This window comes from Paenibacillus ginsengihumi DSM 21568, from assembly GCF_000380965.1.
In the GTDB taxonomy this organism is placed as follows: domain Bacteria; phylum Bacillota; class Bacilli; order Paenibacillales; family NBRC-103111; genus Paenibacillus_G; species Paenibacillus_G ginsengihumi.
Map to the genome: position 1 here is coordinate 1 of NZ_KB905577.1, position 57671 is coordinate 57671.

General features: G+C 57.3%; 53 protein-coding genes, 1 pseudogene and 1 riboswitch (1 of these 55 running past the window's edge). Of the genes and pseudogenes, 11 read left to right on the forward strand and 43 right to left on the reverse strand.

Going from position 1 to position 57671, the window contains the following annotated elements:
• Positions 1–222, forward strand: a pseudogene (locus tag F591_RS30480) (transposase); the annotation flags it as partial.
• Positions 223–324: 102 nt separating this feature from the next.
• Here F591_RS30480 and F591_RS0115330 read toward each other — a convergent pair.
• The 3 genes from F591_RS0115330 to F591_RS0115340 all read right to left on the reverse strand — a co-directional run bounded on the left by F591_RS0115330 (position 325) and on the right by F591_RS0115340 (position 3397).
• Positions 325–1128 (reverse strand): LysM peptidoglycan-binding domain-containing protein, encoded by an 804-nt coding sequence (locus F591_RS0115330; RefSeq protein ID WP_019535501.1) that lies wholly within the window; start codon positions 1126–1128, stop codon positions 325–327.
• 109 nt (positions 1129–1237) lie between these two features.
• Positions 1238–2524, reverse strand: a complete 1287-nt coding sequence (gene hcp, locus F591_RS0115335) for a hydroxylamine reductase (protein ID WP_019535502.1) — start codon at positions 2522–2524, stop codon at positions 1238–1240.
• An 81-nt stretch (positions 2525–2605) separates the two neighbouring features.
• Positions 2606–3397, reverse strand: coding sequence for a helix-turn-helix transcriptional regulator (locus F591_RS0115340; RefSeq protein WP_019535503.1), 792 nt, complete (start codon positions 3395–3397; stop codon positions 2606–2608).
• 413 nt (positions 3398–3810) lie between these two features.
• Here F591_RS0115340 and F591_RS0115345 point away from each other — a divergent pair, with 413 nt between their 5' ends.
• Entirely contained in the window at positions 3811–5358 is a 1548-nt protein-coding gene (locus tag F591_RS0115345) for a pectate lyase family protein (RefSeq protein ID WP_019535504.1), read from the forward strand.
• Between the two features lie 505 nt (positions 5359–5863).
• Here F591_RS0115345 and F591_RS0115350 read toward each other — a convergent pair.
• From F591_RS0115350 to F591_RS0115365, 4 genes are all read right to left on the reverse strand, one after another.
• Positions 5864–6271: an NUDIX hydrolase gene (locus F591_RS0115350; protein ID WP_019535505.1), complete on the reverse strand. Its 408-nt coding sequence runs from the start codon at positions 6269–6271 to the stop codon at positions 5864–5866.
• A gap of 1384 nt (positions 6272–7655) precedes the next feature.
• Positions 7656–9617, reverse strand: coding sequence for a carbohydrate-binding domain-containing protein (locus F591_RS0115355; protein WP_019535506.1), 1962 nt, complete (start codon positions 9615–9617; stop codon positions 7656–7658).
• Positions 9618–9660: 43 nt separating this feature from the next.
• Positions 9661–10359 carry a DUF4956 domain-containing protein gene (locus tag F591_RS0115360; protein WP_019535507.1) on the reverse strand — a complete coding sequence of 233 codons (699 nt, stop codon included), beginning with the start codon at positions 10357–10359 and terminating at the stop codon, positions 9661–9663.
• Entirely contained in the window at positions 10352–11095 is a 744-nt protein-coding gene (locus tag F591_RS0115365) for a polyphosphate polymerase domain-containing protein (RefSeq protein ID WP_019535508.1), read from the reverse strand. Before F591_RS0115365 ends, F591_RS0115360 begins: the two co-directional genes overlap by 8 nt.
• Positions 11096–11319: 224 nt before the next feature.
• On the opposite strand from F591_RS0115365, the gene F591_RS0115370 reads away from it, so the two are divergent.
• Together F591_RS0115370 and F591_RS0115375 are read left to right on the forward strand one after the other, a co-directional pair.
• A complete protein-coding gene (locus tag F591_RS0115370) occupies positions 11320–11997 on the forward strand; it encodes a response regulator transcription factor (RefSeq protein ID WP_019535509.1) in 678 nt (225 codons plus the stop codon).
• Positions 11997–13280 carry a sensor histidine kinase gene (locus tag F591_RS0115375; RefSeq protein ID WP_019535510.1) on the forward strand — a complete coding sequence of 428 codons (1284 nt, stop codon included), beginning with the start codon at positions 11997–11999 and terminating at the stop codon, positions 13278–13280. Before F591_RS0115370 ends, F591_RS0115375 begins: the two co-directional genes overlap by 1 nt.
• A gap of 181 nt (positions 13281–13461) precedes the next feature.
• On the opposite strand, the gene F591_RS0115380 is transcribed toward F591_RS0115375, so the two are convergent.
• Both F591_RS0115380 and F591_RS0115385 read right to left on the reverse strand, forming a co-directional pair.
• Positions 13462–14775, reverse strand: coding sequence for a dicarboxylate/amino acid:cation symporter (locus tag F591_RS0115380; protein WP_019535511.1), 1314 nt, complete (start codon positions 14773–14775; stop codon positions 13462–13464).
• Positions 14776–14883: 108 nt separating this feature from the next.
• Entirely contained in the window at positions 14884–15939 is a 1056-nt protein-coding gene (locus F591_RS0115385; RefSeq protein ID WP_019535512.1) for a DctP family TRAP transporter solute-binding subunit, read from the reverse strand.
• Positions 15940–16022: 83 nt separating this feature from the next.
• On the opposite strand from F591_RS0115385, the gene F591_RS0115390 reads away from it, so the two are divergent.
• The 3 genes from F591_RS0115390 to F591_RS0115400 all read left to right on the forward strand — a co-directional run bounded on the left by F591_RS0115390 (position 16023) and on the right by F591_RS0115400 (position 20028).
• Positions 16023–17663: an ATP-binding protein gene (locus F591_RS0115390; RefSeq protein ID WP_019535513.1), complete on the forward strand. Its 1641-nt coding sequence runs from the start codon at positions 16023–16025 to the stop codon at positions 17661–17663.
• Positions 17660–18421 carry a response regulator gene (locus F591_RS0115395; RefSeq protein ID WP_019535514.1) on the forward strand — a complete coding sequence of 254 codons (762 nt, stop codon included), beginning with the start codon at positions 17660–17662 and terminating at the stop codon, positions 18419–18421. The genes F591_RS0115390 and F591_RS0115395 overlap by 4 nt, the downstream gene beginning before the upstream one ends.
• A 191-nt stretch (positions 18422–18612) precedes the next feature.
• Positions 18613–20028: an NAD-dependent malic enzyme gene (locus F591_RS0115400; protein ID WP_019535515.1), complete on the forward strand. Its 1416-nt coding sequence runs from the start codon at positions 18613–18615 to the stop codon at positions 20026–20028.
• Positions 20029–20481: 453 nt separating this feature from the next.
• On the opposite strand, the gene ppdK is transcribed toward F591_RS0115400, so the two are convergent.
• Genes ppdK through gap form a run of 3 tightly spaced genes read right to left on the reverse strand, consistent with a single transcriptional unit; the run spans position 20482 to position 24384 of the window.
• On the reverse strand, positions 20482–23148 hold the full coding sequence (gene ppdK / locus F591_RS0115405; protein WP_019535516.1) for a pyruvate, phosphate dikinase: 2667 nt from the start codon (positions 23146–23148) through the stop codon (positions 20482–20484).
• The gene (locus F591_RS28235) at positions 23145–23357 is read right to left on the reverse strand and encodes a GapA-binding peptide SR1P (RefSeq protein ID WP_019535517.1); all 213 of its coding nucleotides are present in this window, start codon (positions 23355–23357) and stop codon (positions 23145–23147) included. The genes ppdK and F591_RS28235 overlap by 4 nt, the downstream gene beginning before the upstream one ends.
• Complete coding sequence (gap, locus tag F591_RS0115415; protein ID WP_026326648.1) at positions 23329–24384, reverse strand: type I glyceraldehyde-3-phosphate dehydrogenase; 1056 nt, start codon at positions 24382–24384, stop codon at positions 23329–23331. Before gap ends, F591_RS28235 begins: the two co-directional genes overlap by 29 nt.
• A 759-nt stretch (positions 24385–25143) precedes the next feature.
• Here gap and F591_RS0115420 point away from each other — a divergent pair.
• Positions 25144–25527 (forward strand): GntR family transcriptional regulator, encoded by a 384-nt coding sequence (locus F591_RS0115420; protein WP_019535519.1) that lies wholly within the window; start codon positions 25144–25146, stop codon positions 25525–25527.
• Between the two features lie 25 nt (positions 25528–25552).
• A complete protein-coding gene (locus F591_RS0115425; protein ID WP_019535520.1) occupies positions 25553–26932 on the forward strand; it encodes a DUF5808 domain-containing protein in 1380 nt (459 codons plus the stop codon).
• A gap of 27 nt (positions 26933–26959) precedes the next feature.
• On the opposite strand, the gene F591_RS0115430 is transcribed toward F591_RS0115425, so the two are convergent.
• The 28 genes from F591_RS0115430 to F591_RS0115565 all read right to left on the reverse strand — a co-directional run bounded on the left by F591_RS0115430 (position 26960) and on the right by F591_RS0115565 (position 53226).
• On the reverse strand, positions 26960–27673 hold the full coding sequence (locus F591_RS0115430) for a class I SAM-dependent methyltransferase (RefSeq protein ID WP_019535521.1): 714 nt from the start codon (positions 27671–27673) through the stop codon (positions 26960–26962).
• A gap of 25 nt (positions 27674–27698) precedes the next feature.
• Positions 27699–28484, reverse strand: a complete 786-nt coding sequence (locus F591_RS0115435) for an ABC transporter ATP-binding protein (protein ID WP_019535522.1) — start codon at positions 28482–28484, stop codon at positions 27699–27701.
• Complete coding sequence (locus F591_RS0115440; RefSeq protein WP_019535523.1) at positions 28477–29442, reverse strand: ABC transporter ATP-binding protein; 966 nt, start codon at positions 29440–29442, stop codon at positions 28477–28479. The genes F591_RS0115435 and F591_RS0115440 overlap by 8 nt, the downstream gene beginning before the upstream one ends.
• Positions 29439–30290, reverse strand: coding sequence for an ABC transporter permease (locus F591_RS0115445; protein WP_019535524.1), 852 nt, complete (start codon positions 30288–30290; stop codon positions 29439–29441). Before F591_RS0115445 ends, F591_RS0115440 begins: the two co-directional genes overlap by 4 nt.
• Positions 30287–31240, reverse strand: a complete 954-nt coding sequence (locus F591_RS0115450; RefSeq protein WP_019535525.1) for an ABC transporter permease — start codon at positions 31238–31240, stop codon at positions 30287–30289. Before F591_RS0115450 ends, F591_RS0115445 begins: the two co-directional genes overlap by 4 nt.
• Positions 31228–32814, reverse strand: coding sequence for an ABC transporter substrate-binding protein (locus F591_RS0115455; RefSeq protein WP_019535526.1), 1587 nt, complete (start codon positions 32812–32814; stop codon positions 31228–31230). The genes F591_RS0115450 and F591_RS0115455 overlap by 13 nt, the downstream gene beginning before the upstream one ends.
• A 258-nt stretch (positions 32815–33072) precedes the next feature.
• Positions 33073–33264, reverse strand: a riboswitch (cobalamin riboswitch).
• A 144-nt stretch (positions 33265–33408) separates the two neighbouring features.
• The gene (locus tag F591_RS0115460; protein ID WP_019535528.1) at positions 33409–33831 is read right to left on the reverse strand and encodes a VOC family protein; all 423 of its coding nucleotides are present in this window, start codon (positions 33829–33831) and stop codon (positions 33409–33411) included.
• Between the two features lie 164 nt (positions 33832–33995).
• Positions 33996–34355 (reverse strand): GIY-YIG nuclease family protein, encoded by a 360-nt coding sequence (locus tag F591_RS0115465; RefSeq protein ID WP_019535529.1) that lies wholly within the window; start codon positions 34353–34355, stop codon positions 33996–33998.
• 126 nt (positions 34356–34481) lie between these two features.
• Positions 34482–34961: a DUF6530 family protein gene (locus F591_RS0115470; protein ID WP_019535530.1), complete on the reverse strand. Its 480-nt coding sequence runs from the start codon at positions 34959–34961 to the stop codon at positions 34482–34484.
• A gap of 657 nt (positions 34962–35618) precedes the next feature.
• The gene (locus F591_RS0115475; RefSeq protein WP_019535531.1) at positions 35619–36551 is read right to left on the reverse strand and encodes an Rpn family recombination-promoting nuclease/putative transposase; all 933 of its coding nucleotides are present in this window, start codon (positions 36549–36551) and stop codon (positions 35619–35621) included.
• A 173-nt stretch (positions 36552–36724) separates the two neighbouring features.
• Positions 36725–38083, reverse strand: coding sequence for an LLM class flavin-dependent oxidoreductase (locus F591_RS0115480; RefSeq protein ID WP_019535532.1), 1359 nt, complete (start codon positions 38081–38083; stop codon positions 36725–36727).
• A 19-nt stretch (positions 38084–38102) separates the two neighbouring features.
• Positions 38103–38957, reverse strand: a complete 855-nt coding sequence (locus F591_RS0115485) for an ABC transporter permease (RefSeq protein ID WP_019535533.1) — start codon at positions 38955–38957, stop codon at positions 38103–38105.
• Positions 38958–38986: 29 nt separating this feature from the next.
• Positions 38987–39760, reverse strand: coding sequence for an ABC transporter ATP-binding protein (locus F591_RS0115490; protein ID WP_019535534.1), 774 nt, complete (start codon positions 39758–39760; stop codon positions 38987–38989).
• An 84-nt stretch (positions 39761–39844) separates the two neighbouring features.
• Entirely contained in the window at positions 39845–40543 is a 699-nt protein-coding gene (locus F591_RS32890; RefSeq protein WP_019535535.1) for a radical SAM family protein, read from the reverse strand.
• A gap of 346 nt (positions 40544–40889) precedes the next feature.
• Positions 40890–41027: a hypothetical protein gene (locus F591_RS31510; protein ID WP_019535536.1), complete on the reverse strand. Its 138-nt coding sequence runs from the start codon at positions 41025–41027 to the stop codon at positions 40890–40892.
• Between the two features lie 368 nt (positions 41028–41395).
• Positions 41396–42202, reverse strand: coding sequence for a phosphonate ABC transporter, permease protein PhnE (phnE, locus tag F591_RS0115505; protein WP_019535537.1), 807 nt, complete (start codon positions 42200–42202; stop codon positions 41396–41398).
• 16 nt (positions 42203–42218) lie between these two features.
• Entirely contained in the window at positions 42219–43034 is an 816-nt protein-coding gene (gene phnE, locus F591_RS0115510; RefSeq protein WP_019535538.1) for a phosphonate ABC transporter, permease protein PhnE, read from the reverse strand.
• The gene (gene phnC, locus F591_RS0115515; RefSeq protein WP_019535539.1) at positions 43027–43806 is read right to left on the reverse strand and encodes a phosphonate ABC transporter ATP-binding protein; all 780 of its coding nucleotides are present in this window, start codon (positions 43804–43806) and stop codon (positions 43027–43029) included. Before phnC ends, phnE (F591_RS0115510) begins: the two co-directional genes overlap by 8 nt.
• Before the next feature lie 38 nt (positions 43807–43844).
• On the reverse strand, positions 43845–44969 hold the full coding sequence (locus F591_RS0115520; RefSeq protein WP_019535540.1) for a phosphate/phosphite/phosphonate ABC transporter substrate-binding protein: 1125 nt from the start codon (positions 44967–44969) through the stop codon (positions 43845–43847).
• Between the two features lie 462 nt (positions 44970–45431).
• Entirely contained in the window at positions 45432–46214 is a 783-nt protein-coding gene (locus F591_RS0115525) for an alpha/beta fold hydrolase (RefSeq protein WP_019535541.1), read from the reverse strand.
• Between the two features lie 215 nt (positions 46215–46429).
• The gene (locus F591_RS0115530; protein ID WP_019535542.1) at positions 46430–47248 is read right to left on the reverse strand and encodes a DUF2262 domain-containing protein; all 819 of its coding nucleotides are present in this window, start codon (positions 47246–47248) and stop codon (positions 46430–46432) included.
• Between the two features lie 5 nt (positions 47249–47253).
• Positions 47254–47613, reverse strand: coding sequence for a hypothetical protein (locus tag F591_RS0115535; protein WP_019535543.1), 360 nt, complete (start codon positions 47611–47613; stop codon positions 47254–47256).
• Between the two features lie 158 nt (positions 47614–47771).
• Positions 47772–48782: a glycoside hydrolase family 43 protein gene (locus F591_RS0115540; RefSeq protein ID WP_019535544.1), complete on the reverse strand. Its 1011-nt coding sequence runs from the start codon at positions 48780–48782 to the stop codon at positions 47772–47774.
• Between the two features lie 244 nt (positions 48783–49026).
• Positions 49027–49491 carry an AraC family transcriptional regulator gene (locus F591_RS0115545; protein ID WP_019535545.1) on the reverse strand — a complete coding sequence of 155 codons (465 nt, stop codon included), beginning with the start codon at positions 49489–49491 and terminating at the stop codon, positions 49027–49029.
• Between the two features lie 527 nt (positions 49492–50018).
• The gene (locus tag F591_RS0115550; protein WP_019535546.1) at positions 50019–50366 is read right to left on the reverse strand and encodes a hypothetical protein; all 348 of its coding nucleotides are present in this window, start codon (positions 50364–50366) and stop codon (positions 50019–50021) included.
• Positions 50367–50403: 37 nt separating this feature from the next.
• Positions 50404–50592, reverse strand: coding sequence for a hypothetical protein (locus tag F591_RS32320; protein ID WP_211217591.1), 189 nt, complete (start codon positions 50590–50592; stop codon positions 50404–50406).
• 139 nt (positions 50593–50731) lie between these two features.
• The gene (locus F591_RS0115560; RefSeq protein WP_019535548.1) at positions 50732–51199 is read right to left on the reverse strand and encodes a hypothetical protein; all 468 of its coding nucleotides are present in this window, start codon (positions 51197–51199) and stop codon (positions 50732–50734) included.
• A gap of 38 nt (positions 51200–51237) precedes the next feature.
• Positions 51238–53226 carry a right-handed parallel beta-helix repeat-containing protein gene (locus F591_RS0115565; RefSeq protein ID WP_019535549.1) on the reverse strand — a complete coding sequence of 663 codons (1989 nt, stop codon included), beginning with the start codon at positions 53224–53226 and terminating at the stop codon, positions 51238–51240.
• Between the two features lie 242 nt (positions 53227–53468).
• Between F591_RS0115565 and F591_RS0115570 the strand changes: the two genes are divergently transcribed.
• Positions 53469–53798: an ArsR/SmtB family transcription factor gene (locus tag F591_RS0115570; protein WP_019535550.1), complete on the forward strand. Its 330-nt coding sequence runs from the start codon at positions 53469–53471 to the stop codon at positions 53796–53798.
• Between the two features lie 165 nt (positions 53799–53963).
• Complete coding sequence (locus F591_RS0115575) at positions 53964–55727, forward strand: SulP family inorganic anion transporter (RefSeq protein ID WP_019535551.1); 1764 nt, start codon at positions 53964–53966, stop codon at positions 55725–55727.
• 188 nt (positions 55728–55915) lie between these two features.
• Here F591_RS0115575 and F591_RS0115580 read toward each other — a convergent pair whose 3' ends face one another.
• From F591_RS0115580 to F591_RS0115590, 3 genes are all read right to left on the reverse strand, one after another.
• Positions 55916–56284 carry a YxeA family protein gene (locus F591_RS0115580; protein WP_019535552.1) on the reverse strand — a complete coding sequence of 123 codons (369 nt, stop codon included), beginning with the start codon at positions 56282–56284 and terminating at the stop codon, positions 55916–55918.
• Between the two features lie 46 nt (positions 56285–56330).
• Positions 56331–57062 (reverse strand): ABC transporter permease, encoded by a 732-nt coding sequence (locus F591_RS0115585; protein ID WP_019535553.1) that lies wholly within the window; start codon positions 57060–57062, stop codon positions 56331–56333.
• A gap of 71 nt (positions 57063–57133) precedes the next feature.
• A protein-coding gene (locus F591_RS0115590; protein ID WP_019535554.1) for an ABC transporter permease crosses the window boundary here: on the reverse strand, positions 57134–57671 show its 3' portion. 212 nt of this gene lie beyond the right edge of the window; only the last 538 of its 750 coding nucleotides appear in the window; the start codon falls outside the window, past its right edge; the stop codon is at positions 57134–57136.

The following is a 57671-nucleotide window of genomic DNA, read 5'->3' on the forward strand; positions in this document are numbered from 1 at the left end:
TTCATCGAGAGCATGTTTGGCTCCCAGTACTCTCCGACTACGATCAGCAACATTACCCGTACCGTACTGGAGGACATTGAGGATTGGCAAAACAGACCGCTCGAAACCCGCTATTCCGTGATTTACTTAGATGGTCTCTATTTCAAATTAAAACGCCAAACGGTCGACAGTGAAGTGATTTACCTGGCCATGGGTATCAATGAACAAGGTTACCGACAAATCGAGTTAGGGATCAAGCGGATACGATTTGCACCCTCGCTTTTTCCCCTTTACGCTAGAAAAGCTCCCCCGATATCCCACCCGAGAGAGCCGATGCCTGCGATATTAGAAGGTTACGGGAACCTCCACCAAATCTTGAATGCTGCCGTTGCGGAAGCTGCGCGTATAGACGATCAGGATGCCGTGCGGCGCAGCCGGAGGATTGTCGAATTGAAGCTCGATGTCGAACAGTCCGTACTCCGGTGCGGCTTGAGCGGCGGCGACAGCCCGCTCTCGCGCAATGACCCGTCCCAACGCGTCGAATATTTGGTAATTGATCGTCGCTTCGAACGTACGGGCTCTGCCCTTCACGTGCTCGCCCGGGGCAATTCTCGATCCGGGCAGCGGTTGGGACACGAGGATATTCGTCGAGGACGGAAGCGGAATGACCAGACGGAAACCGGGATACATCACATCGGGCGACAAGCCCGGGCGGTTCCAGTTGGCTCGAATCAGCTCGCTCATCGGCATTCCGAACCGGCGGGAGATCCGCTGCAGCGAGTCGCCCGGTTCGACCTCGTACACGAAGGCGGCAACGTACAAAATTTGAGCGACCCAAATCATGTTCGGATGCTTGATTTCGTTCAATGCGGCCAACAAGTCGACGCTGACGGAGAAGCGTTCGGCGATCCGATACAGCGTATCCCCCGGCTGAACCTGATACAGCACGGTGCTTTCCTCCGCCATGCCGGGCGACCTTGCCAGCAGCATTTGACCGGGGAAGATTAGGCCCGGCTCCGCCACCGGCGGATATAACGCATTGATCTGCACCAGCGACGGCACGTTCGTTTCCAATTGTTCGGCAATCGTATACAGGGTCTCGCCCGGGCGAACGGTATACAGCAGATGGGTGCCAGATGGAATCGGCATAAGTATGCAGCTCCTCTTCATGTAGGTATATACCCATCTTATGCTGCAACCGTACGCTAAGGTGACATCGTTAGCGCAGCAGGATCCCCCGACCCGATTCAACGGAGGGCTACGAAAGCATGACGGCCAAATCCTCCTGAGCGCTGCCGATTAACTTCAAACCAAAGTTATTGACCAGCACATCCATCACTCCGGGAGTGATAAATTCCGGCGGCTTGGGGCCGATGCGAATATCTTGGATGCCTAAGCTGAACAGCCCGAGCAGAATAGCGACGGCCTTCTGCTCAAACCAGGAGAGCACAATGCTGAGCGGCAAATCATGGATGCTGCAGTCCATGGCATCGGCCAGCGCCATGGCGATTTTGACCGTCGAACCGGAATTATTGCATTGCCCCAGATCAATATAGCGCGGAATTTCCGTTCCTGCTACAGTACCGTAGTCTACATCGTTAAACCGGAACTTCCCGCAGGATGTTGTCAAAATCACCGTATCGTTCGGCAGAGAAGTAGCCAGCTCGCGGTAATACTCTCCCCCGCTTCCCGGCGCATCGCAGCCGGCGATGACGAAGAAACGCCTTATTTTGCCCGCTTTGACCGCATCGATGATTTCCGGGGCCAGCCCGATCACGGTTTCATGATGATAGCCTGTCGTGAGCACCTGTTCCGATTCCATGTTGGCGGGAGGAAGCGACAGCGCTTTTTCGATCAGCGGCGTAAAATCGTCGCCAATGATCTTGGTAACTCCTTCGAGACCGGCGATGTCGTATGAGAAAAAGCGATCCGCATAGGTGCCTTTGATCGGCATGACACAGTTGGTCGTCGCCAGAATCGCTCCCGGGAAACGTTCGAACAGGCGGCGCTGGTCGAACCACGATTTGCCTATGTTCCCTTTCAGATGCGCATACTGCTTCAGCTTCGGATAACCGTGCGCCGGCAGCATCTCGGAATGGGTGTATATATTGATTCCCTTTCCTTCGGACTGCTTCAATAGTTCCTCGAGCGCGTACAGATTGTGGCCGGTAACGACAATCGCGTGCCCTTCTATTTTATTTTGCGATACTTGCACAGGCTGAGGAATCCCGAAGTGCGTCGTATGCGCTTTGTCCAGAACATCCATGATGCGCACGGCCGCATTGCCGACCTTCATCGCCATATCGATGTGCTCCTGCATATTAAAGTTGGAGTTCGTGAGCGTCATATATAACGCTTCATGGGTAATCCGATCTACCTCGGGGTCGCTGTAGCCAAGCTGCTTGGCATGCGTGGCATAAGCGGCGATTCCCTTTAACGCGAAAATGATCGTATCCTGCAGGCTGGCGATCTGCTCATCTTTTCCGCACACGCCGATGACTTTACAGCCGCCTTTGGCGGTTTGTTCGCATTGGTAACAGAACATACGGTGAATCCCCTCCGCTCTCATTTTTTATTGCTTCGGATTCAGCTTAACCGTTTCGGTTCCGAACCGTTGTGAGCCAGCTCACAAAATGCGTGAACGATTCCGGAACTCTTTCGGAGACATCCCGTAATGAGCCCGGAACACGCGATTAAAGGTGCGTTGGCTGTCAAACCCGGCATCGCCGCTGATCGCCGTTAACGAGGCATCGGATGCGCGAATCAGCTTGGCCGCATATTCGGCGCGGAGCAACCCCAGGTACTGTCTGAAGTTCATTTTGATGCGGTCTGAAAAAATATGAGAAATGTAGTATTTGCTGACGCAAAATTCGGCGGCAATCGATTCGAGCGTCATCGGCTCCGTAAAATGGTTGTTTACATACTCCATTATTTTATAGGGCATGTCCTGGACCGGCACTCGTTTGCGCCGCTTTAGCGCCATATGGCGCAGAAGATGAGACAGGATGATATAGATCCAGCCGAGCTGCACGGGATAGGCGTCATCCAAGCGAATATGTCGCAGCGCATAGACGGCTTCTTCATGGATGGCTTCTCTTGGGATGATGGGAGTCGCCGGATAGCAGCTGTTGAAGTCCAGCAAGAACGCTCCAAACAACCGCGACGGGTCGCATATCATGAGGACTGCATCGACCGGCTGATCCTCTTGTCGCTCATAGCGATGCACAATATCCGGGAAGATGAAGGCCGCTTCGCCTTCATGAATCGCATAGGGCACCCCATCAATCTCCACATATTGGACCCCGGAAAAAACATACATGATTTCGATGCTGCTGTGCATATGAGCGGGAAACGACAGTTGTCTTGTACGGCGGTATAACCTCAAATCTTTCGTTTGGATCTCGTAAAACGGCAACATCCTTCCCTCCCTAGTCATTTTCGGCAGCCGAGCGTACGGCCGATGATGAAGGGCATGATCGTCCTAAACGATTCAGCAATTTTTGGCGGATATTCAATGCGTTTTGTCCCAAAAAGCGCCGTTGCCTGTGATACAATACACGTAACAACCCCCCTTATATCTCCACTTTCTCTTTTATATAGAATATTTGGAGATTTACACCTGCGCCATTTCAACGCCGCAGTCACGACCGATAACGAAGGATTCGCTCGTCGAAGGCACGGGGGAAACAGGTTCACAGAAAAAAGGAGGTGATCGTCGCGGTCGCGCCTTAATATGGTAGCGCTCACATTTTTACCCGTTCATGCACACGTTGAATCAACCGCGATCATACAGATGGAATGGTGGCCAAAGTCCAATGAGGAGGGATTGTGATGCTTGCCATGAACAAATCGAATCTGAAGAAAGCGTGCGCTGTTACAGCAAGCTTGGCTTTGCTGGCAACCGCTGCATTTTCTTCCATGCCTGGCGATCATGCTTCGGCTGCGACGAATGTGGTGGCATTTCCCGGCGCGGAAGGCGGAGGCAAGTTCGCCACGGGCGGACGAGGCGGCGAAGTGGTTTATGTGACCAATCTGAATGACAGCGGACCCGGCTCCTTTCGAGATGCGGTAAGCCGCCCCAATCGCATCGTGCTGTTCAAAGTCGGAGGAACGATTGAACTGCAGAGCGATGTCGTAGTCAGCTCCAATATTACGGTAGCGGGACAGACGGCGCCCGGCGGCGCGGGAATTACCTTGAAAAACTACAAAATCGGACTGGGCGGAAGCAATGTCATTCTTCGCTTTATCAGTTCGAGGCCCGGCGAACGCGGGACGAACGCCGATTACGACGCCTTCGGCGGCGCCAACGGCAGCAATTCCATCATTGACCATGTGTCCATCGGTTGGGCCAACGACGAGCAATGGGGGCTGTATTCCAAGAACGATAATTACACCGTGCAGTACTCCGTCATCGGTCCGTCCAATTCATTCTCCTACCATTCCAAAGGCATACACGGATTCGGCATCATGCTCGGCCGGGCGAACGCTTCCTGGCACCATAATCTCATCGTTCACAACGTATCCAGGAATTTCAGAGGCAAAGTCGTGGGCACGAATACGATCGATTTTACCAATAATGTGATTTACAATTGGGCTTCCCAAACCGCCTATGGCACGATCGGCCATGTCAATTATGTCAATAATACGTTGAAAATGGGCGTCTCCACCGTAAGCGGCAAAAATTACGTAAGCGTCGGCGACAGCGGCACAGATCCGCACAATTATTCCATATACTTGACTGGTAACCGTTTTCTTAATCAGGATAACACCAATTACAGCACCTTCACAACTGACAACTGGTCAGGCATTACCTATAAAGCGTCGAGCGGAAAGACGGAAGCGAATACCCGTTCCGATACGCCCTTTGCCATGATGGTGAACGGCGTCAACGTCTCCACCGTTGCCAATGCGGAAAGCGCCGAGGATGCCTATAACCATGTGCTTGATTATGCCGGCGCGGGGATCAGCCCGTCCCAAAGGCCCGCCATCGATCAGCAGGTCGCGCATGAAACGAGGACCGGCACAGGAACGCTGGTAGGCGCAAGACCCTATTCGGAAGCGACAGCCGAGCAAAAAGCGACCATCGATGCATACCAGATGGCCACCGGCGTACTATTTCAATACCCGAGCCCTGTGCTCACCGGCGCGCCGACCGATTCGGATGGCGACGGGATGCCTGATGATTGGGAGATTGCGCGGGGGCTGAATCCTTACAGCAGCACCGCAGCCGACGGCACCCCGGAATCGAGCGGAGATTACTGCGGACTCGGTTATACGAACATTGAGTATTACATCAATGATTTGACCGTTAACGCCTTCCCGCCGAACGTCGTGCAGCTTTCCCCGACTCTCGCATCGACTGGGCTGGCGAAGAAGTAAAGCGAAGCTATAGCCGGGGTTTTCGGTTGGAAGAGGAGTGCTGCAAGGGGCAATCGGCTTGCAAGGGCTATCAGCCTGTAAGGGCTATCGGCCTGTAAGGGCTATCGGCCTGTAAGGGCTATCGGCCTGCAAGGGGCGAATACTGTCAGTGCAGGGCGCTCGCCATTCCCGCAATCTGCGCCTCCATGTCGGCATGCGGATCTCCGGCCCCTGGTCAAGCCGGGCCTTCAGGACTTACGGATCGGCTCCAGACGCTAGCCCAGGGGTCGGGGGCCTGGACGCCCCCCAGGACACGGGGGATCAGACGCTAGCCCAGGGGCCGGGGGGCCAACTGCTTGCCCAGGGGTCGGGGGCCTGGACGCCCCCCAGGACACGGGGGATCAGACGCTATCCTAGGGGCCGGGGGGCCAGATGCTTGCCCAAGGGGTCGGGGGCCTGGACGCTCCCCAGGACCCGGGCCTGCCGATCCGGCTTCGGCCGGCCACAGGGCAGCTGCATCATCCGCTTACAATTTATTTATCACCATCTTCGCCTGTTCGATCATATGCCCGATATTCCCTTCACCGGCGTACAGAGACATGTCGAAGAAATTCCGGTTCAAGTCGGACCAGTACAATTCATTCTCCTCCCCGGAGAGGGCGACGTCCCGCTTCAAACGCCCAACATATACTTCAACATAGCAATTTTGGTAATAATAAGTAAAATCCATTAAATGATGCAGCACGACATCCGCCCTGGAAATGCCGGTTTCCTCCCAAAGCTCCCGGTAAGCCGCCTCTGCCCCCGCTTCGCCCTCCTCGATTTTGCCGCCGACAAGATTGCTCAATCCTTTATAAGGATCCTTGGATCGCTTGCACATCAGCAACCGGTCCATCGCTTTATTGTAGATCATAATGACGTTATAACCTTGCACGCCCCGGCCTCCTTGTTTTCCGCGCTTTGTCTTCTAACATTTGCCACTTGTTTTACCAGTTTACAGCACATATGTTCGTATGTAAAGGCAATTTTGCTCCCCATCCGGAACGCCGTTATTCGGTAAAACAACCATTTTCAAAATGTGAACAGTCCCGGTAGGCCGCATCGGCTGTGTCGGCCGGCGAAGCCCCGTACCCCGCTAACGCTTGCTGCATAGCTGAATCTCCGCAAAATCATCGATTTCGATCGATTACGGATTTTAACGCTTGCCAACCGCCTTGTTTCGCCTTACACCATTCTATATCGGGATTGTTGACCAAATAGAGCTTCTCCGTTTCGGCACATTTTAGCAGCGTTTGATTCATACAAATGGCGTTTGTGACCAGCGTTAGAATTACGGCGGCGCCCCAGGCCGGCTATCTCCACCGATAGTCAGCAAATGTTGTATTTTGTACAACAAAAACGAAGGGATCAGCCTCACTTGCCGCTCAATGTTGCACTTTGTGCAACATTTTGGGCGATGTTCCCGGGTTTAGTGCCAATCCACTCCAAATTGTTGCATAAAATGCAACATTACCCTCCTTCTGGTGCGAAGGGGGCCGAAAATGTTGCATTTTTTGCAGGATTCGTCGCCTCATGTGCCCGGGGAGAGCCCGCGCTAACGCAGAGTTTCGAGGCTTACGTGGAGTCCGAACGCTAACACGGAGTTCGCACGCTAACATGGAGTCCGAACACGAACATGGAGTTCGCGCCTTAAAAGTGCACCAGGCAAAACCGCTGCTCAAGCGCGGCCCTGCTCATCCGGAGAATGTGCTTCGATAGAAGCTTCTCTTCTTGCCCGCTGGCCTAGGGCGCTGGTTTGCTCGGGCTAACGCTAGCCACAGAGCTTATTTCACTCGAAACAGCGAATTTGAAATTGTAACGCAAGTGAGCAGCCTTATTGGGCATTTAGGGCTAGCAGATTCAGCGTTTCAGACCAAATAGCGTTACTACGTTTCGTTACATTTTAAAAAGTGCTCGATTCAGCAAAATAGCGTTTGTCACTTGCGTTAGAAAGCGCTCGACACGCTTGATGAGGTACAGTCAACGAAGCTCGCACGGGAGAAGCCGGCCGCAGCCGCGATCGCAGCTGCGGTGGCAACGTTATGCGGTAACGTCTCCTTGCGGGGCGCTCCCCGGCGCCGCCTGGCCCCTTCGCGGGCCGCTCCCCGGCGCCTACTGGCCGCTTTGCGGGGCGCTCCCCGGCGCCGCCTGGCCCCTTCGCGGGCCGCTCCCCGGCGCCGCCTGGCCGCTTTGCGGGGCGCTCCCCGGCGGCCTACTGGCCGCTTTGCGGGGCGCTCCCCGGCGCCGCCTGGCCGCTCTGCGGGCCGCTCCCCGGCGGCCTACTGGCCGCTTTGCGGGGCGCCGCCCGGCATCATCCCATCGCCCTGCGGGCTGCCGGACATCGGCCGGTCGCCCCGGCCCGGGCGCATGCCGCCGCCCATGCCCCGGCCGCCGGAGCCCGCGGCGGTGACGCCCGACTCGTTCAGCCAAGTCACGGCGCTGGCGATTTCGAAATCGACGATCTTCGTATCGCCCGTATAGAGGGTATAGGCTGCGCCCTGCTTCAGATCCGGCGAGCTGATAACGATCGTCTGATACGCTTTGGGCGGCGTTACGGTCGCGACCGCCCTGCCCTCGCTGTCCTTCAGAACGACCGTCGTTCCGGCGGCCTGAACCTCGGGGTAGGTCATCAGGAGCGAGTATTGGCGCGAGGCATCCGAAGGCGCCGCCGCCATTCCCGCGCTGCCCGCGGCTGCCAGGAAGCCGCCCGTGATGTTGAACGTGCCGTCATAATCGAGCGCGCCGTTGCCGTTCATGGTCGGGCCATAGACCAGGACATGGCCGCCGCTCATCTCGATCGCGCCGTTGGAGTCGAGGCCGTCCCCTGCCGCATTTACCGTCATATTCCCGCCTTTGATCGCCAGCAGATAGCTGCCGGATGCGGCGAATCGATCGCCGGGACCTCCTTGTGCGGCCGAACCGTCGTTGCCGCCCGCCACATTGATGCCGTCGTCGTCCGCGACGATATTCAACTCGCCGTCTGCAATCGTCACGACAGAGCCTTCTATCCCTTCATAACTTTTCAAAATGTCGATTTTGCCGCCTTCGACGATCACCGACATGTCGGCATGGATGCCGTCGTCGCCGCTGGACAGCTTCAGCTCGCCCGCTTGAACGAGCACCGATCCGTTGGAATGAAGCGCATCGTCTGCGGCGTCGATCGCCAACGTTCCGCCGTAAACCGCAAGGACAGCCGCCGCTTTCAGCCCCTTTCGGCTCGGCGTGTCGCCAGTCGTCTCGGCGCCCTGCTCCGCTGCAGCAGCCTCCGCAGCGGCCCCCGCCTGCTCCGGAGCGGCGCCGGGACGCATTCCCCACATCGGCCGCTGCTCGGCATGAGCTTCGCCGTTCGCGCTGCCGCCGCCGGATACGATGTCGAACGAACCGCCGTCGATCCGTACGGATACGGCGGACTGCACGCCGTCGCTGCCGGCCTTGATGGCGAAGCTGCCGCCCGCGATGACGACATTTCCTTTGCCGGCTTCTTCCTCGTTCGTCGTCTTGATGCCGTCGCCGCCCGCCTCAATGGTCAGCGTCCCGCCTTTGACCGCGACCAGGTCGCGTCCTAACAGACCGTCGTCCGCGGCATGCACCTCGATCGTTCCTTCGACGATTTTCAGATCGTCCTTGCTCGCCAGCCCGTCGTTGTAGTTGCCGTTCACGATCAAGGTTCCTTGGCCGTTGACGGCCAGATCAGCTTTGCTGTAAAAGGCCGCGTTCGGCGCGTCTTCCGACGTATCCGCATAAGCTTCGCCATCCGTTATGACGTTCCGCGTGCCTTCCGCCAGCGTCACGATGACCTTGTCCGCCTCCTTGACGTCCACCGCCGGCCCGCTGGCGTTCGTGATTTCCGCGCCATTTAGCACGAGGCGCACCTTGTCTTCCTTCGCGACGTCTACGACGACTTGACCGTCCAGCTTCCCGCTGAGCACATAAGTGCCGGCCTTCGTAATCGTCACGGTGCCGCTGGCGGCGGTAACCCCCTCCCCTTCGACAGCTGCGGATGCCCCGTCCAGCGCGATCGTCGCCGCAGTCTCCGCTTGCCAGTCCGCCGCGAGCTCCTCCTCGTCAAAGGCCGCCTGCTCGGGAATCTCGAGGCTTGCGGCATCGGCAGCTATTGTATCGGCGGCCCCGGTCGTGTCGTTCGCTGCGGAATGTGCAGTCGTGCCGGCGTCAGTGCAGCCCATCATCAAGGCGATGCTTAACAGAACGGCGGACAGCTGCGCAGCATATCGCTTTTTCATCGTAATCATCTTCCTTTCGTTACCCGTTTTTAATCATCGGCTTTTAATCGTCGGCAGCCGTTGGCGTCATCGTCAGCGTAATGTCCAGATTGCCGTTCCGGCAGCGGATGGCGTCCAGCAGCGCCTTCTGATTCGTCCCATTGTCCATCGTGACGGCGTAGACCAGCTCGTAGAGACTGCCGAGCTCGGTCGTGCGCACTTTCTTCAGCTCGTAGGCGATGCCGAAGCTGCGAAACACTTCGGCGAACGCTTCCTCATAGCTGAGATCTTCGGGAATCGTCACCTTAAGCAGACGCTGCGCCGTCTTTTGCTGCCCGAACTTCAAGCGGTTCAAGACGAACATCAGCAGGCACAGCAATACGGTGAACAGGATGGCATACCCGAACGAGCCGACGCCGACCGCAAGGCCCGCGGCCATCGTAAACAGCACGTAGGCGATGTCCTTCGGGTCTCCCGGCGCGCTGCGGAAGCGGATGATCGAGAAAGCGCCCGCCAGGCTGAACGCTCTGGCGATATTGCTGCCGATCAGCAAAATGATGACCGCGACGATGGCCGGCAGCAGCATCATCGTCAGCGTAAAATTCGGCGAGTACCCGGCGCGGCTGCTTGTCCGCATGTATGTAAAGCTGATCATGCCTCCAAGCAGCACCGACACCAGGACAGTAATCAGCGCATGCGACAAAGTAAGCGCGGGTTCCGTAGCGGTCGATGAACGGAATATCGTGTCGATGAATTCAAGCATAAAGCATAGCCTCCTTGGCCGGTTTGCCGGCTTTGACGTAATTTTTGTACTCGTTGCCGTATTTGGAGAAGCTCGTCCGGAACAGCCGGTGCTCCGAGAGCAGCCGGGACAGCCACAGCGGTATCGTCTTCTCCGCCTTGACCTCCATCAACCAGCGGCCGCGCTCCAGAAGCGGCTCGCCGTAATCTCCGCACTCAAGCCTCAGATCATACCGCCGGGACCGGATATTCGTGTCGAATGTGATGCGCAGATCGCGGCTTTCCTTGCTGAACAGCGCGCGCCGCTCGTAGGCCAGGTACACCTTCGGCTGAAGCGCGTACCGCTGCCGGAAATAATGAATCTCGCGAAGCACCTGCCGGTTCATATATTCCTGAAGCGGAGGAAGCTCGCCCGTCCGGACGAATTCGTACGCTTCATCGAGGCGCAGCGCCGTTCGGCGCTTGTTCACCAGGCCGTACACCTTTTTCTTCAGCTCCAGATAACCCTTCGCTCCGGGCTTCGGCACGCCGTACGCTCTCAGCCGCAGTTTCTCCTTGTACTTCGGCTTGGCGATGCTTTTGCGGATCAGCGCATCGTCATGCGTATCGAAATAAAGGTTGCAGATCGAATAGAACGGATGCGCCTTGTTGTAATCGTCAAGCTCCATATAATCGAGCAGCCGTTCATAGAAACGAATGCAAGCCGCATCGTCCAGCAAATATTTGTTCTCGTATCGGTTGAATACTTCGATTGCCATACGCTTCACCTTCCCCATCCGTTGTGCTTGACGTTCCCTTGCTGAGCCCTATATTACGGCCGCAACCTTTAATGAATCTTAAATGCTTTACATTCGCTTCACATTTCGGGATGAGCGGCGAATGAGGCCGGTCTTTAAGGTTCGTTAAAGGGTTTGCTGCTATAATGATCCGTACATACGCATGCGAGGTTTCAGCAAAACCGATACGAAAGAAGGCACTGTCAATGCGCATATTGATTGTGGAAGATGAAGCTCGTCTGGCCGATGCGCTGGCTCAAATTTTAAAGAAGCATCATTATTCCGTAGACGTCGCCTATGACGGCATAGCAGGGCTGGATAACGCCTTAAGCGGCATCTACGACCTGCTGCTGCTCGACATCATGCTGCCCGGGATGGACGGCATGAGCCTGCTCCGCTCGATTCGCGCGGAAGGCATGTCGACGCCCGTCATCATGCTGACCGCCAAGGGCGACAATGCCGCTACGGTCGCGGGGCTCGACCAGGGCGCCGACGATTATATCGCCAAGCCGTTCTCGACGGACGTGCTCTTGGCACGCATTCGCGCCGCGCTGCGCCGCAAGGGCGAGACGCTGCAGGACGACGCCTTGACGTTCGGCGATCTCGAACTGAACCCATCGACCTTGAAGCTGTCGTCCGGCGGGAAAGAAATCAAGCTGATTTTGAAGGAATGCGAATTGATGGAACTGCTCATGACGCGCAAGCAGGCGGTGACATCCAAAGACCAGATCATCGAGAAGCTGTGGGGATTTGATTCCGAAGCGGAAAACAACAACGTGGAAGTGTATATATCCTTTCTGCGAAAAAAACTCGCCTTCCTGCAATCCGGCGTTCGCATCAGCACGATTCGCGGCGTCGGGTACGTGCTGGAGGTGACGGGCTGATGTTCAAGCAGCTGCGCAACCGGTTCCTGCTGCTTAACCTTGTGATCATCTCCTTCATGATGCTCGTCGCCTTCGCCGCGATCTATACGATCACCTACCGGGACGTTCGCGCCGACATCGGGGCGGAATTGCACAAGACAGCGGATTTTTACAACAGGGGAGCGACTGGTCCGCGGGAACGGGGACCGGGCAAGCCGCTGCCCCCGGATGACGGCGCCGCACCGCGCGACGATCCGAACGGACAGCCGCCGCGCGCCCGGCTGCTGACGTTCGCGATCGAGACGAATGAAGCATGGGAACGGCAAGCGGTCGCCTCGATCTTCTCGATGGACGAGACCCTTTACGACGAAGCGCTGCAGGCGGCGCGCGCGGAAGGGGCGGCGAACGGCCAAATCCGGCTGGACGGCTATGATTGGGCTTACGAGATTCACGCCATTCCGGCCGGATACCGGATCGTCTTTCTCGACGTGACCGCCCGGCAAGAGATTTTGACCAATCTCGTCTATACGTTTCTGGCCGTCGGCTCGCTGATGCTCGTCGCCATCTTTTTCATCAGCCGATTTTTCGCCAATCGCTCCATCGCGCCGGTCAAGGAAGCGTTCGAGAAGCAGCAGCAGTTCATCGCCGACGCCTCGCACGAGCTGAAGACGCCGCTGGCCGTCATTCATACGAACGCGGATGTGCTGCTGGAGAACGAAGACGATACGATCCGCAACCAGGCGAAGTGGGTGCGGGTGATTCAAGCGGAGACGGAGCGGATGTCCAGGCTGACGGAGGACCTGCTTTATTTGACGCGGATGGAGGATGCCCGGGAAGAGGTGATGTACGCGCCGTTCTCGGTGAGCGACGCGACGGAAAGCGTCATTTTGACCATGGAAGCGGTCGTCTTCGAGCGCAGGCTGGCGCTGGAGTACGATATCGAGCCAGGCCTTGCGGCGCTTGGCAGCAGCGAGCAATTCAAGCAGGTCGTCATGATTTTGCTGGATAACGCGATCAAATATTCGAGCCCGCAGGGAACGATCCGCATCAAGCTCAAACGCCACCATCACGAGATCGTGCTGACGGTCGCCAACATTGGCGAAGGGATTGCGCCGGAGCATCTCGAGCGTATCTTCGACCGGTTTTACCGGACGGATCGATCGCGGTCAAGGGCGCTTGGCGGGTACGGCCTCGGCCTCGCTATCGCCAAGGCGATCGTGGAGCAGCATAAAGGGAAAATCTACGCGAAGAGCATCGTCAAGGATACGACCACCTTCACCGTCCGCCTGCCGCAAGCCGGGTGAGAAATCCTCGAGCTCCACGGCCCGAAAGATCGATAAACTCTTCTATCAAAAGCAAAAGCCGATCTCCCCGGGGGAAGATCGGCTTTTGTCTCATCGGTTGAGCCGACGGAGGTATGGGTTGGAATGTGCGATGAGCTGCACGCGGAATTTGCTGCAAGTGTTGCCCTCACGCAGAGAAGTGTTACGCCCGATCGACCCCGTACTGCAGCTTGGCGCCTTCGGAGCCCGCTTCGGCAGCTTCAGCCGGAGCGGCCGCCGCTCCCTCTCCCGCAGCGGACTCGGGATGAAATTCGCCTTCCATCTTGGCGATGACGACAGTGGCGACGCCGTTGCCGATCAGGTTCGTAATGGCGCGGGCCTCGGACATGAAGCGGTCGACGCCGAGCAGCAGCGCCATCCCGGCGATCGGAATCGACGGAAACGCGGCCAGCGTGGCAGCCAATGTGATGAAGCCGGAGCCGGTTACGCCGGCGGCGCCTTTCGACGTCAGCATCAGGATGCCGAGCAGCGTCAGCTGCTGCCAAATCGTCATATCGACGCCGGCGACCTGTGCGACGAACACCGCGGCCATCGACAAATAGATGGACGTTCCGTCGAGGTTGAACGAATATCCGGTGGGCACGACCAGTCCGACGACCGACTTGGAACAACCGTATTTCTCCAGCTTCTCCATCATCTTCGGCAGTGCGGATTCGGAGGAAGACGTTCCGAGCACGAGCAAAATCTCGTCCTTGATGTAACGAATAAATCGAATAATGCTGAATCCGTAAAACCTGGCAATCGTCCCCAGCACGACAAAAATAAACAGCGCCATCGTAATGTACACCGAGCCCATCAGCTTGCCGAGCGAGAACAGGGAGTCGATGCCGAATTTGCCGATCGTATAGGACATCGCGCCGAATGCGGCGAGCGGCGAAACCTTCATGATCATATTGACGAGGCCGAAGAACGCATGAGCCAGCTTGTCGAACAGCTCAATCACCGGCTTGGCGCTTTGCCCCATCGCTGTCAGCGACAGTCCGAACAAGATCGCAAACAGCAGAATCGGCAGCAGATCGCCGCCGGCCATCGCGCCGACAACGCTTTCAGGCACGATGCCGAGAATAAAGTCCACGATGCTGTGCTCCGATTCCGCGGCAGCTTTCGTATACTTGGAAATATCGCCGGTCGCGCCAGACATATCGATACCGGAGCCCGGCTTGACCAGATTGACGACGACGAGTCCGATCGCCAGCGCCGCGGTGGTAACGATTTCAAAGTATAACAGCGCCTTCCCGCCGATGCGTCCTACCTTCTTCATATCGCCCATGTTGGCGATGCCGTTCACGACGGTAAAGAACACGATCGGCGCGATGACCATCTTGATCAGCTTGATGAAGATGTCGCCGAGCACCTTCAGCTTCTCTCCGGTTGCCGGAAAGAAATGACCGAGCAGAATGCCGAGAATAATGGCGATAACTACCTGAACGGTCAAGTTTTTAAAATTCAGTTTCATGGAATCAACCTCTCTTCTCACGTTGAAGCCCTTAAGGTGACCCCATTGTAAAAAAAGAAAGCGATTTATAAAAGTATTCGGTCATACTGGTTGTTTTGGTCATTTCGGTCACGAGGCGCGGCGCTCCCGGAGCCGCTCGATCTCTTCGACCAGCCCGCCGCCGATCACGCTGCGATACTGCTCGTACACCGGGCGCATGGCCTCCTCCCATCTCCGCCGCTGCTCGCCTGTCAGCTCGTGAATCTCGATCGCTCCCGATGCGCGGATTTGTTCCAGCTGATGCTCGTGCATCGCTTTCGTTTCCTGTCTCATCCAGGCCGTCGTCTCCGCCATCGCTTCTTGAACGGCAAGCCGCAGCTCCTCGGGCATCCGTTCCCAGAAAGGCTTGTTCACGATGACCGCATAGCCGAGATAGCCGTGATTGCTGATCGTCATATATTTTTGCACAAGGTACAGCCGCTTCGTGTAAATGTTGGAAATCGTATTCTCCTGACCGTCGACGATGCCCTGCTGAAGATGGCGGTATACCTCGTTAAACGGCGTGCTGATCGTTGCCGCGCCCAGAGCGCTGAACTGGCTGGCCAGCACCTTGCTCGGCAATATGCGAAACGTCTGATTGCGGAAATCTTCCGGTTCGATCAGCGGATGGCGGTTGCTGCCCATCTGCTTGAAGCCGTTGCTCCAAAAGGCGAGGCCGTGCATGTTCTGCTTCTCCACGGTTCGGAACAGCGCGGCGCCGACGCGGCCGTTCAGCGCTTCGTCGACAGCATCCTGGTCCGGAAAAGCGAACGGAAGATCCATGACGAACCACGCGGGATCGATATTGCTCATATTCGAGAAGGACGGTGCGATCATCTGGATCTCGCCGCGCCTTAGCGCCTCCGCTTCGGTATTTTCCGAATGCAGCATGCCGTTCGGGAACACCTGGATCTCGACCCTGTCGTTCGTTTTTTGCTTGACCAGGCTTGCGAAATGCTCAGCTGCCAGGCCCTTCGGCGTATTCTCGGCGACAACGTGGCTGAATTTGATGACGATGCGGTCGCGCAGGCCGGTCTGCTCATGATCTTCGGGAAGCGGCTTCGACAAGCCCGGCCGAAAACCGATGATCACCGCGGTGACCAGACCGAACAGAACGAACAAGAGCATGCCGTACACCGGTCTCACGTCATCCCCTCCCCCAGTTGATATTTAACGCTTATTATTGCACAATACTATCACAACGTAAACTCGGTCGCCGGAGGAATAGCATGCATTTGGACAAGCTGCGGATTCATTGGAAAATCACGCTCCTCTCGTTCGGCCTCGTGCTGTTCTCCCTGGTCATCGGCGGCATCATCCTGCTCGGCAGCGTGGCCCGGCTGAGGGAAGACGAGATCGGCCAGCGGGTGATGATCACCGCCCGCACGATGGCGGGGCTGCCGGAAGTGCAGCAATCGATCGCCTCGCCGGACGGCTGGAAGCAGATCGCGCCGATCGCCGATCATATTCGCATCACCAACGACGTCACCTATATCGTCGTGCTCGATATGAACCGGAAGCGGCTGTCCCATCCGATCTCATCCCGCATCGGCGGGACGTTCGAGGATGCCGACGCCGACGCGGCGTTCGCCGAGCATACTTATTTGTCCAGAGCGAGCGGAGAAGCCGGCACCGCGGTGCGCGCGTACGTGCCGGTGATGGACAAGGAGCACCGGCAGGTCGGCGTCGTCGTCGCCGGCAGGCTGCTGCCGAGCCTCGGCGAAATGATCAAGGAGCAGCGGCAGTTCATTATCGTCACCATGCTGCTGTCGCTTTCCTTCGGCATCTGGGGCTCGTGGCAGCTCGCCCGCCATATCAAGCGGCAGATGTTCAATCTCGAGCCGCAGGAAATCGCGCGCATGTTCCGCGAGCGCAGCGCCGCCTACGAAGCGATGCACGAGGGCGTCGTGGCGATCGACACCCGGGAGATCATTACGATATTCAACGACCGCGCCAAGCAATTGTTCGGCATCTCCGGCGATGTCGTCGGACTTCCGATCCGCAGCGTGCTGCCCGATACCCGACTGCCGGAAATTTTGGAGCTCGGCAAGCCGATCTACAACCAGGAGCTGCGCGTCGGCAACGCGCGGATCTGGAGCAACCGGATTCCGATCGTCGATCGGCAGCAGACGATCGGGGCGATCGCCATTTTCCAGGACCGGACGGAAGTGACCCGCATGGCGGAGGAGCTGACCGGGGTGCGCGCTTTCGTCGATGCGCTTCGCGTGCAAAACCACGAATACATGAACAAGCTGCATACGATCGCGGGCTTGATTCAGCTGGACAAGAAGGAACAGGCGCTGCAATATGTGTTTGAGGCGTCCGAATACCAGGAGGAGCTGTCGGGATTTTTGCAGGAACGGTTCGGAAGCGATAGCATTGCCGGCCTGCTGCTCAGCAAGATCAGGAGAGGCAGGGAGCTGGGCATCGAGGTGGAGCTGGACCGCCGCAGCGGCATTGAGCGCTTCCCCTCCGCACTCGACCACCACGATCTGGTCATCGTTATCGGCAATTTGATCGAAAATGCGTTCGACGCGCTCGCAGCGGCGGAGCGGGAGCGCAAGGAAGTGTATATCAGCATCGAACAGGACGATGAGGTGCTCTCCATTTTGGTAGAGGACAACGGGACGGGGATGACGGAAGAGACGAAAGCGAGGATGCTGGAGCAAGGCTATACGACCAAGCAATCGGCCAACCGCGGCGTCGGGCTGCATCTTGTCAGCCGCATTGTGCACAAGGCGGGCGGCGAGCTGTCCTGTCAGTCGTCGCCGGGGGCGGGCGCGTCGTTTATCGTCAGTTTTCCGATGGATGAAACTACTGAAGGGAGCCGCGGCGGCGATGAAGCGCGGCAGAGGAGGAATACAAAGTGAGCGAATGGCGGACGATTCGGGTTGTGCTCATCGAGGACGATCCGATGGTGCAGGAAGTAAACCGCATGTTCGTGGAACGGGTGGAAGGCTTTCAGGTCGTCGGCATGGCCGCAAGCGGCGCCGAAGGGATCAAGCTCGTGGAGAAGCTGCAGCCGGATTTGGTGCTGCTCGATATTTTCATGCCTGTATTGGACGGGATCGAGACGATCCGCAAGCTGCGCTCCGCTCAGGCGCCGGTCGATGTCATTGTGGTGACCGCCGCGCGCGAAACGGATACGGTGCGCACGATGATGCGCAGCGGCGCCATCGATTATATCATCAAGCCGTTCAAATTTGAGCGGGTGCGGGACACGCTGGAGCGGTTCCGCGCGAACTATGAGGCATACCGCACGGACCGGCAGTGGACGCAGGAAGAGCTGGACCGGCTGCTTCGCCGCTCTTCCGCGGAAACGGCGGCGCAAGCCCCGTCCCCCGGCGATGCGGGCGCCCTTGCCAGCCTGGCGATCCCGCAGGACGAGCTGCCGAAAGGATTGAATGCGCTGACATTAAGGCAGATCATTCTATTTATGACGAAGCAGAGCGGCATGCTGTCGGCGGAAGAAGTGGCGGACGGCGTCGGCATCGCCCGGGTGACGGCGCGCCGCTACCTCGATTATTTGGCCAAGCAGGGCCGGATCGCGCTCGATATGCATTACGGCGGCGTCGGCCGGCCAGTGAACCGGTACGGCCTTCCCGATGAACAAAATAAACAAAAATAATAAAATGGACAAAAGGTTTACGCGCCCCCATGAAATCGGATACGTTGTGGTAGACGCCTATGACATGGCGAACTCTTTCGTCATCGGTCGTCACCTTCGGTGTTGAAAATTCGCCGATAAGCTTCGTCGAATTTTCAAGTTAGCTATGCGCTAAAATCAGCAAATATTGCGACATGGGGAGCGTGGACAACATGGCGATGCCAGCGGCAGCCAGCACGAACATCGTGCTTCGCCTCGAAATCGATAAAGCAAAGATGACCTTCGGACAAATCGCCACCGCCATCGGCGACGCCGGCGGAGACATCGTCGCGGTCGACCTGAACCGCACGGGCAAAACGACCGCCGTTCGCGACATTACGGTCAACATCCTGGACACCTTGAGCAAAGAGAAAATTGTAACCGTATTGCAAAACCTGGACGGCGTGAAGGTGCTGCAGGTGTCGGACCAGACGTTCCTGGCCCACCTCGGCGGGAAAATCGAAGTGACGCCGAAGCTGGCGATCAAGACGCGGGACGACTTGTCGCGCGTGTACACGCCCGGCGTGGCCAGCGTGTGCATGGCGATCCACGAAGAGCCGAGCCGCGCCTATTCCTTGACGATCAAGCGCAACACCGTCGCGGTCATCTCCGACGGCAGCGCCGTGCTCGGACTCGGCAACATCGGACCGGAAGCGGCGATGCCCGTGATGGAAGGCAAAGCGATGCTGTTCAAGCAGCTGGCCGGAGTCGATGCGTTCCCGATCTGCCTGGATACGCAGGACACGGAAGAAATCATCCGCACGATCAAGCTGATCGCCCCCGCTTTCGGAGGCATTAACCTGGAGGATATTTCCTCGCCGCGCTGCTTTGAGATCGAGCGCAGGCTGATCGAGGAGCTGGACATTCCCGTGTTCCATGATGATCAGCACGGCACCGCCGTCGTGCTGCTGGCGGGCATTTTCAACGCCCTCAAGCTGGTCGGCAAGCGGCTCGAGGATTGCAAAATCGTGCTCTGCGGCGTCGGCGCCGCCGGCATCGCCTGCACCAAAATATTGCTGGCAGCCGGTGCGACCAACATTGTCGGCGTCGATCGTGAAGGCGCTCTCGTACGCGGCACGACGTATACGCATGAGGCATGGAACTGGTACGCGGAGCATACGAATCCGGGCCTCGAGCAAGGAACGCTGAGCGACGTGATCGCCGGCGCGGACATTTTTATCGGCGTGTCGGGCCCCGGCGTGCTGAAGCCGGCCGACGTGCGGAAGATGGCCCACGACCCGATCGTGTTCGCGATGGCCAACCCGACGCCGGAGATCGCTCCCGAGGAAGCGGAAGGAATCGTGCGCGTGATGGCGACCGGACGGTCGGACTACCCGAACCAGATCAACAACGTGCTCTGCTTCCCCGGCCTGTTCCGCGGCGTGCTCGACTGCCGGGCGTCGCGCATTACGGAGGAGATGAAGCTGGCCGCCGCCCGCGCAATCGCTTCCGTCATCAGCGACGACGAATTGAACGAATCTTACATCATTCCGAGCGTGTTCAATCAGAGCGTCGCCGATAAAGTGCGGGAAGCGGTCATCCAGGCGGCAATCGCAAGCGGCGTGGCGCGCCGCAGGCCAAGCTCGTAAGCGCGGCAATCGAGTATGGGGGCGGCTAGCCCCCGTCCTCTCACACCACCGTACATGCGAGTCCGCATACGGCGCTTCTTCTGCGAATGCACTGGTCGAACATTTCGCAGTGCTTCTTCGCGGAGGCCAGTCGAAGTAGCCCAGTCATCCCATCAGATAACGGTTTAGCCGGGAGTATACAGGTCTAGCCTTTGACGGCTTTGGATTTCGTTGTGTTTGGGCAACTCATCCGACTAACCCTGCCTCAAATCCAGTTCGTGTACCTTGGCCCGTGCGTTTGCCTCCGGCTTCCTTCAGATTCCGCCTCGCGGCGGACACCCTTGCCCTCAGCTAACGGCAGGCGCTCGCTAGCCCCCGTTCGGGACTTTCACCCTGGAGATGACGCCCATGCTGGGCGTACGACGAAACAGCCGTCCGATCCTTATCCGTTCGGACGGCAGTTTTTCGTTATTTTCAGCTCGCGTCTTTATGGGCGGCCGTGACCAATCGCTCGGCTTGATGCTGGATAGCCGCTTGGGCGGCGGCGATGATGGCCATCGGAATGCGGTACGGCGAGCAGCTGACATAGTCGAGCCCCGCGCGATGGCAAAAGGCGATCGATTCCTTGTCTCCGCCATGCTCGCCGCAGACGCCGGTCTTCAAGGAAGGCCGCACGCTGCGCCCCGAGCTTGCCGCAAGCTCGATCAACTGCCCTACCCCTTCCGTATCGAGCACCTGAAACGGATTGTGCGGCAGCAGCTTGCCATCGATATAACGCGTCAAAAACTTGCCCTCGGCGTCGTCCCTGCTGTATCCGAATGTCAGCTGCGTCAAATCGTTGGTGCCGAAGGAGAAAAAATCGGCATATTCGGCGATTTGTCCGGCCGTCAAGGCCGCGCGGGGCACCTCGATCATCGTGCCTACCTTGTACGGACACGCCCTCTTCCGCTCCGCTCCCAGCACGCGCTCCGCCGTCTGATCGACAAGCTCGCGCAGCGCCTTCAGCTCGCTGACGTGGCCGACGAGCGGAATCATAATTTCCGGCAGGACCCGAATGCCCTTGTCCATGCAATCGGAGGCTGCGCAGAAAATCGCCTCGATCTGCATTTCGTATATTTCCGGGAACACAATGCCCAGGCGGCAGCCTCTTTGGCCGAGCATCGGATTCGCTTCGTGCAGCTCATGCACCTTGCGGATCATGCGCCGCAGCGCTTCCTTGTCCGTGTCGCCAATCGCCTGCTGCAGCTTTTGCTGAAGCTCGCCGACCTTCGGCAAAAACTCGTGCAATGGCGGATCGAGCAGCCGGATCGCCACGGGAAGCCCCTCCATCGCCGCGAACATGCCTGCAAAATCCGCCTGCTGCATCGGCAGCAGCCGCTTAAGCGCCTCTGCCCGCTCCCCGGGCGTATCGGCCATAATCATCCGCTGCATGACAGCCAGCCGCTCAGGCGCGAAGAACATATGCTCCGTCCGGCACAGCCCGATGCCTTGCGCGCCGAAGCGCCGGGCGATCTGCGCGTCTTCGGGATTGTCGGCGTTGGCGAATACTTGCAAGGTGCGGACTTCGTCAGCCCACTGCAGCATTTGCCGCAGCTCATCGGTCATCGCCGCTTCTTTCAGCGGCACCTCGCCGGCAATAACCCGGCCGCTCGCTCCGTCCAGCGTGATCCATTCTCCCTCGGCAATCGTTCGATTCCCGACAGCGATGCATCTTTGCTCCAGATCGATATGCAGCTCTTCGCAGCCGCAGACGCACGGCTTCCCCATCCCCCTTGCCACTACGGCGGCGTGGCTCGTCATGCCGCCGCGGCTAGTCAGCACGCCTTCCGATTCGAGCACGCCATGAATATCTTCCGGCGTCGTCTCCGGCCGCACAAGAATGACCCGTTTGCCTTCCTTGCTCCATGCGGCGGCCGTATCCGCATCCAATGCCGCGATGCCTGCGGCCGCACCCGGCGAAGCGGGCAATCCGACGGCCAGCACATCGGTTGCGGCGTCTTCGTCGAGCCTCGTGTGAAGCAGCTGGTCCAAATGCAGCGCTTCGATGCGAAGCAGCGCCTCCTGTTTGTCAAGCGTCCCCTCCCGAACGAGGTCGACCGCGATGGTTAAGGCCGCCTGGGCGTTGCGCTTGCCGCTTCTCGTCTGCAGCACGTACAGCTTGCCGTTCTCCACCGTAAACTCGATATCCTGCATATCCTTGTAATGGGCCTCCAGCTGTCTGCATACTTGTTCCAGCTGACGGTAAATATCCGGCCACTGATCCCGAAGCGCGGCAATAGCCAGCGGCGTTCTTGCGCCGGACACCACATCTTCGCCCTGCGCATTGATCAGATACTCGCCGAACAAACGGTTTTCTCCCGTTGAGGGGTTGCGGGTGAAGACGACGCCGGTGCCGCAGTCGTCCCCCCGATTGCCGAAAACCATGCTTTGCACGTTGACGGCAGTTCCCTGATCGTCGGGAATGCCGTTCAGGCGGCGGTACACCTCAGCCCTCGGGTTATGCCACGACGCAAATACCGCCTCCACGGCGAGCAGCAGCTGTTCGTGCACCTGCTGCGGGAAATCCCGGCCGGCCTTGGCTTGAATGCATTCTTTGTAATCGACGATCAATCGTTTCCATCCGTCGGCCGGCACTTCCCGGTCCTCCTGTACGCCGAGCTGCTGTTTCAATCGCTGCAGCAGCCGTTCGAAATGGATGGGCTCAATGCCCATCACGACATTGCCGAACATTTGGATCAATCGGCGGTAGCAGTCGTAAGCGAAACGGGGATTGTTCGTGAGCGCCGCCAAGCCTTCGACCGTATCGTCGTTGAGACCGATGTTGAGAATCGTGTCCATCATGCCGGGCATCGACGTCACCGAACCCGATCTTACCGACACGAGCAGCGGCTGTTGCGCGGAACCGAACACTTGTTCCTTGTCGCGTTCGAGCTGCTTCAAAGCGGCCGCGATCTGCTGCCGCACTTCGTCCGAAATCCGGCGGCCAGCTTGAAAGAAGGCGCGGCACGCCTCGGTCGTAATCGTAAATCCCGGCGGAACGGGCAGGCCCGCCCGCGTCATCTCCGCCAGGTTCGCGCCTTTGCCGCCCAATAAAGCTCTCATCTGCGCATTGCCTTCCGTAAATGCATAAACCCATCTCATTGTGTTTGTTTCTCTCCCCTGTTTATATTCCTGCAATCGGTCCCGCTGCACACGCCGTATATTTTTTTCACACCATTCGTTGGCAGCGTATCGATCACTTGACCGCATATTTTGCAAATGAGAATGCCCAACTCGCACTGCTGTTCAACCTGATCATGAATGTCGCTGTGTAAGCTGACCTCAGCATGAGGATTGTTGAAGCTTGTCATAACCGCTCTCCTCCTTGTGCATTTGCGATTCTTGGGCGATATAACGGGCAAAATCGATGACCCGGCAGGCGTACGCCCATTCATTGTCGTACCACGCCAGCAGCTTGACTTGATCTCCATCCGTCATGATGCTAAGTCCATCGACGACCGCTGATTTCGCGTTTCCTATATAATCCGAAGACACCAGCGGCAGCTCGTTATAATCGACATAAGCCCCTAAGCTGCCGGCGATCGCCTGCTCAAAAGCCGTTTTGACGTCCTGTGTCTTCACCGCTCCATGAAGCTGCAGCTGCACATCCAGCAGCGAAACGTCCTGCGTCGGCACGCGCAGGGAGACGCCGCGAATATGCGGAGCAAGATGCGGAAGCACGTCGGCCAAAGCTTTGCCCGCCCCCGTCGATGTCGGAATGATGGAGCTCGTGCACGATCGGGCGCGGCGAAGGTCTTGATGCGGATTATCCAGATGCTTCTGATCGTTCGTATACGCATGGACGGTCGTCATCCACCCTCGCTTCACGCCAAAAGCTTCGTCCAGGATATACAGAACCGGCGCCAAACAATTCGTCGTGCACGAGGCCGCAGACAGGAGGCGATGCCGCCTCGCATCATACCGCCGTTCGTTAACGCCCATGACGACGGTCAAATCGACATCCTTCCCCGGCGAGGTGATAAGCACTTTTTCGGCTCCGGCCGCCAAGTGCTTTTCCATGCCCGATCGATCGGTAAACTTCCCTGTCGCATCAATGGCCAGCTCCACGCCAAATTCGCGCCAAGGCAGCGCATCGGGGGAATGCCGCCCGGAAATGAGCGTGATCCGCCGGCCGTTAATCGTCAACGCCCGGTCTTCAACCTCGATTACCGCATCCCATTTGCCGTGTACCGTATCGTATTGGAGCAAATGGGCCAGCACGCGCGCAGAGCAGGTCGAATTGACGACGCTGATCTCCAAATCGCCGCATTCCTCCGACAAGGCTTTGCGCAGGCATAGCCTGCCGATCCTCCCTGTACCGCTTAGAGCAACCCGCAACACCTAACGCCCCTCTCATTTAATATGACATACTATTTATATTTATTATGTCATAATTATACGTAATGATTGTTTGATGCGCAATATATAAATGAACTATGTCGTTATAAAAATGATTTATCGCGCAAAATAGCGACACGATCCGAATATATGACGTCTTAAACGAGCAATGATCCCCTCGCCCCGCTGCTTGAGCGCGCACATGGCGGCTTCCGGGCCGCTGGCGACGTGCGATGAGGGTGGATTGTTCGTCATAGGTGTCTATCCTGAACATTCGACGAAGGTCGTTGGCGAGTGTTCAGCACCGAAGGTGGCGACCGATAATAAATGGAAGCGATTGCAAAAAGCGTCTTTCCCTATGGGACCTGAACCAGCCTTACGCCCAGCGGAATGCATTCGGCGCCTGTTCGATCCACCGATGGGAGCACGTGGGCCCGGCTCATATTGGAGCACGTAAGCTCAAACCCCAAATGCCCCCTGTTTGCGACACGGGCTTAGGGCACCAGCGGACACAGGACGCTGCCTGAGGCACGGGCCGGGGCAATTGTCATAGGCACATCTGGATCATTCGGCGAAGTCCGCCGACGAAGATTCAGTACCGCAGGCGGCCGGCCGGCGCAAAGGAATCGCCCGTGCTCGTGTCTTCGTCATAGACTCCTCATCCCCTTTTGCGCTCCCGCGAACATTGGCCCATTGACACTAAGTATTATTTGTATTATTATGAGTAATACTTAATGAAAATGAAAGGAGGCCTGTCATTTGCTCATCTCGCTTCAGTTGGACAGCGATGTCCCGCTTTACGAGCAGCTGCGCAATCAGATTGTGATCGGCATCGCTACCGGCGCGCTGGCGCCGCAGGAAAAGCTTCCCACCGTCCGCCAGCTGGCCGAAGATCTCGGCATCAATACGATGACCGTCAACAAGGCGTACGCGCTCCTGAAGCAGGAAGGCTACATCGCGATCGACCGGCGGCACGGAGCCAAAGTCAGCCCGGCTCTCCCCGGCGATCCGGCTTCCATGTGGCAGATCGAGGAGCGGCTCGAGCTGATCATTGCGGAAGCGGTCATCCATGGCGTCGATTCGTCCCGGTTCCAGGAGGTGTGCTCGCGTATTTTTTCCAAAATGAGTTATCGGCATTCTTAAGTCTACACACAGGAGTTGAGCGTATTTGATAACCGCCGTATTATCCATTGTAGCGCTGATTTGCTACATTGCCATGTTCGCAACGTACAAGGCGCAAACCAAATTTAAAAACGGCATGCTGTTTGCCGTGACTTTGCCCGAGCATGCCGCGGACCATCCGGATATACAGTCGATCCGCAGCGCCTTTAACCGCAGGATGCTGCGGACGGCCGTCGGCATGGCGGCCGCTTTCGTCCCTTTTGTGCTGCTCCGGCAGTGGTCCGCTTTTCAACTGCTATATTTGTTCCTCTGGCTGCTGCTTCTGACAGTCGTGACGGTGTTGCCGTTCCGGCGCGCCTTCCGCGATACATTGGAGTTGAAGCGCGAGAAGGAATGGTTCGTGGGAGCGAAGCGGGTCATTATCGGCGATCTGCGCGTATCCATGCTGAAGAACAAGCGCGCGGCATCGCTGTGGCTGTTTGCCGTTCCGTTTGCTGTAGCCGGAGGGCTTGCGATCTGGGCTTGGCTGAAGGATTCGCCGTTTTACGGCATCTTCGTCGGAGGGATAGCCGTTACCGCGGCGCTGCTATTGACCTCGATCCTGATGCGCAGAAGCAAAGCGATTGTATTCAGCGAAAATTCGGAGATCAACCTAGTCTTGAATCAGGCAAGGCGCAGGGCGCTTTCGTATTTGTGGCTGGCGGTCGCCATCATTGAAAATGTGCATTTCCTGCTTATTTTCCTCCATCTGTCGAGCGAGCGCTATGACTTAAACGGCATTTGGATGACCGTTATCCTTCTCTTTGCGGCTTTTCCGGCAGCGCTCGTGGTATACGTCTATCGAAGCCTTCAGGCGCGGGAAAGGGAAATCGTGGCGAACGATGGGCGAAAAATTTATACCGACGACGACGAATATTGGGCCAACGGCTTCACGTACCACAACCCTCAGGACACCAGCCTCTTCGTCCCCAAGCGGGTGGGCGTGGGGGAAACGATCAATACGGGAACGCTGGCCGGCAAGCTGCTCTTCGGAGGCAAGATCGGGCTGATGGCTGTCGTGATCATTGGCGTGTCGTTCCTGCTGATTCGCTCCGAGCTGACATCACCGAGCATGGCCATAACGTCCGACCGTCACGTTCACATCGACTACCCGATGTATTCCTTCAGCTTCCGGAGCGACGAGATTCGCGAGCTGACGCTGGCGGACACCGTCCCTGCCGGCGTCAAGACGAGCGGCGAGGCGACGGGCAAGTTCGCCCGCGGCCATTTTCGCCTGGAGGGAGAAGGCAAAGCGAGATTGTATGTGTTCAGAGACAATCCGCCCTATATCCGGCTCAAGCTGGATGACGTCGTCATCTACTATAATGATAAAGACCCGGAGAAGACCCGCCAGCTCTATGCCGAGCTTGAGGCCTTGAAGCAATAGGCTGCCGGGCCGCTTCCCGACCGGCTGTCACCGCCGGGTGCGCCAGTGAATCAAGGCAACGTCGTGGACGACGCCCTCCTTGCGCTTCACCGGAAACGCTTTGTATACGTGGGGGATGCCAAGCTCGTGCAAAATGTCGGATATGGCATCCGCCCTCTCCTTTTCCATGGATTGTCCGTCCGCATCCAGCGCCAGCGGATTGGCGTACGGCCTGCCGACCGATTGCACCAGAATGACGCGGCGCGCCGCCGCCATGTCCATCCGCTGCAGGCACCGCTTCATATCGCGAATCCGGTATACGGCGTTGGCGCTGAACAGGACGTCCGCCTGCCCGGGATGGACCGGCGCGTCCTCCCACTTGGCAAGGATCGCCTCCGGCAGCGGCATCGCCTGCGGCCAGGACGCTAACAATTGGGCGTACATCGAGCGCGACGGCTCCACGATCGTCACATGTCCGACACGCGGCGCCAGACGCTTCGTAAACGCGCCGGTGCCGGCGCCGACCTCCAGCAGCCGGTCCTTCTTATCCAGCAGCGAACAGACGTCCTCCATCAGCTCCCCTGCCAGCGCAGCCAGCGGGCTCCGTTCGTCGTAATGAGGGGCATATTCCTGCCAAAACCGTTCCTCTTCCCCATCGTCGGCTGTCCTCGGGTTCGTGCGCGAGGCGTATTCCCATGCCGCCTCCCACAGCTCGGATGGGCGCAAGCCCGGCGCTTTGATCTTGATTACGGCGCTTTTCATATCGTTATGTCCCCTTCTTGGTCTTCTAAAATCGGAACGCCTCCACCAGCGCGCGAGTATACGCTTCGCGGGGCGCTTCCCAGATTTGTTCGGGCGTCCCCTGCTCCACAATGCGCCCGCCCTGCATCACCGCAATGTCGTCGCTCACTCTCCGAATCAGATCAAGATCATGAGAAATGAACAGGTACGCGATGCCGAACTCCTGCTGCACGCGCCGCAGACATTCCACCAGCTGCGCCTGCACCGAAACGTCCAGCATCGAGGTCGGCTCATCCAACACGATGAATTTGGGCTCAAGCATCAAGATGCGCACGAGCGCCATCCGCTGCAGCTGCCCTCCGCTGACCTGGTGCGGGTAGCGGCTCAGAAGCTCGGGATGCAGCCCGACGACGTCCAGCAGCTGCCGGGCCCGGTCGGCGGCGTCCGAGCGGGACATCGACCGGTGAATCGCCGTCGGCTCAACGAGGCTGTCGAGCAGCACCGCTCTAGGGTTGAAGGAGGAATCGGGATGCTGGAACACGATCTGCATCCGCCTGCGAAGCGGCCGCATTTCCCGCAGCGATAATCCGGTGATGTCCCGGCCCTCGAAGCGGACCTGCCCCGCTTCCACCGGAAGCAGCTTCAGCATAACGCGGCCCAGCGTCGATTTCCCGCAGCCGCTCTCGCCGACCAGGCCGACGGTGCGCAGCGGATGAACCGCCAACGATACTTGCTTCAGCACCGGCTCTGCCGGGCGATTCCTTCGCGCAGCGGCATAGCGGCTCGTGACCCGGACCACTTCCGCCGTCGGGCGGTTAACACCTTCATTCATACAGCCAGCACCTCACTTCGCGGCCCGGCGCCTGTTCGCCCGCAGCCGAGACCGGGCGCTCGCGGCGGCAACGGTCCATGGCGTGGGGACAGCGCGGATGGAACGCGCAGCCTTGCGGCCGGAGGCCGGGAGCGGGGCTGAGGCCGGGAATCGGCTTCAGCTCCTTGTTCGGGGCCGCCGCCAGCAGGGCGGCCGTATACGGATGCAGCGGGCGGGCGAAGAGCTCCGCGGCCGGGCCCGCCTCGACCAGCTGCCCGGCATAAATGACGCCGACCCTGTCGCACAGCTTCGCCGCCACCTGCAGATCGTGGGTAATGACGAGCATGGCTGCGCCGCTCTCCCGCGCCGCATTCGCCAGCAGATCGACGACCTGCTTGCGCACAATCGCGTCCAGCCCTTTCGTCGGCTCGTCGGCGATCAGCAGCCGGGGCCTGCCGGCGATCCCGATGGCGGTGAGCACGCGCTGCTTCATGCCGCCACTCAGCTGCCAGGGATACTGCCGGCTCGTCCGCTCAGGCTCGGGCAGGCCGAGCCGCTCCAGCAGCTCCAGCAGCTGCGCCGCCGCTTGCTGGCGGGACAGGCGCCGATGCAGTCGAAGCGGCTCGATCACCTGGCGGCCGATCCGCAGGACGGGATTGAGCGACGTCGCCGGATTTTGCGGCACGAGTCCGATGCTTCCGCCCCGCAGGCGGCGCAGCCGCTTCTTGGGCAGCTGCATCAGATCGTCGCCGTCATACAGGATCGTCCCTTCGACGACGGCGCTGCCCGGCAGCAGCCGCAGGATGCTCATGCCAAGCACAGACTTGCCGCTGCCGCTCTCCCCGATCAATCCGAACGTCTCGCGCCCCGATACACTCAAGCTGACGCCGTCGACCACAGTCAACGGCTCGCCGCCGGCCCGCTGGCGAAACCTGATATGCAGATTGCGGATTTCCAGCAAAGGCTTTGTTCCGCTCATCGCCATTCCTCCCCGTTTCGTTCCGTTCTCGCATCCCAGCCGTCGCGCAGCGCATCGCCGAGCAGATTGATCGCGAGGGAGACCGCGGCAATGCACATTCCCGGCAGGATCATCAGATGAGGATAGCTGCGAAAATACGTCCTGGCGTCGCTCACCATCACGCCCCAATCGGGCAGCGGCGGCTGCAGCCCCAGGCCGAGGAAGCTAAGCGAGGCGATCGCCAGCATCGTCCTGCCGATCCGCACGGTGAAGAGGACGACGATCGGCCCGAGCAGATTGGGCATGAGGTGCCGGAGCATGATCCGTCCATGGCCGGAGCCCATCGCGCGCACCGCTTCAACGTAATGCTCCTCGCGCAGCTTGAGCGTCTCGCCGCGGACGATGCGGGAGAAGTCCGCCCAGGAGGTGATGACGACCGCGATAAACAAGCTGGCGGCTCCGGGCCCGAGCGTTCCCGCGATCGCCAGCATAAAGCTGAGCCCGGGCAAGCCTTGAAACAGCTGCACGAACCACTGAATCGCATCATCCGCGAAGCCGCCGAAATACCCGGAAACGATGCCGAGCGCAAGACCGATCGCCATCGTCGCAGCGGAAGCCGCCAGCGCCAGCAGCAGCGTATGCCGGCCGCCGTGCAGCAAGCGGCTGAGCACGTCCCGGCCCAGATGGTCGGTGCCGAGCGGATGGCTTAAGCTGAAAGGCGCCAGCCGGTTGCCCATATCGACCGCCTCCGGATCGCAGGGGGCAAGCAGCGGCGCGAAAGCGCTGATCGCCGCAACGACCGCCAGAAACGACAAGGCGGCTGCAGCCATGGGGGAACGGAAGGCATCAAGCAGCGATGTTCGGTTCATCGCACCGCACCCCCCAGGCGAATTTGCGGCTGCACCCATGTATACACAAGATCGACCAGCAGATTGAACAGCACATAGACAATGGAAGTAAACAGAACATAGCCTTGAATGACGGGATAATCCCGGCGGTATATCGCTTCAACCGCATAGCGCCCGATCCCCGGTATGGCGAAAATCACTTCCACGATCACCGCTCCTCCGACAATGCCCCCGAACGAGGAGCCGAGGACGGTAACGACCGGGATCAGCATATTTTTAAGCCCGTGCCCGATCAGCACGCCCAGCTCCCCCAGCCCTTTCGCTTTGGCGGTAAGCATGTAGTTTTGGCTCATCACCTCAAGCATGGCGGCGCGCGACAGCCGCATCAGCACAGCCCCGGTTCCGGAAGCGAGCACAGCCGACGGCATCAGCAGCTCCCGCCAGCCGCCGAAGCCGCTCGTCGGCAGCAGCCCCCATGTTTCGGAGAACAGCAGGATGAACAGAATGGCCAGCCAAAAGCCGGGAACCGAGACGAGCAGCAGCGCAACCGTCCTCCCCAGATGATCCTCCCACCGGTTGCGCCGCGCCGCCATCCAGATGCCGAGCGGAATGCCGGTCATGGCGGCGATCAGCACGGCGCCGATGGCAAGCGCAAGCGTATGGGGCAGCCGGCGCAGCAACTCCTTCGCGACCGGCTCCTTCGTGATATAGGAGACGCCAAGATCGCCCTGCGCGGCCTTGATGAGCCACAGTCCGTATTGAACGGCCAGCGGACGGTGCAGCCCGAGCTGCTCCCGCATCGCCTGCAGCTCCTGCTCCGTCGGCTCGCGAACGCCGCTCATGCCGAGCGCTTCCCGCGCCGGGTCGCCGGGCGCGGCCACGCCCAGCAGAAAGGCGATCAGCGTCGCCCCGACCAGCAGCGGAACAGCCGCCAGCAAGCGTCGGCATAAATAGCGGGTTAAGGAGCCCATTCCAGCTCAGACAAGCTCGTGCCGTACAGCAGCGCCTTGTAGCCTTGGATCCGCTTGTCGTAAGCGATCAGGCTGGCGTCGTTGAACAGCGGGATCGTCGGCAGCTCGGCGGCAGCGATATCCTGCAGCTCGTCATAAATGCGCCGGCGCTCCTCGACGTCCAGCAAGCCTGCCGCCTCCTTGAGCAGACTGTCAACTCGCTCGCTGCTGTAGCCGAGGCTGTAGTTTTTGTTTGCCGAGCCGCTGCTTGCCATATACTGGTTCAGAATCGTAAAAGGCTCGGCATTCGGCAAGCCCTGTGTCGCCAGCGCCAGATCGTAGTCGCCCTTCGCCTGCGCTTCCTTGAATGCCGCTCCGTCCAAAATGCGGATTTCCACGTCCAGGCCGATGTCCTTCAGCTGATGCTGAATCAGCTCCGCCTGCGCCTTGTAAGGATAACGATCGATTCCGTAGGATGGCACGATCAACCGGACAGGCTGCCGCTTGTCCCCCAGCACTTCCCCTGCAAGCCGCTTCGCTTCGGCCGGGTCGTAGCTGACTTTCAGCTCCTTATGGAAAGGAGAGGTGGCATTCAGAATATTGACCGTTGCCGTCGGATAGCCCCGGTACAGCTCACGCACGATCATCTCCCGGTCGATAGCCAGACTGACGGCCCGGCGCAGCCTGACATCGCGGAGCGGCCCCTCCTTGCCGTTTGGATGCAGGTAATGCGAGATCGTCGAAGCGGTATGCGATACGCCGAACCGCTCATCCTTCAACAGCTCCCGGGCCTGTTCCGGCGGCAGCGCCCCCAGGTCCATGACGCCGGCGATTTCCCCGGCCTTGAGCGCGGCGAGCCGCGTATCCGGGTCGGGGATGACCCGCACGCGGATTTTGCCTGTCTTCGCCTTCGGACCGTAATAATCCGGGTTCGCCTCAAGCAACGCGAAAGCATCCTTCTGATGCTCGATCAGCTTGAACGGCCCCGTTCCTTGAGGCAGCCCCTTGAAATCTCCGTTCTCGTCGAAGCTGTTCGGGCTGTAGATCGGGCTTGCGAAATTGGCCATCGCATAAGGGAGCGTCGGCTGCGGGTCCTTGAAGCTGAGCCGTAACGTCAGCTCGTCCACCTTGGCGATATTTTGCAGGCCGGGGTAGCTTGTATCGATATTCAGCGTATAAAACGGAGAGCTCTTCGGACTCACCTTCCTATACCGTGCAAAATTGGCGATGACCGCATCCGCCGTCAGCTTCTCCCCGTCGTGAAAACGGACGTTATCGCGCAGCTTGAACGTCCACTCCCGTCCGTCCTCCGACATCTCCCACGATTCGGCCAGCTTCGGCGCCGGCTCCCCGTCCTCGCCTCCGGCGATCAGCGGCTCCCATACATAAAGGATCAAGCTCGTGTAATAAGCGTCCTTCGGTCCCGGGGCCAAATCGCGCGGCGCGGCAAGCACAATTTCCTGCGGCTGCTCCGCCTGATTCGCTTCGGGCAGCGCGGCCGGGCCGGCTTCCTTGGCCGGCTGGCAGCCCGCCGCCGTAATACAGATCGCGAGCAGCATGGCGATCCAGCCTTTTTTCCATCCGTTCAACAGCATACTTATGTAGTCCTCCTGCCTATTCTTGTTCGTAATAATTACTATTATAATCACAAGCAGTTGTCAAGTCTACGAGCGATTGCCGATAAGCCATTCGTATTTTCGCGAAAACTTGCTTATCCTTCCTTTTTTAACAACATAAAAAGCGCCTCCTCTCCCCTTGAAGGGACACAGAAGACGCACGAACAGTAATCCGGATTTATACGCATAATGCGAACAAACGGCTGTATCGAACACCTCCCTATCTCCCCGTAGGCCATGGTTGTTCATGAACAGGCAGGTCTCCTGGCTCCGGAGTCGAGCAGCCGCATTCCCTTCCCAGCCTGCCGGCCAGTGGCTCTCCATGCGGTATTCTCCGTTACAGTGGCGGGACCGCGCCGGTTTTGCACCGGACTTCCCTATTAAACCTGATCGCTTCGCGATGCAGGTACCTGTTCAAACTGAATATCGTATTATCCCTGATATTAGTTCAGGCGGCTCATCATGTCAATCAAGTTTTGGAGAACATTTTTACCGACCAATGCAGCGCAAAAAGAAAAGCAGGATAACCCTGCATCCGAGGAATTATCCCGCTTTGCGAGCATACCTTAGGTTTTATCCCCGCTTGGTGAAAATTTGGAACACGGCGCCGAACTTGTCCGTTACTACGCCGTAGCCGGGGCTGAAGTAAACCTCCTGCAGCGGCATGTTGACTTGACCGCCTTCCTTCAAAGCATCGAACAGCCGTTTCGCCTGCTCGACGTTCTCTACCGAAATGCAGATGCTGATCAGATTGCCCTGCTGAAGAGGCTGGCCAGGTTCGCTATCGGCTACGAACAGTTCGGCATCGCCTATTTTCAATACGGAATGGGCGATCCGATCCCTGGCTTCATCCGGGAACGAAAATGCGTGATCTTCCGGCGCCTCGCCGAACGTCTGCTTGAAGACGACGACTGCACTTAGTGCATGCTCGTAGAAAGCAATCGCTTCGGCGGCGGTTCCATCCAGCAAGATAAAAGGGGTAAGCTGCAAACTCATCGTTACCATCTCCTATGGTTTCATTTCCTCGGGTTTATTATCCTCAGGTCCAGTTTCATTATATCGGCTAATAGCGACAGCTATTGTCATAGATGAATTTTCCAGCAGCAAAAAAATCCCCTCATTCAAGAGGAGATTTGTGGTCGGGGCGCTTTAGCGGTCTGTCAATCGCGCGGCGGCCTGTTATAGCCTTTATCGCCGTAAGGCTGCAGCCTGGCAAGCCACGACTTCAACATCTGCTTCAGCTCCCATCGCATATCGGCGACCTTATCTGCTTCCTTCTGCTCCAATACTTCGTAGTCGAATGCCCCCGGCCCCAGCTCGTTCCAGTCTTTCTGCAGCTCGCTGTTGACAAACCTGCCCATCTCCAGCTGAGTGCGAATCGTAAACCATTTGTTTTTCAGGTTCGGATAGCTGTCAATGTAGATTTTGCCGTTCGTCTTATTCTTTACCTGAATGACGCCCATATATGTCTTGATCTGCTTGTACTGCTCCAGCAGCTCCTTGCGCTTGGCCTTGTCCATTGTATCTTTTCACTCCTGTTATCCCCGTGCCAGGTGTCAGTGGCTTGAGCGGGTTCATCCTTGGCAGAGCGAACAAACAGTCGGGCATAATCGTGCTTTACCGCCTGCCAGGGTAGCCGGATCGAATTAATATCCCATATCCTTTAAAATGCGCGCCAGCGTGCGCAACCTCTCTCCGATCAGCTCGTCATTATCGCTCAGCGACTGGCTGAACAGCTTGATGTCCTCGTTGATTTTGTCGTTGTCCGTGCAAACGGCGACGGTCATCGCGTCCCCCTGCAGGCCGACCCGGTCGATCACCGGCGACTTTGGATCATACAGATGTTCGTACCGGTACGCTTCGCGAAAATGGGCCATCGCCCGGCAGATGAGAATAGACAGATCCAGTACGCGGTGCAGTGGCAGCTCCTCCGATTGCCGGGACCACTTCTCTCCTGTATACCGCCATACTTTAGCCGAAATATCGACCTTGCCCCGGTCGTTCCACTGGGCCAGCCCCAAGGACAGCCCCTTCGCATCCGTATTTCCTGCGTAACGGCCGTCGACCTGCTCGTAATTTTCCGATATGATAACGGGTTTATGCTTTAATGTTGTAGGAATTTTCATCGTCGATATCTCCGTTCTCCATTTACTAAATTACTAATTTACTAAATGATTATATCTTACTTTTTTGCATTCGTCAACCGCTGTTCCCCTTAGGTGCTATTGCCTCCGCGACCGACGCCGTCATGCAGCGGACCACCGCGTGCCGGGAGCAGTATGGGGAACCGGAACTCTCTCACTCTCATAGCGAATCGCAGTTTTTTTCGATGCCTGAATTCAGCTCCGCGAAGTCGCCCTGTTTTCTGCCAGATTTCGCTTTCCTTTGCTTGATTTCACTTGCTTTCGCTCGGGCACGGCTTATCGGATTCCACGGCTCGATTGGTGCAGACGAAATCTGCGCTGTGTCGCAGCTCATTGTTGTATTTAGTACAACAAAACGGGGCCTGGGGCCAATGTCATTAAGTTAAGCTCAAAGCCATATTCGAACATACTAGGGTATAAGATTAGATATTTGCAAAAGTTACTATGGAGAGGTTGATGAATTTGGATAAACACAAGAACCAATTGATCCATCAAAAGTTGGAATATGGGAAAGTGGAAATGGGAGAACTAGCTTTTTAGGAAGTTGAGTTCATCACCACAGCTATGAGAAAGATATATTGATTTTGGATAGAAAGTAATTGCCAATAAAAAAGACCGCTCTGTGAACGGCCGCATGTATTAATGGGTTTCTTTGCGCAATTGATTAATCTTATCTAGTGAAAATCCGGTCACTCTGGAAATCAGATCCGGGTCCAACTGCTCAGCAATCATCTGCTTCACTACTTGTTCTTTGCCTTTTTGTTCTCCTTTACGCTCAATATCATCCAATATCTTTTCCAGGCCCATAAACGCTGCATCTCCTTTCACGCTTTGGATAAACTGCTGCAAGCTCGGTTCATTTTCCGGCAACTTCTGCAACAGGATATTTGCCATCCACGCCACAAATTTCTGCTGATTGTCCTCCGGCATTTGCTGAATCGTATTCATCAACTTGCCAAGCCGGTTCAGCAAATGCTCCTGATCTTCCGTCTGGTCAAGAAGAAAGACAGAGCCAATGGTATTCGATAATGACAATAATTCTTCTTCTGTATATCGTGCTACATCTATGAGCAAATATTCAAAGTTCAACAATTCCGAATCGAACATCTCTTCGTTGGATAACAGCTTGCGAAACTGTCGCTCAGCCGTCCATTTCTCCTTCCCATTATACAGCACAATCGGAATAATAGGAGGTAATTGAAAGGATTTCCGGTTGGATAATGCCTCTTCCTCATTCTGTAACCAATACCGCCAAATCTCCACTTGGTAAAGCAACAGCCGATATGGCATTCGAAAATCAACACTGGATTGCATCTCCAGAAGTAAGTAAAAGACAACATCCTGCCCGTTCAATTTCACCCGATAAACCAAGTCTGCTTCCTGACGCTTGAAGTCCTGAAGGACAAAAGAATGCGGAATTTCCTGCACATGCTCTTCATCTACCGCTTGCACCCACCCCTTATCGATAAAGGAACGGAGCAATTCCACAAATAATTTTTTACTGGAAAGCAGGAAACGATACGACGTGTCATGACGCTGATGTACCGTTTCGGAATTCGTACTTGAGTCCACTGGCGGCAACTCCTGTCGTACCTGTCTTAATTATACTTGGTTTCCACGGCTGGAACAATGAATGAAACCCTTGTGTCAATTCTCCTCTCCCCTCCCCCAGCCAAAAGAAAAAAACGCGGTTTCCCGCGGATTTTCGATACGATAGAGATAGCGCCGCAATGCCAACGCTCCGGCTAGACGGAGCTGCGCTGCCGGTCCGCGCGGCCCGCGGCGAATACGTTCTCCGGCTGCGGCAGCCCGTAATGCTCCCGCAGCGTCGTGCCGGAATACTCCGTCCGGAACAAGCCTCTGCGCTTTAGCTCGGGCACGACGAGCTCCAGGAAGTCGTCGAGGCCGCCGGCCGTAAGCTGCGGCATAATGTTGAAGCCGTCGGCTGCGCCGCTTCGGAACCAATGCTCCATCATGTCGGCGATGTGCTCCGGCGTTCCCGTAACCGTCCGATGCCCCCGGCCCCCGGCCAGCCTGTGGAGCAGCTGCCTTACCGTAAGCCGCTCCCTCCGGGCAAGCTCCACGATCAGCTCGGTGCGGCTTCGATGCCCCCTGACCTCGCCGACCGGCAGCGGAGGCAGCGGTTCGTCCAGCTTGCAGCCGGTCAGGTCGAAGCCGACGCGCTGGGACAGCATGATCAGGCTGTATTCCGGATTGAGCAACTCGGCCAGCTCTTCTTCCTTCTGTCTGGCCTCTTCCTCCGTACGGCCGATAATCGGGCAGAGTCCCGGCAAGATGAGAATATGCTCCGGACGGCGGCCCCTTGCCGCAGCTCTTCTCTTCAGGTCGGCGTAAAAGGAGCGCGCTTCCTCGAACGTCTGTTGGGCGGTGAAGATAGCTTCCGCGAATTCGGCGGCAAACTCCTTCCCGTTCTCCGAGGAGCCCGCCTGTACGAGCAGAGGCCGGCCTTGCGGGGAACGCGATACGTTGAGCGGCCCTTTGATGGCAAAATGCGGCCCCCGGTGATTGCATTCGTGAACCTTGTCGCTGTCTGCGTAAATGCCCTTCCCTTTATCGCGGACGAGCGCCCCGTCCTCCCAGCTGTCCCAAAGCTTGATCGCCGCATCCACAAATTCGCGGGCCCGTTCGTACCTTGCCGCATGCTCGGGAATATGCTCCAGGTTAAAGTTCCTCGCTTCCGCGTCCGTCCCCGACGTAATGATATTCCAGCCGGCGCGCCCTCCGCTCAGATGATCCAGAGAAGCGAAGCGTCTGGCCAGATTGAACGGCTCGTTAAAGCTCGTCGAGACCGTCCCGATCAGCCCGATCCGCTTCGTGACGACAGCGAGCGCCGTCAGCAGCGTCAGCGGCTCGTAGCCGCCGCTTGCGCCGTAACGAACGGCGTCGCGCGAGGTGGAGAGCCTGTCGGCAAAAAACAGCGAATCCAGCTTGGCGGCCTCCGCTTTGTGCGCCAGCCGCCGGAAGAACGAAAAATCCAGCAGCCCGTTCACGTCCGTATCCGGATGGCGCCAGGCGGCTTCATGGTGGCCGAACGGCTGGACGAATAAATTCAAATGCATCTGGCGAAGAGCGTTCATGATCATTTTCCCTCCTGACTCCGCGTTATCCGCTGTATGTGTCGCGCCATTTCAACAGCGTTTTTTCCAAATAGCGAACGAAAGAGTCGGCCGCCTTCCCTACGATGGCGAAAATGATAATGCCGACAAAGACGATCGACGTCTGCGTAAATTGTCTGGCATCCATGATGAGGTAGCCGATGCCTTCGCTGGAGCCCATCAGCTCGGCGACGACAAGCCCGAGCCAGGCGACGCCGAGCGAAAGCCGAAGTCCAAGCAGCACATTGGGCAGTGCGGCCGGAATGACCAGCAGCGTAATCTGCTTCCAGCGGCTGAGCTCCAGAATGCGGGCGACGTCGAACAGCTTCGAGTCGGCATTGCGTATGCCGAGAAACGTATTGACATATAGCGGAAAAAACGCCCCTTTGGCAATAAGCAAAAATTTCGACAGCTCCCCGAAGCCGAACCATAATATGAACAGCGGCGTAATCGCCAGATGCGGCACCATGCGGAACATTTGGACCGTCGGATCGACCGATTGCTCGAAGCTTCGGAACAAGCCCGACAAGACTCCGAACACTAGCCCCAATCCCCCGCCCAGCGCAAAGCCGACGACGGCCCGATAGACGCTGATATGCATATGTTCGAACAGCTCGCCGGAAACCGCCAGCTCCCATGCGGCGGAGGCGATGGCGCTGGGGGCGGGCAGCAGCGTCGGGGAGATCAGCCCCAGCATGGCGGCCAGCTGCCACGCCGCAAGCACCGTAACCGGAAGCGCCGCCCCCCTCCACAGGACCGCCCAGCGTTCCTTCCGGGGCTGCTTCGCTGTCGCTTGAGCTGCCGCCCGGCTCTCTTCTCCCGGCGCGGGAGAGAGCAGCGGCTTAGTTGTGCTAACGCTCATTGCGCGTCACCTCTTTCTTCTCCAATGATTCAGATGCCGGAGCTGTCCATCAGCTCCAGCTCTTCGACCCGCTCGAATTCCGACAAAACAATCCTGCGCAGCTCCTGGAACGAGCTGCTCGATTTTTTGCGCGGATACGGCAGATCGACCGGCACCATGTTGCGAATCGTGCCCGGCCTGGCGTCCATAATGACGACCCGGTTAGCCAGGAACACGGCCTCGTCGATATCGTGCGTAACGAGGATCATCGTCGTCTGATTTTGCTGCCAAATGTCAAGCAACACCTCCTGCATATGGCTGCGGGTGAAAGCGTCGAGCGCGCCGAACGGCTCGTCGAGCAGCATCACCTTCGGCTTGCGCAGCAGCGCGCGGGCGATCGCCACCCGCTGCGACATGCCGCCTGACAGCTCCCGCGGATACGCCTTCTCGAAGCCCTTCAGCCGGACGATGGCGATCATCTCGTCCACCTTGCGGCGAACGTCCGGGTCCCGCAAGGGCCAATCGACGGCGATGTTCCTCTCCACGGTAAGCCACGGAAACAGCCGATGCTCCTGGAAGACGAAGCCTTTGTCGATGCTCGGCTTCGTGACCTGTTCGTTATCCAGCAGCACCTGGCCGTCATGGTCCGTGTCCAGCCCGGCGATAATTTTGAGCAAGGTGCTCTTGCCGCAGCCGCTCGGCCCGATGATCGTCACGAACTCGCCGCGCCGCACATTCAGCTTAATGCTGCGCAGCGCCTGCATCCTGCCCTGCGGCGTGTCGAACGTTTTGTTCAGATGATCGATCTGCAAAATGGCGTTCATGGTACTTCATCTCCTTTCATGGACTGTAAAAGAAAAGAGACTTTTCGTCGCCGACGCGTAAGGTCGGTCAAGAAAAGTCTCCGGTTATCCGGTGGACAAATGCCACTTATAATTCCTATTGGTTTTATCGGATATATTGCTGAAAGTATATGTCAACTCCGGTGATGGTGTCAACCGGTTTTTCCGTTTTGCCCAAAATGATTTTAAGTGCCGTAAGCCTCGCAGCCGGCTGCTCGGCCCAGGCCATGCATCGCAACAGCGAAGACGGGTCTGCCGCTCTTTCGCAGCAAACCCGCCGTCCTGCTCACGCCGTCTATTCTCTCCCGTACAGCTGGCCGCAGGCCGCCTGGATGTCCGACCCGAACTGGGTGCGGACGGTGACGCGGATTCCTCGGCGGTCAAATTCCGCTTCAGGCCAATCGTGCCCGTCGCGCAGAAGCGGCACCCGAAGCCGCAGCCGCACTGGGTGGAGACGCAGTACGACGCCCACCCGCCGCGGTAGCTCAAGCGAACGGCTTCCACGCGCTCGCCGTCCGCAGCGGCAAACAGCACCTTGCTGACCTGCCGCGACGCTTTTTCCAATACCGGCGTTACGCTGCAGACGCGGCGGCCAAGCGTCTCGATCAAGGCTTCGCGCACGGCCATGGGCAGCATCGTCATGCGCTCGAACTCGGAGATGCGATGCTTGAAGATCGCCTCCGCGATTTGTCGGTAACGGTATGCAGGCTGATTCATGTCCGCCAGCAGGCGGCGGATCGTTATATATTTCGATGTTGGTTTCATGGATTCTCCTTTAAGCCGGAGAACCGCGCTGCAAGCGCCGGCGCCCGAAGCGCGTGCATTCACCAACTATGTCCGATAGCACGTAAGTCGCTTGCCGGGCGAATCCTCCGCTGATGCCCGGATTCGCCCGGATCGCTACGTGCATCGATCGATAGATGGGTAAAGCTCCGGCAGTCTTTTCGTATGGGATTGAACCGTATCTGTGACGATGGACCGGTTCACTTGATCATCTACAGCAATCGCATTCGTGTCTAGCAGCATCGTTTTTCATCCTCCTGGAATGGTATGATTTAAGCTTGAACCGCCGTATGCGGCGATTCCGAACAAGCGTCAAAGCTGAACGGCCCTAGGCCGCGATCTTCCTGCAAAATTCGCGGTCATGCTCCGCATTAGGCATCGCCTGCGCTTGCTCCGGCAGCAGCTCCTCGATCTGCATGCGGGATATGACATCAATGAAATGAAGCGGTTCGACCCGTCGTCCCATCGCCGTGTTCCAGGCCCGCAGGCAATTGAACCGCGCCCTAATGCATAGGCGTACAGCAAGCTGGCCCCTTGAACCATGAATGAGCGACAAGGCAGATCCTCCTTCCGGGTACATTTACCATACCCGCTTCACTTCTTGCAATCCCATCTTTAAAGGTCGCGTCGAAAACGCGGCAAAACCGCCTGCCGTCATCTTCGCGCAAAGCGTTCCATTCGCAGATCAGCGCTTGGGAACCCGGCTTGCCGATCTTGAGCACCGCGCTGCCAAAACACGCAGACTCGCACGTCAGCACCAGGTTCGCCGAGAAGGAAGGAATGAGCCGACAGGAGGCCAGATGCCAGCGATCGGCATAATGGGCGATATTTTTCTCAGCCCCGGATCAGCTTCATGCGCAACTTGCTCGAAACAATCTCGATGAGCAGAATAAGGATCACCATGCCGATCAGAATAGCTCCGACCTGCTCCCATTTGTAGCTTCGCATGGCGAAAATCAGCGGCGCTCCGATCCCCCCGGCCGCTACCAGACCGAGAATCGAAGCCTCGCGCATGTTCATGTCGAAACGATAAATGATGATCGACAAAAACACGGCCGACAGCTGGGGAACGATGCCGTAGCGGATGTTCTCCAGCGTGCTGCAGCCGATGGACGTCATCGACTCCAGCACGCGGGTGTCCAGCTCCTCGATCGCATCGACGTACAGCTTCGCCAGCATCCCGATCGACGTCAGGCCGATCGTCAGCACGCCGGCGAACGGCCCCGGCCCCGTGACGCGGATCAGCATCAGACCGTACACGAGGGCAGGCACGGTGCGGATGACGATCAACGCGAGCCGGGTCAGCCAGGCCACAGGCTTCGGCACGATGTTCGATGCCGCCAGGAAGGCTAGCGGCACGGCCAATACAGCCCCGACGAGCGTGCCCAGAAAGGCGATGGCCAGCGTCTCCAGCAGCAAATACCCGACGCTTTGCTCGGAGAAGCCCAGCAGCAGCCCGGTATCCGGACGAATAATGCCCTGGAAGATCGTCCACGCAATCGTCAGTCCGCTGGGGTCGATGTCCTTCAAGTCGAAGGCGGTGAACGACCATATCGCAAGAAGAAGAACGATCGCCGCAACCGTCAGGATGTAGCGATGGCGGCGAGGCGCAGCGAGAAGCTGCTTTTCGAGCGGTGTCATAGGTCGCGCTTCTCCTTTAAATGAGCTTTTTTCGGAAATGCTCGCTGACCGTTTCAATGAGATAGACGGTGACGATGAGGGCCACGATGATCATGCCGACGCGGGGGTAATCGCGCCATGCCAGATTTTCGTTGATCAGCAGGCCGATGCCCCCTGCTCCCACATAACCGAGAATGGCCGCATAACGGACATTTCCTTCAAAACAAAACAGCGATGTCGATATGTAGCCGGGCAGCACCTGCGGCAGCACCGCAAAGCGAAACGCCTGCATGCGGGTCATGCCGAGCGATTCCATCGCTTCGAAGGGCCCCATGTCGGCGTTCTCGATCTGCTCGCAGAGCAGTTTCCCGACATACGACAACGTAAACAGCATGATCGCGGCGGTGCCCGCCAGCGGGCCGAGTCCGAAGACGAACGTCGCGATCAAGGCCGTGACGAGCGTAGGCAGCGTTCTCAGCAGGCTGAGCGCCGCTTTGCCGGCCGCCGCAACCGGCTTGCTGCGGACGATATTGGAGGCGGCCATGACCGCAGCCGGGAGAGCAAGCAGCGCTCCGGCAATCGAGCCGAGCAAGGACATCTTGACGGTGTCGAGCAGCGGCGGCCACAGCTGTCCCAGGCTGCTCCAATCCGGCGGCAGCATATCGGAAACGATGACCCAGAACTGATCGATTCGGCCGATCAACGTTTGCAGCCGGAAATCCGTAAAATAGACGGATGCGATCGTACAAAGCGCGAGTCCCGCACCAATGAGCGGTATCCGGCTTCTTTTCTCCATAACGGCCTTGCCGTTCGGCAGCGCGATTCGCTTTGGCGGAAACAGCCTGTCAAGCATAGGCCGCACTCGCTTCCCAGGAGCTCTCCGCTTCCCACTCGCCGCCGTAAATATGCCGAAGCATCTCGGCTGTCACCTGCGAGGACGGGCCGTCAAAGACAATCTCTCCTTTGCGAACTCCGAGAATGCGGTCCGCATATTCCAATGCAATGTCCACATGGTGAATGTTCATGATGACCGAAATGTTCATCTGCTTGTTGATGTTCCTGAAATCGTCCATCACGGCTCGCGCCGTTACGGGATCGAGGGAGGCGATCGGCTCGTCGGCCAAAATAATGTCGGGCTGCTGGGCCAGCGTCCTCGCCAAGGCGACGCGCTGCTGCTGGCCCCCGGACAGCTGGTCCACGCGGGTATACGCCTTGTCGAGAATGCCGACCTTGTCGAGCGCCTCGAGCGCTTTTATTTTCTGTTCTCGCGTAAACATGCCGGTCAGCTTGCGCCACATCGGAAGCTCGGGCACGAACGACACCAGCACATTGTTGATGACGGTCGTCCGGGTAACCAGGTTGAACGATTGGAAGATCATGCCGATTCTTCTGCGGAATTGGCGAATCTGCTTTCCTTTCAGCTTGGCGATGTCGACGTTATCGACGAGCAGCTTGCCCTCCGTCAGCTCGTGCATGCGGTTAATGCAGCGAATCAGCGTCGATTTGCCGGCCCCCGACAGACCGATGACCGCCACGAATTCGCCCTGCTTGATCGTCAGATTGACGTTGCGCAGGGCGGTCGTGCCGCCCGCGTACGTTTTGGACGCCTGAATAAACTGGATCATATCCGCTCACTCATCTCTTTTCGCCTTGGCATCGTCGGTTATTTTTTCAAGCTGCGAAGCAGCTCCTGCGCTTTGCGCTCGCCGTCGTAATCGGAGGCTTGGGCGACCTGGTACCCTTCGTGGGAATAAATCGCGATCACGCCCTTGCCCTCTTCGGTCTTGGCTATCGCGATGAACGCTTCCTGCAGCGCCTTCTTCAGCTCGTCCGTCATGACGGCACTGTTCTTGCTGACGCTGACCGTATCGTTGTAGATCGGCTGCGTCACGCCGATGACGTTCGTTTCGTCCCAGATGGATGCCTTCCGGCCGTATTTGGCCGTCCAGTTCGCTTCGTTGTCTCTTCTCGCATCGGCGAAAGCGACGACGATGTCGACCTGCCCTGCCGCCAGCCGGGCGAACGAGCTGCCGTAGGAGTCGGACTGGGAGACGTGAGCCAGATCGGTCAAGCCTTTGCCGTACTTATCCTGCAGCCACAACGACGGATAAATGTAGCCGGCAGGCGAAGAGGACGACATGACCGCCCAGTTGGCGCTGTTCAAATCTTCCCAGGTCAGCTCCTGGCCTTCGTTGACTTTCCTGGCGAGCTCCTGGCCTTTGGCCGAAGGGCCTGCGATGAGCAAGGCACGGTAGTAGGTCGCCTGCTTGTCGTCCACGCCTTGGGTCGGCTTGTTGTCGTTCCAGTCCTTCGGATGATCCGAATCGATGGACAGCGCTTTGCGGGTGGCGGTCAGAATGACGTCCGCTTCGTTGCTGTAGAGCGCATAGGTGCCGCCGGGAATGAGGCCGATATCCGCCGTGCCTGCGCCCAGCGCTTCGCCGACCGCCTCGTACGTCGTGCCGACGCTGATCTCGACATTGCCGACCTGGTAGCCCTGCGAGCCCAGCTGCTTGATGAGCAGCTCTTTGAGCGGCGCCGTCTTCGTAATAATTTCGTCCGGGTCCTTCGAGGGCACGAAGCTGACGCGCAAGGTTTGGATTTCCTTCTTCTCCGGAGCCGCCTGCGTCTGAGGCGCGTTGCCCGCTTCCGACGTCCCGGACGGCGAGCCGCCGCTCGAAGCGGCATTGCCGCCGGTTCCGCAGCCTGCAACGAACGCGATAACAAGCGCGAAAGCGATCATGAACAGCGATTGGATCTTCTTCACTTGCACATCCCCCACTCCCATTTGATAAAATGGCGACGAGTCATTCCTTCGTCATCGGTCGCCACCTGTCGCAATTGGCAGTCAGATGCCGAATTACCTCCTCATCATAAATCTCCTATATTATCTCAAAGTTAATAGATTGTTTTCGGGATGTAAAAAAATTGCATAGGAAAAACGTTTATCGATGCCTATGCAAGGATGAGCGACCGCGGCTTAGCGGTTGTTTTTCTTGGTACAGAAAGTCGCACTCCGCCTTAACCCTTTCGCGAAGTTTAACTTTCTGTAGCGATAAAAAAACAGCCGGGAGCGACTGCTCGCCCGGCTGAAACGATCGCTTGGTATGATGATTCGCCGCAACGGATATCCACTTTTCTCCAATCCCCTGCCCCTGGCGCCTCGACATACCGCCCTTCGCAGCTTCGTAAGCGGAATGCCCATTCCCATCGATCACGGCACGCGCGAAGAATCTGCTTGTCATCGGGGCTATCCGACAAATTGCCTCAACAGCTCGTTAAACTTTCCGCGTTCTTCCAAGAACAGGCCGTGGCCGCTGTAATGAAACGGAACGAGCATGGAATTTCTGATTTGCCGATTCAGCTCCTGCGCTTGGGAGAACGGAATCACTTGATCGTGAATGCCGTGAACGATTAATGTAGGCACGGCGATTTTGGGCAGATCCGCATCCAGCTTCTCATCCCTTAACATCGCGGCAATGGCCGCAGTTGACCAGCCAGCCGCCTGCAGCCCCATTTGGAAAAACCAATCCGAGAACGGAGGGCTGATATATTGAAAGAAAAAGCTCTCCGTCACTTCCCTCATCATTTTAGGACGGTCGTTAAGCGCTTCATGAATAAAATGATTCGCTGTTTCCGCTGTAAAACCGACAGGAGCGGCGGCGGCGATCAGCACGAGCTTCGTAACGCCGTAACCGCTGTGACGGGAAACATAGCGAATAGCGATCGATCCGCCCGTAGAGTGGCCGACGAGCGTAAAATCGCGCAGCTGCAGCGCAGCGACGACGGCGCGCACATCGTCCGCCAACCGGTCATAACGATAGCCGTCGATCGGCTTATCCGATTGGCCAAACCCCCTCCAATCGATGCCAATGCAGCGGTATCCCTTGGCCGCAAGAACATCGAACTGGTACTCAAACTGTGTATGGCTGAGCGGCCAGCCGTGCAAAAAAACGATCGTTTTGCTGCCCCTCGGATTGACATCCTCCACATACAAATGAACGCCCTGCTCCACTTGCACACGGTATCCCACACCGATCACCTGCCTTGCGAAGTATCTTACAAACAGCATACTCACTTAGGCCGGCATGGGTGAATACCTAGCCTTGTCTCTGTGTTCATTCGCTTTTCCTGATTCCAGTCGTCAAGGCAGAAATACGTAAGGCAGAGGCGAACGATTCGCTTCTCTTGCCGCATGCTGCGCCCGCCAAGCCGGGCTGATGATACGGCTGCCCGATGCCATGCGGCTTATCCGGCGATTTGCGCCGATTTGAACGTGCCGTTCGTATGTCCGCTCACGATAATCGCGTGTCCCCCGAATAGATCGCCGTCGTCGAAATACACTTCAAAATCTCCCTCGGGATTTACGCTGATGCTGCTAAATGCCATCAGCTTAACGAACATTTCCTCGGTGATCTCGTCGATCCCGGCTTCATCATCGTCCGGCAGCCACTCGTTGGCCAGCTCGACCAGCTTCTCCGCAGCGTACGCCCGCATTCGCGCATCCCACTCCGTCTGATTCCGAATAAGCTCGTATGCCGTCTCCAGAGAAGCCTTCATTTTCCCTTCGTCTTCATCCCAGTCAAAATAGAGCGTGCCTTCCTGATCGCCCCAGACGATATCCTTCTCGAACGTTTTGACCGTCTTGTTCAGCTCAAAGGTTCCCAATAGCTCGTCCTCGTAATACACCGGCTGCAGCGCTTCCTGCAAAATCCTTTCCATTTCGTCGTCCCGATAGGCCGCGTCCACTACCTTGACCAGCATCATTTCCTTGTGCTGCACTCCTCTGCGCACCTCAAGACGTACAACCGTATTCGCTGCCAAAATATTCCTCGTCTTCTGCCATTCTTTATCGTCGGCGACCCATTGCAGCCGCAGCGCTTCCTGAACGGCAGAACCGCCGCCGCCCAGCTCTTTCCACGCGATTAGCGGGATGAAAACCGTCCACAGGGCGCTGCTGCCCGCTCTTCCCGCGCCGATCCCGGCTGGTCCGGTAACCGCCGCAATTTCTACCACTTCATCCGCGAAGCGGCTTTCAAATGCCTGGATTTCATCGGCTTTTCCCATGCTGCTTACCCCCAGGATAATATCGTTCGGAATTGATAACCGGTCCGATGGTCAATATGAACCTCGCCATAATGCACGGTTACGCCTAACCGCTCCGCCAGCCAAGAGCCGACCGCTTCTATGTCCATCTCCGGATGGCGTACGATCAGAATGACCGGGCAGTCGTAACAGCCTTGTTCCCAGTCATGCTCCCGCGACAAATTGGCATAACAGCCGCTGTCCACCGTATCGGCAGCACCCGTTTCGTACCATTCCCACGTATCCTCGTAATCGCGATCCGATTCATCGAATGGCAGGATCGGTTGCAGCTTCGCGACGACGTCGCTTAATTCCTTTTCGATATAAAACCAAAACTTCCTTTCCACTCCGACTCTCTCCTCCTTCCCGGCCAAAGGTCAAAGCAAAAAAACCTCTGCTTTGCCTTCAGCAGAGGCTGCAACGAGCATTGCCTATCGCTCAGCCCGTTTCCATTATATCCTGTACAAGACCTTGGATAAAGCATTTTAGCCTGGAATAGCCGGCATCATCTCTTGATCGACTGCATGACTTCATCCTGTTTATAAGGGTCAATCGTTTGAATCGTCCCGTCGCTGTTATAGGTCAGCTCGGTATATTTGATGCAGCGCTTGTGGTTAACGCCTCCCGATAAGGAGCTGTCATGATAAAACAAATACCATTTATCCTCCACCTGAACGATCGAATGATGCGTAGTCCAGCCGATGACGGGGGTCAGGATCGTGCCTTTGAACACAAACGGGCCTTTGGGATGCTCGCTGATCGCATAAACCAGGCAGTGCGTCGTGCCGGTCGAGTAGGAAAGATAGTAATAGCCGTTATATTTATGAAGCCACGGGCCTTCAAAAAAGCGCTTATCCTCTTCGGAAGCAAGGATCGGTCTGCCATCTTCGCCCACAATCGAAACTTCCTGAGGCGTTTCTTTGAAAGTGAGCATATCATCGGATAATTCAGCCACTCTCGGTCCGAGCGCCGGCTCATGCGGCGCAGGCCCTTCCGCATTCGGGTCGTACGTCCCCGTCTGCCATTTCTCCAGCTGCCCTCCCCACAGACCGCCAAAATAAATGTACGCCTTGTTATCGTCGTCGATGAATACGGCAGGGTCGATGCTGAAGCTTCCGGGAATATAATGCTCCTGAGCCGCAAAAGGGCCGTAAGGCCTGGAGCTGGTCGCTACGCCCAGTCTGAAAATCCCTTCCTTATCCTTCGCCGGGAAATACAAATAGTAAGTATCGTTTTTATAAGCGGCATCCGGAGCCCACAACTGCTTGCTCGCCCACGGAATATCTCTCAGATGCAGCGCTTCGCCGTGATCGATGCAGGGAGCATGAATATGGTCCATGGACAGAACATGATAATCTTCCATGATATATTGATCGCCGTTATCGTTGGAAGGTCCGTCATGATCCAGGTCGTGCGAAGGATAGATGTAAATTTTCCCGTCAAATACATGGGCGGACGGGTCTGCCGTATACATATGTGTGACTAAAGGCTCGTTAGGCTTGGCGATTTTCGTCATATCCGATTTCTCCTTTTTATTCCGAATTTCATGAGCCCGCTCGGCCCGGCCCGCTTCAGGCTTTCGCCCAACCGTGATGTCAATCAAGCCGATGAACACACATTTATTATAGAATTAATGCGCTTTCAGTCTCTATAGAGGAACTCAATATTATTTGTAATTATTGAATATGTATAGATGACACATCCCCCGGCAACAGGCGGATGTGTCCTTTATGAAAGGCGTCAGCAGATTGGCTTGAGCGCTATAACGACGGCAACGGTCTAACAGGTACGCATATTTCGCACAAATGATTTTTTACCAACTCGCCAACGTATCTTTCCATCACAGGCCTCTTGTCCATCTGATATCCCTTGCGTTGCAAAGCCGGAAAACAATCTGCCCATGCTTTCTGCACGTCTTCTGCCGTATGCTTCACCTTGAAAACAGCATATTCTCCCCCTGACATCATCCCTTCGCTGATTGCATCGTCAAGCACAACATCTTGCGAAATGACGATGCACGCATCGTACCTGCATGTTTCAGGCGGCGTAGTTTCCGGGTTATCCTGTGGAATTCCGAATAGGATGGCCGATTCAGTGAGCAAATTTTTGCTTCTGGCCCATCCTTTTAGCTTCTCCATGGCCTGAATATTCGCGGGACCGTATGGACCGACTTGCCGCACATAAGCTATGCGGTATTGGGGCAGCGTTTCGATTGTCATTTCCATCGTTTCATGTTCCTTTCTCTAGTAATCGTTGATCCATTCCGAATGTAACATGTTATAAAATAATAATCATTAACTTTTTTTCATTCATCATCAGGCATAGCCTTAAAGCACAAAATATTGCATTTTTCGCAGGATTTGTCACTTCATGTGCATGGGGGTTCCTGGGGAGGGGCAGCGTTAACGCGGAGTTCGGGGGGCAATGCGAAGTTCGAACGCTAACGTGAAGTCAACTGCTAATTCTGTTTCAATGCTCTCAGCACAATCGGCTTCACGATATGCTTTTCCAGCTTTCGCTTCGTTCTGGCGATATAGGCGAGGTCCAGGACAGCGTTGGCACGTACTCTGGGATCGGGGTGCTCCGACAATTTCGCGCATAGATCTTGCGCCGTTTACCAATGAGGATGGAACTGCCCGACCGATAAAGATAACAGGCCCATTCGTTCGGAGCTTCTCTCTGCAGGAACGCATCGGTTTCCTCATTCGGGCACTCTGGCAGCGGCGAATATTTTCTATTCATCGTCCCTCCACTATCCGATAAAGATGACAACCCCTTCTTCGGCGAAGGCTTCCTTCAGCCTGGCGATCAGTCCATCGATTCGCGAGCATATATGGGCGTGCTCTTCCTCGGTAAGCTGTTTGTCGGCCCAAGTCTTTATTCGGTCCAGCTCCTCGCAGAGCAGGGGAAAATCGTCCTTGCGCAAATCGACGCCAGGGTCAAACAATGAAACGATGGCCAAGTTCAGCTGGCGGATAGCTGGAATCCAGCATTTCCGAAAGAACGCCTCCGTTGCGACAGGCACATAAAACGAGCGGTTTTCAGGTTCAAGAATTATCGCGGCGACGGACAAGCGCCTCTCCTCCTCTACCGTCGGCATACATTCTCCTATTATAACAAGCGAGTCATGAGTCACCCTATCTCTCTCTAACGCCAGTGACAAACGCCCTTTTGAAAATTTTGAGGTAAGCGCCGAGATGGCGGGGGCGAGCGCGCCGCCGAGGGCCAGCCTGGGCGATTTCCTTCGTCGTCGTGCCGTCGCAGCCCTTTTCCGCCATCAGGTCGACGGCAACCAGCCATATTTTGTCGCCCGTCGCCGTACGCACGCTCATCATTCCCCTCGCATCTATGTGGTTGACCGCCGCCAGGCGCAAACCGCGCCAGGAGCCCGCGCGCAGCGAACAATGCAAGCGACTACTTGCATTCATCATTCGCCATGCAGCGTCCCTTGACTAAACGGGCCATTTATTTTTTTCTGTATAAAATCGTCATGCCGTCGCCGGAAGCTTCCATGCCTATCTCCCCGTCCGCAGCATCCGCCAGCCGGAATGGAACATGCAGCCTGTCCGCGCCGTATTTTTCGTTAACCAGCCTATAAAAGGCCATCAGGACCGCTTTCACGGCATTGTCCTGCACCGGCTCGCGCGCCAGCAACTCGCATACGGCAAGCTCGTGCTTCGGATTCCCGTAGTTTACTGCAATATGGTAGTCGAAGAAAGGAACGCGGCTTTTGCTGCCGGCAAAGCAAACGATAGGGAAATTCGATTGCACAAAGCGATTGACGATCGCTTGAGCCTCGCTTGCGGAGAAAAGCCTGCTTTCGTTCGAAAGCAGGCTTCTCCCCTCGCAAACGACATGAGCATACGGCACCTGCTGCAAATGCTCCTGAAATTTCGCGACAAGGGCTCCGCGCAGCCATAAGGGTCCGATCATATCAAGCACCTGCCGTTTCGGTTAATGTTGATCATGAATTACGGCACGATCGTATTCCCGATGTCCGTATCCGAAGCGTTCAGCCGAATGCTTCCTTTGATCGCCAAATTGTGGATCACCTGCGATTCGGTCGCCGCTTCCGTGCTGATCGCAGCGCTCAAGGAGTAGTTGGAATTGGAGTAAATCGTATTTTGCGCCACCAGGGAGTTCTTCGCTCTCTGGAGCAGAATGCCGTAACCTCCGCCGGACGTCCGGTTGAAGGTGATGCGGTTGCCTACGACCTCGAAGCGATGCTCGCCGACAAGCTGGATCGAAGCTGTCGCGCCGGTAGCGTCCGGAATGTCGTTGTTTATGATTTTCACCTTGTGGCCGAGACGGTTTTCCCCATAAATAGCGACATTTTTCACGCCGCGGATCGTGTTCGATTGAATCGTCGCCTCGCATTTGCTGCCAATGTTGATGGCGTACGACTGCTGGCCCTCGAAGCCGCTCAAATCGATCATATTCCCTTCCGCCGTGACCTCACAGTCGCCTCCCTCGGCCGCCATGTTCGTGATGCGGATGCCTGCGCTGGATTGCGTGACTGTATTGCCGCGCAGCACGACGCCGGTCGATTTGTTCACCTGCATTCCATACGAGCCCGCCTTGTAGGCCTTGTTGTTCATCAGCAGAACGTCCTTGCTGCTGTCCACATTGTACGCCGCCGCTGCAGCGCGCTGAACGGCATTATCCGACACCAGCACATTTTCCGCTTCCCAAACGCCAATGCCGACGTTCCCGAGGTGGGAGAGCGTATTGCCCGTAACGACGACGTCCTTCCCGCGGGCGTCGATGCCGCTGCTGAAGCCCTTGATCACATTGCCGGCAATGGTCACGTTGTTTCCGTCCTTGCCGTTCGATACTTTCTGCCCTGCAATGGCAATATTGCTGCTGTCCGAACGAACGAGCACGTTGCCGATAATGGCGGTATCCATTCCGTTGCCGTAAGACAATGTATTGTCGGAATGGTTGCCTTCGATGATGACTCCGTAGCCGTTAAAATTGAGCACCGATGTCAAATAATTGCCGCGGAACACATTGTTCCTGACCGTAATTTCTTTCGGCACCTCGTAGTCGATACTGCCTTCGCCATATCCTTCGATGTCAATCCCCGATTGCGGGCGGGTACCTTTGACCGTCCCCGCATTCGTAATCTCATTATACTCCACGAACACGCCTTCTCCAGCCGTAATCGAGATATTGTTCCGCCGCGCCCCGTCAAGGAAACAGCGCCGGATATACACCATCTCCGGAGGCGCGTATTTGTCCCCGACGCCGATCATGCCGACAGAGCCGACATAGATGCAGTCGCCGGTGCACTTGCTGATTTTTACATTTTCGATCGTCACGTTCTTGCCGCCATGCACATAAATGCCGAATCCCCACTCCTGCGTAGAGCCGGGATGCGCCGAGAAATCGTGCTGATCGAGGTCCCCGGTAATGATGCCGCCCGAGATGGTGACGTCCTGCACTTCGCGCAAATAAATGCAGGAATAGCCGATCGCATTGTTCGGCTGTACCTTCAGTTCCGCCTCCGCGTCCAGCGTCAGCCTGAAACGGGAAGGAACCGTAATGCCCCCGCCTTTCTCCGGGTTGCGTGAGCTTGTCCCGACGGCACGGATCAAATAGAGGCCTTTGGGAATAAACGCTTCGGCATATCCAGCGCTTTTGGCGTAGGCGATCGCGGCATTAAGGCCGTCCGTCGTCTGCGCCGCATGGGTGCCGTCGGTCGAAATGCCCCATTCCGCCGGATCGATCACGTAGCAGGTCGATGCCCCGGCCGTTCCCGCGGCAGCCGGATTGGCTTCTAACCCGTAGACGTTCCCCGTAACCGACGGCTCGCGCAGCGGGCTGCCCAGAACCGCCCCTGCCGACAGCGTTGTGCCCGCGGCAGCGCTCATGCCGACTGCCCCCAAATACGAGATGAACTTTCTCCGGGACATGGATGACGGCATTGGCGTATCTTCCAGCTGATGCTTGTCTTTCACCTTTCTAATCATCTCCTTGAAATCCAACATATAGCATATATCGGAAACTTGCGCTGATCGCTGAAGCTTTTCTGCAAATTTTCATCAGGGCGATCCGCGAAAAAGCGGCGAAGCAGCCCCTCGTATCTGCCTGAAATATCGACGTCTTCCTTATATATACGATGATATACGATTCGATGGGGTCAGGCCGGTTGTGTTATTATATATTTATCAAGCTTTAACCATTTGAGGGAGCGGACAAGATGAATCAAAATATTCAGCAGTTTAAGGCCGATTTTTTTAAGGCGCTGGCGCATCCGATGCGGATTCGCATTTTGGAGGTGCTGTGCGAGGGCGATAAGAACGTGAACGAAATCCAGAGCATCCTGGGCTCGGAAGGCTCGGCCGTGTCTCAGCAGCTGGCGGTGCTGCGCAGCAAAAATGTGGTCACGGGCGTCAAGGACGGCACCTCGGTCATTTATTCGCTGCGCGATCCGCTCATTAAGGATCTGCTGGCCATCGCCAGGCAAATCTTCGACAATCATCTTGTCGACGCCATTTCCTTGCTGGAAGTGATTCGCAACGAACCTTAACCGAAAAAACAAGGGTATCCGCGAGCAAAATCAAGGATGACCTTGTTTTTTTCTGTTCACGCCGGCTGCAGGCCGGTTATTCGCGTTTGACATTGCCAAGCGGCGGGAGTACCATCTCCTATATATTCAAATAATCAAATATATGAAGAAAAGAAGGTATGTCCGATGAAATGGACGGGAAGATTCGCGGGATACCGCGCTTCCGATATTCGCAAAGATCTCGTATCCGGCCTCATTGTAGGCATTATCGCCATTCCCCTGGGAATGGCGTTTGCTATTGCGTCCGGCGTCCGGCCCGAATACGGCCTTTATACGACGATCATTGCCGGCATTCTGATTTCCTTGCTCGGCGGCTCGAAATATCAGATCGGCGGGCCGACAGGAGCGTTTATTCCGATCCTGTTCGCGATCGTCCTTCAATACGGCTACGAAAATTTGCTGATCGCCGGACTCATGGCCGGCATTCTGCTCGTGCTGATGGGGCTCCTTAAGCTCGGCTCGCTGATCAAGTATATCCCCCGCCCCGTCACCATCGGCTTTACCGCAGGCATCGCCGTCATTATTTTTACCGGGCAGATTCCTAACTTTCTGGGCCTTGCGGACGTGGAGAAGCATGAGCGGTTTTGGCCGAATATGAAGGAAATCGCGTCGCATCTGCCTTCGACGAATATATACAGCGTCATCACGGCGGCGATCTGCTGGGCGGTGATCGTCCTGACTCCCAAAATGATGAAGAAGGTGCCGGGGGCCCTGATCGGGCTGATCGTATCGAGCATCGTGGCGGCCGTCTTCTTCAAGGGGCAGGTGGCGACGATCGGCTCGGCGTTCGGGGCGATTCCGAGCGCGCTGCCGCAGCTGCATTTTCCCGAGATCACCTGGGAACGCATTCAGCACCTGATCCGCCCGGCTCTGGTGATTGCCATGCTTGGCGGCATCGAATCGCTGCTGTCGGCGGTCGTTGCCGACGGCATGACGGGCAGCCGTCACCGAAGCAACCGCGAGCTGATCGGCCAAGGCATCGCCAATATCGTGACCCCGCTATTTGGCGGTATACCGGCGACGGGCGCGATCGCCCGGACGGCGACCAATATTAAGAGCGGGGCGGTCTCGCCGCTGTCCGGCGTCATTCACGGGCTCGTCGTGCTGGCGGTGCTGCTGCTGTTCGCGCCGTTCGCCTCGGAAATTCCGCTGGCCAGCATGGCTCCCATCCTGATGATGGTCGCCTGGAATATGAGCGAAAGAAAGCAGTTCCTCCATGTCTTGCGGACGAAAACGGGCGATTCGCTCGTCCTGCTGATCACCTTCCTGCTCACCGTATTTACCGACTTGACGATTGCCGTCGAAGCCGGGTTATTATTGGCCGTCGTCCTGTTCGTCAAACGGATGAGCGATGGCTTGAAGGTCGCGAAGGTGCTGCCCGATCCGGCGGCCAAGCATGCCAAGGTGAAGGAGCATATGGTCGCCCGGGGCCACGATTGTCCGCAAATCGGGATTTATACGATCGAAGGCCCGCTCTTCTTCGGGGCGGCGACCTTGTTCGAGCAGTCGATCCTGGACGCGATTCATCAGCGGCCCAAGGTGCTGCTTCTGCGCATGGGCAAAGTGCCGTTCATCGACACGACGGGCGAGGCCAATCTGACCAGCCTCGTGAACGATTTTCAGAAGCACGGCGGAACGGTGCTTATCTCGGGCATTCAGCCGCAGCCCCTGGAGGTATTGAAGCGGACAGGGCTGTACGAGCGAATCGGAGCCGACCGGTTCTATGAGCATACCGGCGATGCGATCGAATGCGCTTTGGCCCGATTGGACCGCAAGCAATGCCTGGGCTGCCGCCATGCGGCTTTTCGAGAATGCGCGGCATTCAAGCTATCGGCGGGCGATACGGCTGCTCCCGTAAAGCGAGAGCCGTCAAGAATCTATATAAGTTGAACAAATGTTTCAGCCAGGGCCGCCGTGTGACATTGTTCTTCCCTCTGCCGACTTTGCAGTCCCCATATACGCAAAAGGCCGAGATGCTCTTTCGCATCTCGGCCTTTTCGCGCGGGAACATCCCCGGCCTTAACCGCAAAGTTTGCCCCTTGCTGCGGGTTTCCGTCCAGCCCGCCCGAGCAAGCTGCTCAGCCCGCGGCAGGATACGCGGCTTTGACTTTGTCGGGAAGATCGCTGTGCTGCACCTCCTGCCAAAACGTCACGCCGCGCAGCGGAGCCTCGTACAGCATCAGATAAGCGCCGTCCTTCAACCGTTTGCCGGCGCTGAACGTGACGGTTTTCTTTTTCCCCTTGCCATCCACGCATTCCAACGTATAAGTATACCGGTTGTTCTCGCCGCTTTGGGCTTTATCGTCGTCGACCACGGTATAATAGATCGTCTTGCCTTTAGGGTTTTCCGGCGTCAGCCGTTCCGGACTGAATAATACAAAAATGCATCCGATGGCGACCGCGGCCAGCAGGCCGGCAATCAGCATTATTTTTGTCGCTTTTCGCATGAGTGTTGACTCCCTTCTGTTAATAGACATTTCACTAACGGTTATGTTAAGCCGCCGCATCGGCCGTTCGCAGCCGCCGGATGGCGAGCGCCGAGACGAGGATAATGTACGCGCTGGTCATCGCATAAAATAGGCCGAGCTTGGCGGCCGGCAATGCCTGCTGGTCGAGAACGCCCATCCCGAGCGTCAGCAGCGAATGCGGAAAAAGCAGGCCGAGCTTCGCCACATACAAGCCGAATCCGACAAATACGGCGCACAAGCCGATGCCGATCGGCGCCGCGAAGCTTTGCATCCGCATGGAGAGCAAGAGCTGGACGGCCCCGATGGCGACGGCCGCGAACCAGCCGCGAACGATCCAGCCGGCAAGCTCGGCAGGCGGCTCGTACCCGAATCCGAAGGCAACACCCGCGCCAATGAAGAGCAGCGCGAACATCCCTTGCACGAAGCCGAGCAGCACAGCCGTTATCGTTAGCTTGGCAATGAACGTATAAGCGACCGGCACAGGGGCGGTCAGCAGCAGATGCCAGTTTTTGTTCAAATGCTCGAGTCTGCATAAATACGCGCAGCAAATCGCGATCAGGATCGGCAGGAAAAATTCCCCGTAAAACAGGCTGACCTGCGTCCATAGACTGTACCATTCGTTCTGCAAAACGCCGAGGTTGTTCGCGAAGTTCGCGCAGCCGATCATCATGCTGAAGGCCGGCAGCGAAACGAGGATGAGCCATAGGCGGGAGCGGCGCAGCTTGAGCCATTCCGCCCCGATGCATCTTATGAGCATAGGAAACCTCCTGTTTGGAAAAATAAAGCGGCAGCGTGCATCGCCGACATGGCCTTACGCGCCGCTTGCCGTCATATCTCCTGCCTGGAGACGTGAACGCATCCGGCAATATAGGCCGCCGCCCCCATCGCGAGCGCCAAAAGCGGAAGCTGGAAGCCGAATTCGTTATGCGCATAGCTGAGCGCTCCGCTTGCGTAGCCGTAAGTCACGGGACTTAAGTCCATATAATAAGACCAGATGAACCATAGACGCACCGGAGCCGGGAACAACATCGCCGTCAAGCCGACGAAGCTGCCGAGCATGCCGAGCGCCAGACTGAACGCCTGGTTTTTGACGGCAAGCGACACCCATTGCTGCAGCGCGACGACCGCTGCCGTAGTGAGCAGCGTCCCGGCGGCGAGCCGGATCAGCAGCATGAGCGGCACCGCCTCGCGGAATCCGCTCGCCAGACCGATTGCCGCAATGCCTGCCGTCTGCAGCGCGACAGCCGATGCCAGGAGCAGACACGCGGCGGCGTATTTGGCGGCGTAAATGCGGCTCCGTCTGACAGAGGCGGCCATCAGCAGCTTCCAGGTTTGGCCCTTGTGCTCCATATCGCAGATGCGCGAG

What these genes read in the sequence shown, in the direction of transcription:
- F591_RS0115330 (WP_019535501.1), bottom strand. Translation starts at nt 1,128, where the DNA reads ATGCCGATTCCATCTGGCACCCATCTGCTGTATACCGTTCGCCCGGGC.
- hcp (WP_019535502.1), bottom strand. Translation starts at nt 2,524, where the DNA reads ATGTTCTGTTACCAATGCGAACAAACCGCCAAAGGCGGCTGTAAAGTC.
- F591_RS0115340 (WP_019535503.1), bottom strand. Translation starts at nt 3,397, where the DNA reads ATGTTGCCGTTTTACGAGATCCAAACGAAAGATTTGAGGTTATACCGC.
- F591_RS0115345 (WP_019535504.1), top strand. Translation starts at nt 3,811, where the DNA reads ATGCTTGCCATGAACAAATCGAATCTGAAGAAAGCGTGCGCTGTTACA.
- F591_RS0115355 (WP_019535506.1), bottom strand. Translation starts at nt 9,617, where the DNA reads ATGAAAAAGCGATATGCTGCGCAGCTGTCCGCCGTTCTGTTAAGCATC.
- F591_RS0115360 (WP_019535507.1), bottom strand. Translation starts at nt 10,359, where the DNA reads ATGCTTGAATTCATCGACACGATATTCCGTTCATCGACCGCTACGGAA.
- F591_RS0115365 (WP_019535508.1), bottom strand. Translation starts at nt 11,095, where the DNA reads ATGGCAATCGAAGTATTCAACCGATACGAGAACAAATATTTGCTGGAC.
- F591_RS0115370 (WP_019535509.1), top strand. Translation starts at nt 11,320, where the DNA reads ATGCGCATATTGATTGTGGAAGATGAAGCTCGTCTGGCCGATGCGCTG.
- F591_RS0115375 (WP_019535510.1), top strand. Translation starts at nt 11,997, where the DNA reads ATGTTCAAGCAGCTGCGCAACCGGTTCCTGCTGCTTAACCTTGTGATC.
- F591_RS0115380 (WP_019535511.1), bottom strand. Translation starts at nt 14,775, where the DNA reads ATGAAACTGAATTTTAAAAACTTGACCGTTCAGGTAGTTATCGCCATT.
- F591_RS0115390 (WP_019535513.1), top strand. Translation starts at nt 16,023, where the DNA reads ATGCATTTGGACAAGCTGCGGATTCATTGGAAAATCACGCTCCTCTCG.
- F591_RS0115400 (WP_019535515.1), top strand. Translation starts at nt 18,613, where the DNA reads ATGGCGATGCCAGCGGCAGCCAGCACGAACATCGTGCTTCGCCTCGAA.
- ppdK (WP_019535516.1), bottom strand. Translation starts at nt 23,148, where the DNA reads ATGAGATGGGTTTATGCATTTACGGAAGGCAATGCGCAGATGAGAGCT.
- F591_RS28235 (WP_019535517.1), bottom strand. Translation starts at nt 23,357, where the DNA reads ATGACAAGCTTCAACAATCCTCATGCTGAGGTCAGCTTACACAGCGAC.
- F591_RS0115430 (WP_019535521.1), bottom strand. Translation starts at nt 27,673, where the DNA reads ATGAAAAGCGCCGTAATCAAGATCAAAGCGCCGGGCTTGCGCCCATCC.
- F591_RS0115435 (WP_019535522.1), bottom strand. Translation starts at nt 28,484, where the DNA reads ATGAATGAAGGTGTTAACCGCCCGACGGCGGAAGTGGTCCGGGTCACG.
- F591_RS0115440 (WP_019535523.1), bottom strand. Translation starts at nt 29,442, where the DNA reads ATGAGCGGAACAAAGCCTTTGCTGGAAATCCGCAATCTGCATATCAGG.
- F591_RS0115445 (WP_019535524.1), bottom strand. Translation starts at nt 30,290, where the DNA reads ATGAACCGAACATCGCTGCTTGATGCCTTCCGTTCCCCCATGGCTGCA.
- F591_RS0115450 (WP_019535525.1), bottom strand. Translation starts at nt 31,240, where the DNA reads ATGGGCTCCTTAACCCGCTATTTATGCCGACGCTTGCTGGCGGCTGTT.
- F591_RS0115455 (WP_019535526.1), bottom strand. Translation starts at nt 32,814, where the DNA reads ATGCTGTTGAACGGATGGAAAAAAGGCTGGATCGCCATGCTGCTCGCG.
- F591_RS0115460 (WP_019535528.1), bottom strand. Translation starts at nt 33,831, where the DNA reads ATGAGTTTGCAGCTTACCCCTTTTATCTTGCTGGATGGAACCGCCGCC.
- F591_RS0115465 (WP_019535529.1), bottom strand. Translation starts at nt 34,355, where the DNA reads ATGGACAAGGCCAAGCGCAAGGAGCTGCTGGAGCAGTACAAGCAGATC.
- F591_RS0115470 (WP_019535530.1), bottom strand. Translation starts at nt 34,961, where the DNA reads ATGAAAATTCCTACAACATTAAAGCATAAACCCGTTATCATATCGGAA.
- F591_RS0115480 (WP_019535532.1), bottom strand. Translation starts at nt 38,083, where the DNA reads ATGATCATGAACGCTCTTCGCCAGATGCATTTGAATTTATTCGTCCAG.
- F591_RS0115485 (WP_019535533.1), bottom strand. Translation starts at nt 38,957, where the DNA reads ATGAGCGTTAGCACAACTAAGCCGCTGCTCTCTCCCGCGCCGGGAGAA.
- F591_RS0115490 (WP_019535534.1), bottom strand. Translation starts at nt 39,760, where the DNA reads ATGAACGCCATTTTGCAGATCGATCATCTGAACAAAACGTTCGACACG.
- F591_RS32890 (WP_019535535.1), bottom strand. Translation starts at nt 40,543, where the DNA reads ATGAAACCAACATCGAAATATATAACGATCCGCCGCCTGCTGGCGGAC.
- F591_RS31510 (WP_019535536.1), bottom strand. Translation starts at nt 41,027, where the DNA reads ATGGGACGACGGGTCGAACCGCTTCATTTCATTGATGTCATATCCCGC.
- phnE (WP_019535537.1), bottom strand. Translation starts at nt 42,202, where the DNA reads ATGACACCGCTCGAAAAGCAGCTTCTCGCTGCGCCTCGCCGCCATCGC.
- phnE (WP_019535538.1), bottom strand. Translation starts at nt 43,034, where the DNA reads ATGCTTGACAGGCTGTTTCCGCCAAAGCGAATCGCGCTGCCGAACGGC.
- phnC (WP_019535539.1), bottom strand. Translation starts at nt 43,806, where the DNA reads ATGATCCAGTTTATTCAGGCGTCCAAAACGTACGCGGGCGGCACGACC.
- F591_RS0115520 (WP_019535540.1), bottom strand. Translation starts at nt 44,969, where the DNA reads ATGGGAGTGGGGGATGTGCAAGTGAAGAAGATCCAATCGCTGTTCATG.
- F591_RS0115530 (WP_019535542.1), bottom strand. Translation starts at nt 47,248, where the DNA reads ATGGGAAAAGCCGATGAAATCCAGGCATTTGAAAGCCGCTTCGCGGAT.
- F591_RS0115540 (WP_019535544.1), bottom strand. Translation starts at nt 48,782, where the DNA reads ATGACGAAAATCGCCAAGCCTAACGAGCCTTTAGTCACACATATGTAT.
- F591_RS0115545 (WP_019535545.1), bottom strand. Translation starts at nt 49,491, where the DNA reads ATGGAAATGACAATCGAAACGCTGCCCCAATACCGCATAGCTTATGTG.
- F591_RS0115550 (WP_019535546.1), bottom strand. Translation starts at nt 50,366, where the DNA reads ATGCCGACGGTAGAGGAGGAGAGGCGCTTGTCCGTCGCCGCGATAATT.
- F591_RS0115560 (WP_019535548.1), bottom strand. Translation starts at nt 51,199, where the DNA reads ATGATCGGACCCTTATGGCTGCGCGGAGCCCTTGTCGCGAAATTTCAG.
- F591_RS0115570 (WP_019535550.1), top strand. Translation starts at nt 53,469, where the DNA reads ATGAATCAAAATATTCAGCAGTTTAAGGCCGATTTTTTTAAGGCGCTG.
- F591_RS0115575 (WP_019535551.1), top strand. Translation starts at nt 53,964, where the DNA reads ATGAAATGGACGGGAAGATTCGCGGGATACCGCGCTTCCGATATTCGC.
- F591_RS0115580 (WP_019535552.1), bottom strand. Translation starts at nt 56,284, where the DNA reads ATGCGAAAAGCGACAAAAATAATGCTGATTGCCGGCCTGCTGGCCGCG.
- F591_RS0115585 (WP_019535553.1), bottom strand. Translation starts at nt 57,062, where the DNA reads ATGCTCATAAGATGCATCGGGGCGGAATGGCTCAAGCTGCGCCGCTCC.